General features: G+C 32.4%; 64 protein-coding genes and 2 pseudogenes (2 of these 66 cut by a window edge). 63 read left to right on the top strand and 3 right to left on the bottom strand.

Annotation, left to right across the window (positions count from 1 at the left end; all coding sequences use genetic code 11):
* Window positions 1–1,878: the 5' portion of a SusC/RagA family TonB-linked outer membrane protein gene (locus ACHRV0_RS20050; protein ID WP_395442211.1), read on the bottom strand. 1,188 nt of this gene lie to the left of the window's left edge; the window shows 1,878 of its 3,066 coding nt (coding positions 1–1,878); its start codon is at window positions 1,876–1,878; its stop codon lies beyond the left edge, outside the window.
* A gap of 440 nt (window positions 1,879–2,318) precedes the next feature.
* A complete protein-coding gene (locus tag ACHRV0_RS20045; protein WP_395442210.1) occupies window positions 2,319–4,019 on the bottom strand; it encodes a ShlB/FhaC/HecB family hemolysin secretion/activation protein in 1,701 nt (566 codons plus the stop codon).
* A gap of 182 nt (window positions 4,020–4,201) precedes the next feature.
* On the opposite strand from ACHRV0_RS20045, the gene rpsL reads away from it, so the two are divergent.
* From rpsL to ctlX, 37 genes are all read left to right on the top strand, one after another.
* Entirely contained in the window at window positions 4,202–4,585 is a 384-nt protein-coding gene (gene rpsL / locus ACHRV0_RS20040; RefSeq protein ID WP_007136570.1) for a 30S ribosomal protein S12, read from the top strand.
* 24 nt (window positions 4,586–4,609) lie between these two features.
* Entirely contained in the window at window positions 4,610–5,086 is a 477-nt protein-coding gene (gene rpsG / locus ACHRV0_RS20035; RefSeq protein ID WP_017495022.1) for a 30S ribosomal protein S7, read from the top strand.
* Between the two features lie 10 nt (window positions 5,087–5,096).
* A complete protein-coding gene (gene fusA, locus ACHRV0_RS20030) occupies window positions 5,097–7,253 on the top strand; it encodes an elongation factor G (protein WP_089055328.1) in 2,157 nt (718 codons plus the stop codon).
* Window positions 7,254–7,263: 10 nt separating this feature from the next.
* Window positions 7,264–7,569, top strand: a complete 306-nt coding sequence (rpsJ, locus tag ACHRV0_RS20025) for a 30S ribosomal protein S10 (protein WP_007803605.1) — start codon at window positions 7,264–7,266, stop codon at window positions 7,567–7,569.
* 404 nt (window positions 7,570–7,973) lie between these two features.
* On the top strand, window positions 7,974–8,591 hold the full coding sequence (rplC, locus tag ACHRV0_RS20020) for a 50S ribosomal protein L3 (RefSeq protein ID WP_057124294.1): 618 nt from the start codon (window positions 7,974–7,976) through the stop codon (window positions 8,589–8,591).
* Window positions 8,591–9,220 carry a 50S ribosomal protein L4 gene (gene rplD, locus ACHRV0_RS20015; RefSeq protein ID WP_089055327.1) on the top strand — a complete coding sequence of 210 codons (630 nt, stop codon included), beginning with the start codon at window positions 8,591–8,593 and terminating at the stop codon, window positions 9,218–9,220. Before rplC ends, rplD begins: the two co-directional genes overlap by 1 nt.
* A 7-nt stretch (window positions 9,221–9,227) precedes the next feature.
* A complete protein-coding gene (gene rplW, locus ACHRV0_RS20010; protein WP_012022489.1) occupies window positions 9,228–9,518 on the top strand; it encodes a 50S ribosomal protein L23 in 291 nt (96 codons plus the stop codon).
* A gap of 9 nt (window positions 9,519–9,527) precedes the next feature.
* Window positions 9,528–10,352: a 50S ribosomal protein L2 gene (gene rplB, locus ACHRV0_RS20005; protein ID WP_035650459.1), complete on the top strand. Its 825-nt coding sequence runs from the start codon at window positions 9,528–9,530 to the stop codon at window positions 10,350–10,352.
* Between the two features lie 6 nt (window positions 10,353–10,358).
* Entirely contained in the window at window positions 10,359–10,637 is a 279-nt protein-coding gene (rpsS, locus tag ACHRV0_RS20000; protein ID WP_008464288.1) for a 30S ribosomal protein S19, read from the top strand.
* Between the two features lie 6 nt (window positions 10,638–10,643).
* Entirely contained in the window at window positions 10,644–11,057 is a 414-nt protein-coding gene (rplV, locus tag ACHRV0_RS19995) for a 50S ribosomal protein L22 (RefSeq protein WP_007803631.1), read from the top strand.
* Between the two features lie 5 nt (window positions 11,058–11,062).
* Window positions 11,063–11,821, top strand: a complete 759-nt coding sequence (gene rpsC / locus ACHRV0_RS19990; RefSeq protein WP_012022487.1) for a 30S ribosomal protein S3 — start codon at window positions 11,063–11,065, stop codon at window positions 11,819–11,821.
* Between the two features lie 19 nt (window positions 11,822–11,840).
* Entirely contained in the window at window positions 11,841–12,266 is a 426-nt protein-coding gene (gene rplP, locus ACHRV0_RS19985; RefSeq protein ID WP_017495016.1) for a 50S ribosomal protein L16, read from the top strand.
* 12 nt (window positions 12,267–12,278) lie between these two features.
* Window positions 12,279–12,470, top strand: a complete 192-nt coding sequence (gene rpmC, locus ACHRV0_RS19980) for a 50S ribosomal protein L29 (RefSeq protein WP_008464297.1) — start codon at window positions 12,279–12,281, stop codon at window positions 12,468–12,470.
* A 17-nt stretch (window positions 12,471–12,487) separates the two neighbouring features.
* Window positions 12,488–12,748, top strand: a complete 261-nt coding sequence (gene rpsQ / locus ACHRV0_RS19975) for a 30S ribosomal protein S17 (RefSeq protein WP_007803646.1) — start codon at window positions 12,488–12,490, stop codon at window positions 12,746–12,748.
* Between the two features lie 2 nt (window positions 12,749–12,750).
* The gene (gene rplN, locus ACHRV0_RS19970; RefSeq protein ID WP_007803649.1) at window positions 12,751–13,119 is read left to right on the top strand and encodes a 50S ribosomal protein L14; all 369 of its coding nucleotides are present in this window, start codon (window positions 12,751–12,753) and stop codon (window positions 13,117–13,119) included.
* 11 nt (window positions 13,120–13,130) lie between these two features.
* Window positions 13,131–13,445 carry a 50S ribosomal protein L24 gene (gene rplX, locus ACHRV0_RS19965; RefSeq protein ID WP_007803650.1) on the top strand — a complete coding sequence of 105 codons (315 nt, stop codon included), beginning with the start codon at window positions 13,131–13,133 and terminating at the stop codon, window positions 13,443–13,445.
* A gap of 2 nt (window positions 13,446–13,447) precedes the next feature.
* Window positions 13,448–13,999: a 50S ribosomal protein L5 gene (gene rplE, locus ACHRV0_RS19960; RefSeq protein WP_017495015.1), complete on the top strand. Its 552-nt coding sequence runs from the start codon at window positions 13,448–13,450 to the stop codon at window positions 13,997–13,999.
* Window positions 14,000–14,002: 3 nt separating this feature from the next.
* A complete protein-coding gene (gene rpsN / locus ACHRV0_RS19955) occupies window positions 14,003–14,272 on the top strand; it encodes a 30S ribosomal protein S14 (protein WP_031456037.1) in 270 nt (89 codons plus the stop codon).
* A gap of 104 nt (window positions 14,273–14,376) precedes the next feature.
* On the top strand, window positions 14,377–14,775 hold the full coding sequence (rpsH, locus tag ACHRV0_RS19950) for a 30S ribosomal protein S8 (protein ID WP_029272051.1): 399 nt from the start codon (window positions 14,377–14,379) through the stop codon (window positions 14,773–14,775).
* Between the two features lie 18 nt (window positions 14,776–14,793).
* Window positions 14,794–15,336, top strand: coding sequence for a 50S ribosomal protein L6 (gene rplF, locus ACHRV0_RS19945; protein ID WP_129023596.1), 543 nt, complete (start codon window positions 14,794–14,796; stop codon window positions 15,334–15,336).
* Between the two features lie 11 nt (window positions 15,337–15,347).
* Complete coding sequence (gene rplR, locus ACHRV0_RS19940; RefSeq protein ID WP_395442209.1) at window positions 15,348–15,698, top strand: 50S ribosomal protein L18; 351 nt, start codon at window positions 15,348–15,350, stop codon at window positions 15,696–15,698.
* Window positions 15,699–15,701: 3 nt separating this feature from the next.
* A complete protein-coding gene (gene rpsE / locus ACHRV0_RS19935) occupies window positions 15,702–16,226 on the top strand; it encodes a 30S ribosomal protein S5 (protein ID WP_085950926.1) in 525 nt (174 codons plus the stop codon).
* Between the two features lie 11 nt (window positions 16,227–16,237).
* Window positions 16,238–16,420: a 50S ribosomal protein L30 gene (gene rpmD / locus ACHRV0_RS19930; RefSeq protein ID WP_056068811.1), complete on the top strand. Its 183-nt coding sequence runs from the start codon at window positions 16,238–16,240 to the stop codon at window positions 16,418–16,420.
* 11 nt (window positions 16,421–16,431) lie between these two features.
* Window positions 16,432–16,884 (top strand): 50S ribosomal protein L15, encoded by a 453-nt coding sequence (gene rplO, locus ACHRV0_RS19925; protein WP_026982954.1) that lies wholly within the window; start codon window positions 16,432–16,434, stop codon window positions 16,882–16,884.
* 13 nt (window positions 16,885–16,897) lie between these two features.
* Complete coding sequence (secY, locus tag ACHRV0_RS19920; RefSeq protein ID WP_089055323.1) at window positions 16,898–18,244, top strand: preprotein translocase subunit SecY; 1,347 nt, start codon at window positions 16,898–16,900, stop codon at window positions 18,242–18,244.
* A gap of 7 nt (window positions 18,245–18,251) precedes the next feature.
* On the top strand, window positions 18,252–18,467 hold the full coding sequence (gene infA / locus ACHRV0_RS19915; protein ID WP_007136545.1) for a translation initiation factor IF-1: 216 nt from the start codon (window positions 18,252–18,254) through the stop codon (window positions 18,465–18,467).
* Between the two features lie 12 nt (window positions 18,468–18,479).
* A complete protein-coding gene (gene ykgO, locus ACHRV0_RS19910) occupies window positions 18,480–18,596 on the top strand; it encodes a type B 50S ribosomal protein L36 (protein ID WP_002987490.1) in 117 nt (38 codons plus the stop codon).
* 2 nt (window positions 18,597–18,598) lie between these two features.
* Window positions 18,599–18,973 carry a 30S ribosomal protein S13 gene (gene rpsM / locus ACHRV0_RS19905; protein WP_089055322.1) on the top strand — a complete coding sequence of 125 codons (375 nt, stop codon included), beginning with the start codon at window positions 18,599–18,601 and terminating at the stop codon, window positions 18,971–18,973.
* Window positions 18,974–18,981: 8 nt separating this feature from the next.
* Window positions 18,982–19,365: a 30S ribosomal protein S11 gene (gene rpsK / locus ACHRV0_RS19900; protein ID WP_053470832.1), complete on the top strand. Its 384-nt coding sequence runs from the start codon at window positions 18,982–18,984 to the stop codon at window positions 19,363–19,365.
* An 89-nt stretch (window positions 19,366–19,454) separates the two neighbouring features.
* Window positions 19,455–20,060, top strand: a complete 606-nt coding sequence (rpsD, locus tag ACHRV0_RS19895) for a 30S ribosomal protein S4 (RefSeq protein WP_029272055.1) — start codon at window positions 19,455–19,457, stop codon at window positions 20,058–20,060.
* 21 nt (window positions 20,061–20,081) lie between these two features.
* Complete coding sequence (locus ACHRV0_RS19890) at window positions 20,082–21,074, top strand: DNA-directed RNA polymerase subunit alpha (RefSeq protein ID WP_008464329.1); 993 nt, start codon at window positions 20,082–20,084, stop codon at window positions 21,072–21,074.
* Between the two features lie 62 nt (window positions 21,075–21,136).
* Window positions 21,137–21,628 carry a 50S ribosomal protein L17 gene (gene rplQ / locus ACHRV0_RS19885; RefSeq protein WP_031456031.1) on the top strand — a complete coding sequence of 164 codons (492 nt, stop codon included), beginning with the start codon at window positions 21,137–21,139 and terminating at the stop codon, window positions 21,626–21,628.
* A 243-nt stretch (window positions 21,629–21,871) separates the two neighbouring features.
* Complete coding sequence (carA, locus tag ACHRV0_RS19880) at window positions 21,872–22,990, top strand: glutamine-hydrolyzing carbamoyl-phosphate synthase small subunit (RefSeq protein WP_395442208.1); 1,119 nt, start codon at window positions 21,872–21,874, stop codon at window positions 22,988–22,990.
* 102 nt (window positions 22,991–23,092) lie between these two features.
* Window positions 23,093–24,385: a phosphopyruvate hydratase gene (eno, locus tag ACHRV0_RS19875; protein WP_089055320.1), complete on the top strand. Its 1,293-nt coding sequence runs from the start codon at window positions 23,093–23,095 to the stop codon at window positions 24,383–24,385.
* Window positions 24,386–24,541: 156 nt separating this feature from the next.
* Window positions 24,542–25,819 carry a citrate synthase gene (locus ACHRV0_RS19870; RefSeq protein WP_089055319.1) on the top strand — a complete coding sequence of 426 codons (1,278 nt, stop codon included), beginning with the start codon at window positions 24,542–24,544 and terminating at the stop codon, window positions 25,817–25,819.
* 63 nt (window positions 25,820–25,882) lie between these two features.
* The gene (locus ACHRV0_RS19865; RefSeq protein ID WP_395442207.1) at window positions 25,883–26,797 is read left to right on the top strand and encodes a dimethylarginine dimethylaminohydrolase family protein; all 915 of its coding nucleotides are present in this window, start codon (window positions 25,883–25,885) and stop codon (window positions 26,795–26,797) included.
* Window positions 26,798–26,865: 68 nt separating this feature from the next.
* On the top strand, window positions 26,866–27,801 hold the full coding sequence (gene ctlX, locus ACHRV0_RS19860) for a citrulline utilization hydrolase CtlX (protein ID WP_395442206.1): 936 nt from the start codon (window positions 26,866–26,868) through the stop codon (window positions 27,799–27,801).
* Window positions 27,802–27,880: 79 nt separating this feature from the next.
* Here ctlX and ACHRV0_RS19855 read toward each other — a convergent pair whose 3' ends face one another.
* Window positions 27,881–28,510 (bottom strand): MarC family NAAT transporter, encoded by a 630-nt coding sequence (locus tag ACHRV0_RS19855; protein ID WP_129023601.1) that lies wholly within the window; start codon window positions 28,508–28,510, stop codon window positions 27,881–27,883.
* 153 nt (window positions 28,511–28,663) lie between these two features.
* Here ACHRV0_RS19855 and ACHRV0_RS19850 point away from each other — a divergent pair, with 153 nt between their 5' ends.
* The 26 genes and pseudogenes from ACHRV0_RS19850 to ACHRV0_RS19725 form a co-directional block, all read left to right on the top strand.
* Window positions 28,664–29,029: a CoA-binding protein gene (locus ACHRV0_RS19850; RefSeq protein ID WP_089055315.1), complete on the top strand. Its 366-nt coding sequence runs from the start codon at window positions 28,664–28,666 to the stop codon at window positions 29,027–29,029.
* Window positions 29,030–29,188: 159 nt separating this feature from the next.
* Window positions 29,189–29,809, top strand: a complete 621-nt coding sequence (recR, locus tag ACHRV0_RS19845) for a recombination mediator RecR (RefSeq protein WP_395442205.1) — start codon at window positions 29,189–29,191, stop codon at window positions 29,807–29,809.
* Window positions 29,810–29,874: 65 nt separating this feature from the next.
* Window positions 29,875–30,666, top strand: coding sequence for a polysaccharide biosynthesis/export family protein (locus tag ACHRV0_RS19840; RefSeq protein ID WP_395442204.1), 792 nt, complete (start codon window positions 29,875–29,877; stop codon window positions 30,664–30,666).
* Between the two features lie 15 nt (window positions 30,667–30,681).
* Window positions 30,682–33,132: a polysaccharide biosynthesis tyrosine autokinase gene (locus ACHRV0_RS19835; protein ID WP_395442203.1), complete on the top strand. Its 2,451-nt coding sequence runs from the start codon at window positions 30,682–30,684 to the stop codon at window positions 33,130–33,132.
* Window positions 33,133–33,141: 9 nt separating this feature from the next.
* Window positions 33,142–34,126: pseudogene (locus tag ACHRV0_RS19830) on the top strand (SDR family oxidoreductase).
* Between the two features lie 22 nt (window positions 34,127–34,148).
* On the top strand, window positions 34,149–35,540 hold the full coding sequence (locus tag ACHRV0_RS19825; protein WP_395442202.1) for a UDP-glucose 6-dehydrogenase: 1,392 nt from the start codon (window positions 34,149–34,151) through the stop codon (window positions 35,538–35,540).
* 85 nt (window positions 35,541–35,625) lie between these two features.
* Window positions 35,626–36,090 carry a UpxY family transcription antiterminator gene (locus tag ACHRV0_RS19820; RefSeq protein WP_395442201.1) on the top strand — a complete coding sequence of 155 codons (465 nt, stop codon included), beginning with the start codon at window positions 35,626–35,628 and terminating at the stop codon, window positions 36,088–36,090.
* A gap of 272 nt (window positions 36,091–36,362) precedes the next feature.
* Window positions 36,363–37,675, top strand: a pseudogene (locus tag ACHRV0_RS19815) (nucleotide sugar dehydrogenase).
* A 27-nt stretch (window positions 37,676–37,702) separates the two neighbouring features.
* Complete coding sequence (locus tag ACHRV0_RS19810) at window positions 37,703–38,710, top strand: mannose-1-phosphate guanylyltransferase (RefSeq protein ID WP_395442200.1); 1,008 nt, start codon at window positions 37,703–37,705, stop codon at window positions 38,708–38,710.
* Between the two features lie 5 nt (window positions 38,711–38,715).
* Window positions 38,716–39,762, top strand: a complete 1,047-nt coding sequence (gene rfbB / locus ACHRV0_RS19805; protein ID WP_395442199.1) for a dTDP-glucose 4,6-dehydratase — start codon at window positions 38,716–38,718, stop codon at window positions 39,760–39,762.
* Between the two features lie 51 nt (window positions 39,763–39,813).
* Window positions 39,814–42,252 carry an SLBB domain-containing protein gene (locus ACHRV0_RS19800; protein WP_395442198.1) on the top strand — a complete coding sequence of 813 codons (2,439 nt, stop codon included), beginning with the start codon at window positions 39,814–39,816 and terminating at the stop codon, window positions 42,250–42,252.
* Window positions 42,253–42,277: 25 nt separating this feature from the next.
* On the top strand, window positions 42,278–43,345 hold the full coding sequence (locus ACHRV0_RS19795) for a Wzz/FepE/Etk N-terminal domain-containing protein (RefSeq protein WP_395442197.1): 1,068 nt from the start codon (window positions 42,278–42,280) through the stop codon (window positions 43,343–43,345).
* A 34-nt stretch (window positions 43,346–43,379) separates the two neighbouring features.
* Window positions 43,380–44,675 carry a nucleotide sugar dehydrogenase gene (locus ACHRV0_RS19790; RefSeq protein WP_395442196.1) on the top strand — a complete coding sequence of 432 codons (1,296 nt, stop codon included), beginning with the start codon at window positions 43,380–43,382 and terminating at the stop codon, window positions 44,673–44,675.
* A gap of 15 nt (window positions 44,676–44,690) precedes the next feature.
* On the top strand, window positions 44,691–45,890 hold the full coding sequence (gene lhgO / locus ACHRV0_RS19785; protein WP_395442195.1) for an L-2-hydroxyglutarate oxidase: 1,200 nt from the start codon (window positions 44,691–44,693) through the stop codon (window positions 45,888–45,890).
* Window positions 45,891–45,893: 3 nt separating this feature from the next.
* Window positions 45,894–47,027 carry a DegT/DnrJ/EryC1/StrS family aminotransferase gene (locus ACHRV0_RS19780; protein WP_395442194.1) on the top strand — a complete coding sequence of 378 codons (1,134 nt, stop codon included), beginning with the start codon at window positions 45,894–45,896 and terminating at the stop codon, window positions 47,025–47,027.
* A gap of 3 nt (window positions 47,028–47,030) precedes the next feature.
* Window positions 47,031–47,606: an acyltransferase gene (locus ACHRV0_RS19775; protein WP_395442193.1), complete on the top strand. Its 576-nt coding sequence runs from the start codon at window positions 47,031–47,033 to the stop codon at window positions 47,604–47,606.
* 6 nt (window positions 47,607–47,612) lie between these two features.
* A complete protein-coding gene (locus ACHRV0_RS19770; protein ID WP_395442263.1) occupies window positions 47,613–48,644 on the top strand; it encodes a Gfo/Idh/MocA family protein in 1,032 nt (343 codons plus the stop codon).
* A complete protein-coding gene (wecB, locus tag ACHRV0_RS19765) occupies window positions 48,645–49,715 on the top strand; it encodes a non-hydrolyzing UDP-N-acetylglucosamine 2-epimerase (RefSeq protein WP_395442192.1) in 1,071 nt (356 codons plus the stop codon). It begins immediately after the preceding gene.
* Complete coding sequence (locus ACHRV0_RS19760) at window positions 49,699–51,006, top strand: oligosaccharide flippase family protein (protein WP_395442191.1); 1,308 nt, start codon at window positions 49,699–49,701, stop codon at window positions 51,004–51,006. The genes wecB and ACHRV0_RS19760 overlap by 17 nt, the downstream gene beginning before the upstream one ends.
* A complete protein-coding gene (locus ACHRV0_RS19755; protein WP_395442190.1) occupies window positions 50,963–51,586 on the top strand; it encodes an acyltransferase in 624 nt (207 codons plus the stop codon). Before ACHRV0_RS19760 ends, ACHRV0_RS19755 begins: the two co-directional genes overlap by 44 nt.
* A 119-nt stretch (window positions 51,587–51,705) precedes the next feature.
* Window positions 51,706–52,326, top strand: coding sequence for an imidazole glycerol phosphate synthase subunit HisH (gene hisH, locus ACHRV0_RS19750; protein ID WP_395442189.1), 621 nt, complete (start codon window positions 51,706–51,708; stop codon window positions 52,324–52,326).
* Window positions 52,326–53,084: an AglZ/HisF2 family acetamidino modification protein gene (locus tag ACHRV0_RS19745; protein WP_281922727.1), complete on the top strand. Its 759-nt coding sequence runs from the start codon at window positions 52,326–52,328 to the stop codon at window positions 53,082–53,084. The genes hisH and ACHRV0_RS19745 overlap by 1 nt, the downstream gene beginning before the upstream one ends.
* Window positions 53,085–53,089: 5 nt before the next feature.
* Window positions 53,090–54,256, top strand: a complete 1,167-nt coding sequence (locus ACHRV0_RS19740; RefSeq protein ID WP_395442188.1) for an N-acetyl sugar amidotransferase — start codon at window positions 53,090–53,092, stop codon at window positions 54,254–54,256.
* Window positions 54,237–55,442 carry a glycosyltransferase family 4 protein gene (locus ACHRV0_RS19735; RefSeq protein ID WP_395442187.1) on the top strand — a complete coding sequence of 402 codons (1,206 nt, stop codon included), beginning with the start codon at window positions 54,237–54,239 and terminating at the stop codon, window positions 55,440–55,442. Before ACHRV0_RS19740 ends, ACHRV0_RS19735 begins: the two co-directional genes overlap by 20 nt.
* Window positions 55,439–56,737 carry an O-antigen ligase family protein gene (locus tag ACHRV0_RS19730; RefSeq protein ID WP_395442185.1) on the top strand — a complete coding sequence of 433 codons (1,299 nt, stop codon included), beginning with the start codon at window positions 55,439–55,441 and terminating at the stop codon, window positions 56,735–56,737. Before ACHRV0_RS19735 ends, ACHRV0_RS19730 begins: the two co-directional genes overlap by 4 nt.
* Window positions 56,738–56,805: 68 nt before the next feature.
* Window positions 56,806–57,284, top strand: partial view of a glycosyltransferase gene (locus ACHRV0_RS19725; RefSeq protein WP_395442183.1) — the 5' portion only. It continues 685 nt past the right edge of the window; only the first 479 of its 1,164 coding nucleotides appear in the window; it begins with the start codon at window positions 56,806–56,808; the stop codon falls past the right edge of the window.

Genomic DNA, 57,284 nt, shown 5'->3' with positions numbered 1-57,284 from the left:
AAAAGAACTTGTTAGGACCCATGATGCAGATGCTGCAGGAAAAATAGCGCTGTTAGCGTTCGTTCCATAAGTAGATGACCATTCTTGTCTAATAGATCCTGTTATGAAAAGTTGGTTTTTAATATCAAATTCTAATTGTCCAAAAACGGCTCTTGACATTATATTTTCGTCAGCGTTTGAAGCATATAATTGAGTAGCGTTTGATAAGTTGTAAAGACCTCTTACAGCAAGTTCTTTACCTCTTGAGAATACATCGGTATTTTGACTTGAACGTAAGTTAAGACCTGCTGTATAGTTGATTTTTAACCATTCAGTTTGTAATGGAAGTAAACCACTCGCGATGAAGTCAGCATAGTACTGTTTGTTGTTGATATTGTTAAATGCGACTTCTCCAATTCCTGCAAGGTTATCACCATTAGAGGAGATTGCGTAAATTTGTTTACGGTAATCAGAGTAAGCGTCAATACCACCTTTTGCAGTTAAAGATAACCATTCAGCTGGGGTGTAAGTTAAAAACATGTTTCCGAAAACACGGTTAACATCACTTGTTGCTGGGTTTTCGTTTACTGTGAAATATGGGTTATCATAAGATGCGAAATAGTTTTTGTTATTTCCTTCAGCATCCATGTAGTTTCTTAAGTCATAGTTTCCTACTGAACGCAATAAACTTAACATAACTCCAGAAACGTTACTACCGTTTTGAGCTAGGGTATTTGTAGTGTGGGTGTATTGTAAACTACCTCCAGTTTTCCATTTATCGCTAAGTTTTAAATCTCCTACAACTCTTAAGGTATTTCTTTTCAATCCTGTTTCAGGAATCATACCAGTTTGTGTAGTATTCCCGTAAGAAGCTCTGTATGTAGCTTTGTTGTCACCTCCGTAAAAAGAGATGTTGTTTGTGTAAGTTAATCCTTCTTGGAAGAAGTTTCCAACATTGTCATACATTGGTACACCTAAAGTTGATGCAGCAGGTCCCCAGCTTTGAGGTGTATTAGTTGGGATTGAAGTAGCAGTAGCGCTAGTTCCTTGTACATACTTTCCTTGTCTAGCTGGTAATTGACTTACTTTGTCAATTCCTAACGAAGTAGAAAAATCAATTCCTAAACCTCTTCCTGCTCTACCTTTTTTAGTTGTATAAAGGATTACACCATTACCAGCTCTTTCTCCGTATAACGCAGCAGCAGCAGGTCCTTTAAGTACAGATACGCTTTCTACGTCGTCAGGATTAATGTCTAATGCTCTATTAGAGTTGTTGATACCAGATAAATTGGCATTAAAAGGATTGTCTCCAGCTGCTGTTTGACTTGTAGTATTGTCAATTGGCACACCATCAACAACGATTAGAGGGTCAGAACTACGATTAATAGTGTTCACACCTCTAATAATAATTTTACTTGATGCTCCAGGAGTACCTCCCGTTCCAATAACTTGAACCCCAGCTGCTTTTCCAGCTAAAGCTTGAAGAACGTTTTGTTCACCTGACTTTGAGATTTCATCTGCACTTACTTTTGATACTGCGTATCCAAGTGTTTTTTCAGATCTTTTAATCCCTAATGCAGTTACAACTACACCTTCAAGTTCTACTGAATCATCTTTTAATTTTACATTAATAGAAGTTGAGGTTGCTGCTACTTCCTGAGATTTCATCCCGATGTAGCTAAATACCAAAACTTGGCTTGATGATACTTTGATAGAGAATTTACCATCAAAGTCTGTTTGTGTTCCTGTTTTGGTTCCTTTAACTAATACACTCACACCTGGTAAAGGCATTCCTGCATTGTCAGAAACTGTTCCAGAAACAGCTCTTTCTTGCGCAAAAGAAAGTTGCGCAACTAGTACTAATAAAAGCACTAAGAATCCATTGAACTTTAGTTTCATTTTTAAATATTTTGAATTAGTTCGACAAAAATCTTAATAATTTGTTAATCTACCTAATATAAGAAGCTTTTTTTTTAGTTAAATTATAATTTTGAGTAGGTATATTGTTGTTTTATTCGTAAAAACTGGTCTAAAATTATAAATCCGTATTTTTTTGTGTTAAAATTGAGAATAATTAAAAATATTGACAATGCGCGAAATGTTAAATTTATTCAAGAGGGCTTTTTAATTGTTTTTTTTATAACTTTTGTCTTAAAAAAGAGTTTGTTAGCCGTGTTGCTTTTTGTTAAAATTGTGATAATCGCTAGAAGGTTATGTGTTAAGTTATTTGTAATGCAATAAAAAAGAAGTGGTGTTCGGTGTTTAATATTGGTTGTTTCTTTTTTTTAATGTAAAATAATGGTTAAGTTTTTTGTTGGTTTTTGATGTAGTGGTGACTCTTAAAATTTGACGTTGTAGTTTATGTTTAGGATGCTGTTGTATGGTTTGATTTCGGTTTTGTTTGTGCTTCCGTTTGCTATTGTGATTTTTAGAAGTCCGTTTTTTGTTAGAAGTCCTAGTCCGAGACCGGCAGAAAATAATGTGTTGATTTTTTTTGGACTTGCTGGGTTGGTTTGGTCTTGGTATAGGCCGTAGTCGAGTATACTGTGTATGTATAAGTTTTGGCTTGTGAGAAATCGGTATTCTGTCAGTAGTAAATTGATGTTGTTGCCTTGAAGGCTGTTTTCTGCAAATCCTCGAATTGATTTAAGTCCGCCAAATCGGAATAGCTCGTTTGTTATGTAGTTTTTGCTTTTTAGATACTGACTTTGAAGGTTAGTGAAAAAAAAGTTTTTTTTGTTAATTTCAAAGTTGTAAGATAGGTTTAAGTTAAGGAGTAGTTGTGGGGTTGTTTTTGTTGATAATGTTGAGTTGGAAGTGTTTCTTTTTCCAAAGCCAATTGTGGAGTAGATGTTTGCTTTTTTGTAAAAAAGATCGTTGCTGTCGTTGTTTTCTGTGTAGTCGAAGGTTAGTGTTGTGAAGGAATTTTTATAGTCACTAATAGTTGAGTCGTTTGTGTTTTGGATGTTACTTGATTCTGTTGCTTGATAGCCTAGATAGATTTTGGAATTGTATTTTAAATAATAACCAAGATCAATCGATGTTTTGGTGTTTTGAAAAGTGCTGTCTTGTTTAAATATGTTTAATTGTGCTTTTATTCCAAGAGGACTTTGAAAGATGTATGGAATTTCGATTTTTGTATTAAAAGATTGTTGTTGGTTGCCATCGCTTTTCCAGTACAGTGAAAATTGTTCGCCTGAGTGTAATGTGTTTAATAAGGTGATGTCAAGATATCCGTTGAGTCTTATTTTTTTGTTTTCTTCATTAGAGAAGCCTATATAGCCGTCAAAAGTGTTTGCTTTTCTTTTTTCTATGTACGAGTAGATCTTTGTAGAATCATTTGTGAAAAGAATTTCGGGATATTTGGTTTGATTAAGAAATTCGTAATTGTTAATATCTGTGTAGAGTTCTTTTAATGTTTCTTGGTTAAAGGTTTTGTGTGTGTATTTTTTGTTTAGCTGTTTTAGGTGTCCTTTCGGGAAATAATCTGTTTTAGTTGTGTTTTGATATTTTATAATGATGGAGTTTATGACGCGTTTTTTTTCTGATTCGAATTTTAAGTCAGAATATATTATTTGATTTTTTCTGCGAATATTTTCAAGTTTAAGTTTGCTTAGTGCGTAACCCTGTTTTTCTGCATCAACTGTTATTTTGCTTAAATAGTTTTCTATTTCATTATATGGAATGATTATGTTGTCATTTTTTTTTGTTTCTAAATTGAAAATGGAATTAATCGATTTTATGTTTAAGTGTATGCTGGTAATTTGTTTTTTTAAGATTATTAAAGTGTTATAAGTGCTGTCGTTTGTTTTGGTGGTAGTTGTTGCTTGGTTGTCTATGTATCCCTTTCTTGATAGCTTTTGTGATGTGATTTTTATTTCGTCAAGAAGGAATTTTGTGTTTTTATGGGTTTTTGAATAATTTGTTGAGTCTATAACTTGGGTTTCGGCAGGATTTAATCCATTAATGGTTAAGTGAAAGTTTTGTGCATAACAAGAAAAACTTAGGCTGAAGAAAAATATAAGTATAAATTGTTTCAAGTGTAGTTTTGTGTTGATTAAATGCGATGCAAATATCTATTGTTTGCTCGTAAAAACATAGTGATAAATAATGTTGTTGAAAATTAATGAATTAACGTTTGTATAGTGAAAAATATTTTATACATTTGCAACCCCGTAAAAAGCGGGAATTTAATATACATAAATAATTTTTAGTATTAATTATGCCAACAATTCAACAATTAGTAAGAACAGGAAGAACTCAGATAACTAAGAAGAGTAAATCGGTTGCTTTAGATTCTTGTCCTCAAAGAAGAGGGGTTTGTACGCGTGTTTACACTACTACACCAAAAAAACCAAACTCTGCAATGCGTAAAGTTGCGCGTGTACGTTTGACAAATGGTAATGAGGTGAATGCTTACATTCCTGGAGAAGGACACAATCTGCAAGAGCACTCGATAGTATTAGTTAGAGGCGGAAGGGTAAAAGATTTACCAGGTGTTAGATATCATATCGTTCGTGGAGCGCTTGACACGTCAGGAGTTGCAGGAAGAACGCAAAGAAGATCTAAGTACGGTGCTAAACGCCCAAAAGAAGCAAAAAAGTAATTTAAAAACTTTTAAGAAAAAGACATGAGAAAAAGAGCGGCAAAGAAAAGACCACTTTTACCAGATCCGAGGTTTAACGACCAATTAGTAACGCGTTTTGTGAACAACTTAATGTGGGATGGTAAGAAATCTACAGCTTTTAAAGTATTTTATGATGCAATTGATATCATTGAATCTAAAAAGCAAAATGATGAGAAAACTTCATTAGAGATCTGGAAAGATGCTTTAACAAATGTTATGCCTCACGTAGAAGTACGTAGTCGTAGAGTTGGTGGGGCTACATTCCAAATTCCAATGCAGATTCGTCCAGATAGAAAAATTTCTATGGCAATGAAGTGGTTAATACTTTATTCTAGAAGAAGAAATGAAAAATCTATGGCACAACGTTTAGCGTCAGAATGTTTAGCTGCTGCTAAAGAAGAAGGTGCTGCGGTTAAGAAAAGAATGGATACTCACAAAATGGCAGAGGCTAACAAAGCATTCTCTCACTTTAGATTTTAATTCGTAAGAAATGGCTAGAGATTTAAAATATACAAGAAATATTGGGATTGCTGCTCATATTGATGCTGGTAAAACAACAACAACAGAGCGTATTCTTTTTTATACTGGAAAGTCACACAAACTTGGTGAGGTGCACGATGGTGCAGCGACAATGGACTGGATGGCACAAGAGCAAGAAAGAGGTATTACAATTACTTCTGCAGCTACAACTTGTACTTGGAATTTTCCAACTGAGCAAGGTAAAGTTCTTCCAGAATCATTACCATACCACTTTAATATTATTGATACTCCTGGACACGTTGACTTTACTGTAGAAGTAAACCGTTCTTTACGTGTATTAGATGGTTTAGTTTTCTTGTTTAGTGCTGTTGATGGTGTTGAGCCTCAATCAGAAACAAACTGGAGACTTGCTGATCAATATAGAGTTCCTCGTATGGGATTCGTAAATAAAATGGACCGTCAAGGTGCTAACTTTTTGGCAGTTTGCGGACAGGTAAAAGATATGTTGAAATCGAATGCGGTTGCAATTACTTTGCCTATTGGTGATGAGGCTGATTTTAAAGGTATCGTTGACTTAGTTAAAAATCAAGCTATTGTATGGCATGATGAAACTCAAGGAGCTACTTTTGATATCGTTGACATTCCTGCAGATATGATTGATGATGTGAAGCATTATCGTTCAATTCTTATCGAAGAGATTGCTACTTATGATGAGAATCTTTTGGATAAATATATGGAAGATGAAAACTCTATTACAGAGGAAGAAATCAACAATGCATTAAGAGCTGCTACTATTGATATGGCAATTATTCCAATGCTTGCTGGTTCATCTTTCAAAAACAAAGGTGTTCAGTTTATGTTGGATGCAGTTTGTAAGTATTTACCATCTCCATTAGATAAAGAAGGTATTGAAGGGATTCACCCTGATGATGCTGATTTATTAGAAGAAGATCAGACTAAAATCTTGCGTAAGCCAGATGTTAAGGAGCCGTTCGCTGCTTTAGCATTTAAAATTGCTACTGACCCATTCGTTGGTCGTTTAGCTTTTTTCCGTGCTTACTCTGGACGTTTAGATGCTGGTTCTTACGTTTTAAATACTCGTTCTGGTAATAAAGAAAGAATTTCTCGTATTTACCAAATGCACGCTAATAAACAAAATCCAATCGAATTTATTGAGGCTGGAGATATTGGTGCTGCTGTTGGATTTAAAGATATTAAAACAGGAGATACTCTTTGTGATGAAAAGAATCCAATTATCTTGGAATCTATGAAATTCCCTGATCCTGTAATTGGTATTGCTATCGAGCCAAAAACAAAAGCTGACGTTGATAAAATGGGTATGGCTTTAGCTAAATTAGCTGAAGAAGATCCTACATTTACAGTTAGAACTGATGAGGCTTCTGGTCAAACTATTATCTCGGGTATGGGTGAGCTTCACTTAGATATCTTAGTAGATCGTATGAAACGTGAATTTAAAGTTGAAGTGAACCAAGGTGAGCCTCAAGTTGAGTATAAAGAAGCATTTACAAGATCTGCAACACATAGAGAGACTTACAAGAAACAATCTGGAGGTCGTGGTAAATTCGGTGATATCGTATTTACAATCGAGCCTGCTGATGAAGTTGATGGTAAAGTTCCAGTTGGATTACAATTTATCAATGCTGTAAAAGGTGGTAACGTTCCTAAAGAATATATCCCTGCTGTTGAAAAAGGATTTAGAGAAGCTATGAAAACTGGTCCGTTGGCAGGTTATGCTGTGGATAGTTTAAAAGTTACTTTAACTGATGGATCTTTCCACCCTGTGGATTCTGATGCATTATCTTTTGAATTAGCTGCAAGAATGGGTTATAAAGAGTCAGGACGTGCTGCTGGAGCTGTTATTCTTGAGCCAATCATGAAAATCGAGGTTATTACTCCAGAAGAAAACATGGGTGATATCGTAGGTGACTTGAACCGTCGTAGGGGTCAGGTTAATGATATGGGTGATAGAAATGGTGCTAAAACTATTAAGGCTGATGTGCCTTTGTCAGAAATGTTTGGATACGTAACTACGTTAAGAACTTTATCTTCTGGTAGAGCTACTTCAACAATGGAGTTTTCTCACTATGCAGAAACACCTTCTAATATTTCAGAAGAGGTAATCAAAAAAGCAAAAGGTAACGCTTAATTTTAAGAAAATGAGTCAAAAAATCAGAATAAAACTAAAATCTTACGATCACATGTTGGTAGATAAATCTGCTGAAAAGATCGTAAAAACAGTAAAAACTACTGGAGCAGTTGTAACAGGTCCAATTCCGTTGCCAACTCACAAAAAACTTTTCACTGTGTTGCGTTCTCCGCACGTTAACAAAAAAGCGAGAGAACAATTTGAAGTAATGTCATACAAGAGATTGATTGATATTTATTCATCTTCATCTAAAACTATTGATGCTTTAATGAAACTTGAATTGCCAAGTGGTGTTGAAGTGGAAATAAAAGTATAATTTTTATTATATTTTATATATAAAAAGCGAGACAGAAATGTCTCGCTTTTTTTGTTGTCCTTCTTTTGGTTTTGGTGTTAAATTTTTGTTGCTTTCGGTTTATGTAAATGTTGTGTTTTTTGCTGAAAGGTCTTTCGTTTAGGTACTTGCCGAAGTTTTTCTTTTAATTTTAAGCGCTGTTTTTGTTGATAACTTTATTTTGTTTTTGTGTTTTGTGATTTATTCTTTGGTGGAATTTAAGATCTATTATTTGTGAGTTAAGCTCTTGGATTTTGATAATGAGCGATTTAATTTTTCTAACTGTTTGGTATATTCAATTTTAATGTCTACTTTTGCACTCCCTGTTTGGAAATTTCTGTTATTTTCAAATTGAAGGGAATTTTAGTAATTAATAATTAATATTTATGTCTGGGTTAATTGGTAAGAAAATCGGCATGACTAGTATTTTCGACGAAAACGGGAAAAACATTCCTTGTACAGTAATCGAAGCTGGTCCATGTGTTGTTACCCAAGTCAGAACCAAAGGTGTTGACGGGTACGAAGCGTTGCAACTAGGTTTCGATGACAAAAACGAGAAACATTCTACTAAAGCTGCTTTAGGGCACTTTAAAAAAGCTGGAACTGTTGCTAAGAAAAAAGTCGTTGAATTCCAAGATTTTGCAACTGAACAAAAATTAGGAGATCTTATTGATGTTTCTATTTTTGAAGAAGGAGAATTTGTAGATGTACAAGGTGTGTCTAAAGGTAAAGGTTTCCAAGGTGTTGTTAAACGTCACGGTTTTGGTGGTGTTGGGCAAGCTACTCATGGTCAGCACAACCGTTTAAGAGCGCCAGGTTCTGTGGGAGCTTCTTCTTATCCATCTAGAGTATTCAAAGGAATGCGTATGGCTGGAAGAATGGGAGGAGATAATGTAAAAGTTCAAAACCTTAGAGTTTTAAAAGTAGTTGCTGAAAAGAATCTACTTGTTGTTAAAGGGTGTATTCCTGGTCACAAAAACTCTTATGTAATCATTCAGAAGTAATGGAAGTAAAAGTATTAGATTTCAACGGAAAAGATACTGGTAGAAAAGTTCAACTTTCTGATTCAGTATTCGCAATTGAACCAAACAATCACGCTGTATATCTTGATGTTAAGCAATATCTTGCTAATCAAAGACAAGGTACTCACAAGGCTAAAGAAAGAGCTGAAGTAACTGGTAGTACACGTAAGATTAAAAAACAAAAAGGAACTGGTACTGCTCGTGCAGGAAGTATCAAAAATCCATTGTTTAAAGGTGGTGGAACAATTTTCGGACCAAGACCAAGAAGTTATTCATTTAAATTGAATAAAGGCTTAAAAAGATTGGCAAGAAAATCGGCTTTCTCAATCAAAGCAAAAGAGTCGAATATTATCGTTCTTGAAGACTTTAATTTTGAAGCGCCAAACACTAAAAATTTCATTAACGTTTTGAAAGCTTTAGGGTTAGAAAATAAAAAATCTCTATTTGTGTTGGGAGAGTCAAATAAAAATGTATATTTGTCGTCACGCAATTTAAAGGCTTCTAATGTCGTAACTAGCTCAGAATTAAGCACTTACGCAATATTAAACACTAATAATTTGGTGCTTTTAGAAGGTTCTTTGGAGTTAATTGAAGAAAATTTAAGTAAATAATAGGAGTATGAGTATCATAATTAGACCTATAGTAACTGAAAAAGTAACCAAAGAAAGTGAAGTTCTAAACCGCTTCGGATTCGTTGTTGACAAAAAAGCAAACAAAGTTCAGATTAAGAAAGCTGTTGAAGCTGCTTATGGAGTAACTATCGTTTCTGTTAACACAATGAATGTGAGGCCAGATAGATCTACTAAATACACTAAAAGTGGTTTAATCAGTGGAAAGACAAATGCAATTAAAAAAGCAATTGTTCAAGTACAAGAAGGAGAAACAATTGATTTTTACAACAATATCTAAGATAGAAAAATGTCAGTAAGAAAATTAAAACCTATTACCCCAGGTCAGCGATTTAGAGTTGTGAATGGTTATGACGCCATTACAACTGATAAGCCGGAACGCTCTTTGATAGCGCCGATAAAAAACTCTGGAGGTAGAAATAGTCAAGGAAAGATGACCATGCGTTATACGGGTGGTGGTCACAAGCAGAGATATCGTATTATTGATTTCAAAAGAACTAAAGACGGAATTCCGGCTACAGTGAAATCAATTGAATACGATCCAAATCGTACTGCATTTATCGCTTTATTAGCTTATGCTGATGGTGAGAAAACTTATGTTATTGCTCAAAACGGATTGAAAGTTGGTCAGAAATTAGTTTCTGGTCCAGAATCTCAACCTGAAATTGGTAATACATTACCTTTAAGCAGAATTCCTCTTGGAACTGTTATATCTTGTATTGAGTTACGTCCAGGACAAGGAGCGGTTATTGCTCGTTCAGCTGGAACTTTTGCTCAGTTAATGGCAAGAGACGGGAAATACGCGACAATTAAAATGCCATCTGGTGAGACAAGATTGATCTTGTTAACTTGTTCGGCTACAATTGGAGCTGTTTCTAATTCTGATCACCAATTAGTTGTGTCTGGAAAAGCAGGTAGAACAAGATGGTTAGGAAGAAGACCTAGAACTAGACCAGTAGCGATGAACCCAGTTGATCACCCTATGGGAGGTGGTGAAGGACGTTCTTCTGGAGGGCACCCACGTTCAAGAAACGGATTGCCAGCTAAAGGTTACAGAACTCGTTCTAAGAAAAACCCGAGTAACAAGTATATCGTAGAACGTAGAAAGAAATAATAAGATATGGCACGTTCATTAAAAAAAGGACCTTTCGTTCATTATAAATTAGACAAGAAAGTTCAAGAAAACGTAGAAAGTGGTAAAAATGCAGTTGTTAAGACTTGGTCTAGAGCTTCAATGATTACTCCAGATTTCGTTGGACAAACTATCGCAGTTCATAACGGTCGTCAATTTGTACCAGTTTACGTAACAGAAAACATGGTAGGTCACAAATTAGGAGAGTTTTCACCAACTAGATCTTTTAGAGGTCATGCTGGAGCAAAAAATAAAGGTAAAAAATAAGAAGCAATGGGAGTTCGTAAAAGAGAAACAGCAGATGCGAGAAAAGAGGCTAATAAGTCTATTGCTTTCGCAAAATTGAATAACTGCCCTACTTCACCTAGAAAAATGCGCTTAGTAGCGGACTTGGTAAGAGGTCAGAAGGTAGAAAGAGCACTTAACATTTTAAGATTCAGTTCTAAAGAAGCTTCAAGAAAATTAGAAAAACTATTATTATCTGCAATCAACAACTGGGAGCAAAAAAATAGTGAAGGTAATTTAGAAGAAGCTGGTTTATTTGTTAAAGAGATCAGAGTAGATGGTGGAATGATGTTAAAAAGACTTCGTCCAGCTCCACAAGGTCGTGCACACAGAATCAGAAAACGTTCTAATCACGTAACAATCGTGCTTGGAGCTATCAATAACACACAAAGCAATTCTTAAGCAGCATGGGACAAAAGACAAATCCAATTGGAAATAGACTTGGTATCATCAGAGGGTGGGACTCAAACTGGTATGGTGGAAATGATTACGGTGATAAATTAGCCGAAGATCACAAAATCAGAAAGTATATCCACGCTCGTTTATCAAAAGCTAGTGTATCAAAAGTAATCATCGAGAGAACTTTGAAACTTGTAACCGTTACTATCACTACTGCTAGACCTGGTATCATTATCGGAAAAGGTGGACAAGAGGTAGACAAGTTAAAAGAAGAACTTAAGAAAGTTACTGACAAAGAGGTTCAAATCAACATCTTTGAAATTAAAAGACCTGAGTTAGATGCTTATCTTGTGGCGACTAGCATCGCTCGTCAAATCGAAAGCCGTATCTCTTACAGACGTGCAATTAAGATGGCTATTGCAGCTTCTATGCGTATGAATGCTGAGGGTATCAAAGTTTTGATTTCTGGTCGTTTGAATGGAGCTGAAATGGCGCGTTCAGAAGGTTTCAAAGAAGGTAGAATTCCTCTATCAACTTTCAGAGCTGATATTGATTATGCTTTGGCTGAAGCTCACACTACTTATGGTAGAATGGGTATCAAAGTATGGATCATGAAAGGTGAAGTTTATGGAAAGAGAGATCTTTCTCCACTTGCTGGAATGGATAAAAAACAATCTGGTACTGGCGGTGGTAAAGGTGGAGATGCCCCTAGAGGTAAATCTAACTTTAATAAAGGTGGAAAACCAGACGCTCGTAAAAGAAAGTAAATTTTTAAACTAAAGAAAAATGTTACAGCCTAAAAGAACAAAATACCGTAAGGTACAAAAAGGTAAAATGAAAGGTAACTCTCAAAGAGGGCATGAACTTTCTAATGGAATGTTTGGTATTAAATCTGTACATGAAGATGGAATGTTCTTAACTTCTCGTCAAATCGAAGCTGCGCGTATTGCCGCAACTCGTTACATGAAGAGAGAAGGACAATTATGGATTAAAATATTTCCAGACAAACCTATCACTAAGAAACCTCTTGAAGTACGTATGGGTAAAGGTAAAGGAGCAGTTGAGTATTGGGCTGCTGTTGTTAAACCAGGAAGAATTATGTTTGAAGTTGGAGGAGTTCCATTGTCAGTTGCAAAAGAGGCTTTACGTCTTGCAGCTCAAAAACTTCCAGTAAAAACTAAGTTCGTCGTTGCTAGAGATTTCGAAGCATAATTAATATTTATTATGAAACAATCAGAAATAAAAGATCTTTCTGCAGCGGAGTTGCAAGAAAAACTTAGTCAAACTAAGAAAGTATATGCTGACCTAAAAATGGCTCACGCTATTTCTCCAATTGCTAACCCACTTCAAATTAGAAGCGTTAGAAGAACAGTTGCAAGATTGGCTACAGAGTTAACTAAAAGAGAGTTACAATAATTGTATTCTGCTGAAAGATGGAAGAAAAAAGAAATTTAAGAAAAGAAAGAATAGGTGTTGTTACTTCAAATAAAATGGATAAATCTATTGTTATTGCTGAAGTAAGAAAAGTAAAACACCCATTATACGGTAAGTTCGTGTTGAAAACTAAGAAATATGTTGCACACGACGAAACAAACGACTGTAACATTGGAGATACTGTAAGAATTAGCGAAACGCGTCCTTTAAGTAAAACAAAATGTTGGAGATTAGTTGAAATCTTAGAAAGAGCTAAATAATTATGGTACAACAGGAATCAAGACTAAAAGTAGCAGATAACACGGGAGCAAAAGAAGTTTTAACTATCCGTGTTTTAGGAGGTACCAAAAGAAGGTATGCCTCTGTTGGTGACAAGATTGTAGTATCTATTAAAGATGCAACTCCAAACGGTAACGTGAAAAAAGGAGCTGTTTCAACTGCAGTTGTTGTGCGTACCAAAAAAGAAGTGAGAAGAGCTGATGGTTCTTATATCCGTTTCGATGACAATGCATGTGTTCTTTTGAACGCTGCAGGGGAAATGAGAGGAACTCGTGTTTTTGGTCCGGTAGCAAGAGAACTTCGTGAAAAACAATTCATGAAAATTGTATCATTAGCACCAGAAGTGCTTTAATTCGTTTTAAGATGATAAAGCTAAAAATAAAATCAGGAGATATCGTAAGAGTTATTGCTGGAGACCATAAAGGTGCTGAAGGTAAAGTTTTACGTGTTTACCGTGAGAAAAATAAAGCGATAGTTGAAGGTGTAAACATGGTTTCGAAACATACAAAACCAAGTGCTAAAAACCCTCAAGGTGGTATCGTTAAGAAAGAAGCTTCTATTCAAATTTCTAACATTTCTCTAATTGATCCTAAAACTAAGGAAACAACTAGAGTAGGTATTAGAGTAGAAGGAGATAAGAAAGTAAGATTTTCAAAAAAATCTAATCAAGTACTATAGTAATGGCATATACACCTAGACTAAAAGAAGAATATAAGAGTAGAGTAATCTCTGCTCTTAAAGAAGAGTTCGGATATACAAACGTAATGCAAGTTCCTAAACTTGAAAAAATCGTTTTGAGCCGTGGAGTTGGTGCAGCTGTATCTGATAAAAAACTTATTGACTATGCGGTTGATGAGTTAACAAAGATCACTGGACAAAAAGCAGTATCTACAATTTCAAAGAAAGACGTTGCGTCATTCAAATTGAGAAAAGGGATGCCTATTGGAGCAAAAGTTACTTTGCGTGGTGAAAGAATGTATGAGTTTTTAGATAGACTTATTACTTCTGCTTTACCGCGTGTTAGAGATTTTAGTGGTATCAAAGCTACAGGTTTCGACGGAAGAGGTAACTACAATCTTGGAGTTTTAGAGCAAATCATTTTTCCAGAAATTGATATTGACAAAGTAAACAAAATTTCAGGAATGGATATTACATTTGTTACTACTGCAAAAACAGACAAGGAAGCAAAGTCATTATTGGCTGAATTAGGATTACCTTTTAAAAAGAATTAAGACATGGCTAAAGAATCAATGAAAGCCCGTGAGGTTAAAAGAGAGAAAACGGTAGCTAAGTACGCTGAAAAAAGAAAAGCTTTATTAGAAGCTGGAGATTATGAAGGCTTACAAAAATTACCTAAAAATGCTTCACCAGTTCGTTTGCACAATCGTTGTAAATTAACAGGTAGACCAAGAGGTTATATCCGTCAATTTGGTATTTCACGTGTAACTTTCCGTGAGATGGCTAATAATGGGTTGATTCCTGGAGTAAAAAAAGCATCTTGGTAATCTCGCAATAAGTTATTACTTTTGCAAACCAAAAAATAATTTTAATTGATTAAAGGTTCGGGAGACGGGTGTCTCCCGAAAACCATAATCGCAATCAAATACATATGTATACAGATCCTATTGCAGATTATTTGACTAGAGTTCGTAACGCTGTGGCTGCAAACCACAAAGTTGTTGAAATTCCAGCTTCTAATCTTAAAAAAGAAATAACTAAGATCTTATTTGATCAAGGTTATATCTTGAGTTACAAATTTGAAACGAACACTGTTCAAGGTTCTATCAAAATTGCTTTAAAGTACGATAAAGATACTAAAGAGCCTGTGATTAAAGATATCCAAAGAATTAGTAAACCAGGTTTACGTAAGTATGCTGGTGCTGCCAAATTACCTAGAATCCTTAACGGATTAGGAATTGCTATTGTTTCTACATCAAAAGGTTTAATGACTGGAAAACAAGCTAAGCAGTTAAATGTAGGTGGTGAAGTAATTTGTTACGTATACTAATTTTAAACACTAGATAAGATGTCAAGAATAGGTAAAAGCCCAATTGTAATCCCTGCTGGTGTAACTGTTGAAGTTAAAGACGGTATTATTACAGTAAAAGGAAAAAAAGGTCAACTGACTCAGGAGTTTTCGGACGTAACTGTTAAAGTTGAAGGTGATCAAGTTTCAGTTGAAAGATCATCTGATCATAAAGACCAAAGAGCAAAACACGGATTATACAGATCATTGATCAATAATATGATTGTTGGTGTATCTGAAGGTTTTACTAAAGAACTAGAATTAGTTGGAGTTGGTTATAGAGCTTCAAACCAAGGTCAAAAATTAGATTTAGCTCTTGGATATTCTCACAATATTGTTTTAGAAATTGCTCCAGAAGTAGCTTTAGAGACAATATCTGAAAAAGGTAAGAACCCAATCGTAAAATTAACATCATTTGACAAACAACTTTTAGGTCAAGTAGCTGCGAAAATTAGAGGTTTCCGTAAGCCAGAGCCATACAAAGGAAAAGGTGTTAAATTTGTGGGTGAAGTATTAAGAAGAAAAGCAGGTAAATCAGCTTAAAAAATAAGATTATGTCATTAACAAAATCTGATAGAAGACAGAGAATTAGATTCAGAATTAGAAAATCGATTAGTGGTACTGCTGCTAACCCAAGACTATCTGTGTTTAGAAGTAATAAAGAAATTTACGTTCAACTTATTGATGATGTAAATGGAGTTACTATATTAGCTGCATCTTCAAGAGAAAAAGAAATAGGAAAAGGTACTAACGTTGAAATCGCTGCTGCTGTTGGAAAATTAGTTGCAGAGAAAGCGTTAAAAGCTGGGATTGAAACCATCACTTTTGATAGAGGTGGATATTTATATCACGGTCGTATTAAATCATTAGCAGAAGGCGCAAGAGCGGCTGGACTTAAATTCTAATATATTATGTCTAAATACAAAAATGTAGAATTGGTAAAACCAAGTGGTCTTGAACTTAAAGATCGTCTGGTAAGTGTTAATCGTGTTACTAAGGTTACAAAAGGGGGTAGAGCTTTCGGTTTTTCTGCTATTGTAGTTGTAGGTGATGAAAATGGAGTAGTTGGTCATGGATTAGGAAAATCTAAAGACGTTTCTGAAGCAATTGCGAAAGCAGTAGAAGATGCTAAGAAAAATTTAGTGAAAATTCCTTTGAATGGACAATCTGTTCCTCACGAACAAAAAGGAAAATTTGGTGGTGCACGTGTATTCTTAATTCCTGCTTCTCATGGTACAGGAGTTATTGCTGGTGGAGCTGTTCGTTCAGTTCTTGAATCAGTAGGTATTCACGACGTATTATCAAAATCTCAAGGATCATCAAATCCACATAACGTAGTTAAAGCAACTTTTGATGCTTTATTACAAATGAGAAGCGCTCACACTGTTGCAAAACAAAGAGGAGTTTCTTTAGAAAAAGTTTTTAAAGGTTAATCAAGGAAATTATGGCTAAATTATTAGTAAAACAAGTAAGAAGCAAGATCAACTGTCCTCTTTCTCAAAAGAGAGGTTTAGAAGCTTTAGGTCTACGTAAAATGGGACAAGTTGTGGAGCATGAGTCAAATCCTGCTATCCTTGGGATGATAAACAAAGTTAAACACTTAGTTTCTGTAGAAGAAGCTAAATAACAAATACTGTTATGAATTTAAGTAACTTACAACCTGCTGAAGGATCTACACACAATCAAAATAAAAGATTAGGTAGAGGAGAAGGTTCTGGAAAAGGTGGCACTGCTGCAAGAGGTCACAAAGGAGCAAAATCTCGTTCTGGTTATTCTAAAAAGATTGGTTTTGAAGGAGGGCAAATGCCACTTCAAAGACGTGTGCCTAAGTTTGGTTTCACAAACATCAATCGTAAAGAATACGAAGGTGTTAATTTAGATACGCTTCAATTGTTAGTAGACAATGGTGTGATTACTGATTCTGTTTCTATGACAGATTTCGTAGCAAATCGTCTAGCTACCAAAAATGAAATCGTTAAGATTTTAGGTAGAGGAGAATTGAAAGCAAAATTAAAAGTAACTGCCCACAAATTTACTGCTACTGCAAAAGCTGCTATTGAAGCTGCTGGTGGAGAAGCTGTAACTATATAACTTATCTATTAAGATGAAGAAATTTATTGAATCAATAAGTAATGTTTGGAAAATCGAAGAACTGAAAAACAGAATCTTAATTACATTAGGGTTGCTTTTAGTATATCGTTTTGGTGCACACGTTACGCTTCCTGGAATTGACGCAACTCAATTAACAGGTTTAGCGGGACAAACTAAAAATGGTTTAGGATCTATCCTAGACATGTTTACAGGAGGTGCTTTCTCTAAAGCTTCAGTTTTTGCTTTAGGTATTATGCCTTATATTTCTGCATCTATTGTTGTTCAGTTAATGGGAATTGCGATTCCATATTTGCAAAAACTTCAGAACGATGGAGAAAGTGGTAGAAAAAAGATTAATCAAATCACTCGTTGGTTGACTATAGCTATTACACTGGTTCAAGGTCCAACTTATATCTATAATTTATACAGAACATTGCCTAGTAGTGCATTTCTACTAGGCTTTAATTCTCCTGAATTTTTGTTCTCGTCTGTTATCATCTTAGTAACTGGTACTATTTTTGCTATGTGGCTTGGTGAGAAAATTACAGATAAAGGTATTGGAAATGGAATTTCATTATTAATTATGGTTGGTATTCTAGCTCGTTTACCACAAGCTTTTATACAAGAGTTTACAACGAGAGTTACCAATAACAATGGAGGTCCAATGTTGTTAGTTATTGAAATTATTGTGTGGTTATTGGTAATCATTTCTTGTGTATTGCTTACAATGGCAGTACGTAGAATCCCGGTTCAATACGCTCGTCGTACTACAACTGGAGATTATGAGCAAGATTTGGCAGGCGGTAATAGACAATGGATTCCTCTAAAGCTTAATGCTTCTGGAGTTATGCCAATCATTTTTGCTCAGGCAATTATGTTTATCCCTGCAGCTGTAGCTGGATTGTCTAAATCAGATACATCACAATCAATTGTTGGTGCATTTAGTAATATGTTTGGTTTTTGGTATAATTTTGTTTTTGCAACTTTAATTATTGTATTTACATTCTTTTATACTGCGATTACCGTACCTACTAACAAGATGGCTGATGATTTAAAGAGAAGCGGTGGTTTTATTCCGGGCGTTCGTCCAGGAGCTGAAACTTCTGAGTTTCTTGATAAAGTGATGTCTTTAATAACTTTCCCAGGATCTTTATTCCTTGCTTTGATTGCTGTGTTCCCAGCTATTGTTGTAAGTATTATGGATGTACAACAATCTTGGGCAATGTTTTTTGGAGGTACCTCATTAATAATTATGGTTGGAGTTGCAATAGATACTATTCAACAAATCAATTCATACTTGTTAAACAAGCATTATGATGGTTTAATGAAGACTGGTAAAAATAGAAAAGCAGTAGCTTAATATATTTATGGCAAAACAATCAGCAATAGAACAAGACGGATCAATTATTGAAGCATTATCAAATGCGATGTTCCGTGTGGAGTTAGAAAATGGACATATTGTAATTGCTCATATTTCTGGAAAGATGCGTATGCATTATATCAAGTTATTACCTGGTGATAAAGTGAAACTAGAAATGAGTCCTTATGATTTGTCAAAAGCAAGAATTACTTATCGATATTAAAGGATATTCACTATGAAAGTTAGAGCATCAGTAAAAAAGAGAAGTGCCGAGTGCATTATCGTGCGTAGAAAAGGGAGATTGTACGTAATAAACAAAAAGAATCCTAGATTTAAACAAAGACAAGGATAATTATGGCAAGAATAGCAGGGGTAGATATCCCAAAAAACAAAAGAGGTGTTATTGCACTTACCTATATTTTCGGATTAGGAAAAAGTAGAGCTATTGAGATTTTAGAAAAAGCTCAAGTTAGCCAAGATAAAAAAGTTCAAGATTGGAATGATGACGAGATCGGAGCAATTCGTGAAGCTGTTGGAGCATTCAAAATTGAAGGAGAATTACGTTCTGAAGTTTCTTTGAACATCAAACGTTTAATGGATATTGGTTGTTATAGAGGAATTCGTCATAGATCTGGTCTTCCATTAAGAGGTCAAAGAACTAAAAACAACTCTAGAACTAGAAAAGGAAAAAGAAAAACTGTTGCTAACAAGAAAAAAGCAACTAAATAATAAGTAATATGGCTAAAGCAACTGCAAAAAAACGTAAAGTTATCGTTGAATCAACGGGTGAAGCTCATGTTTCTTCTACTTTTAACAATATTATTATTTCTTTGACAAATAAGAAAGGTGAAGTTATTGCTTGGTCTTCAGCTGGAAAAATGGGTTTCAGAGGTTCTAAAAAGAATACTCCGTACGCAGCTCAAATGGCAGCAGAAGATTGTAGTAAAGTAGCTCTTGAAGCTGGACTTAAAAAAGTAAAAGTTTATGTAAAAGGACCAGGAAACGGACGTGAGTCTGCTATCCGTTCTATTCATAACGGTGGAATTGAAGTTACTGAGATTATCGATGTTACTCCAATGCCTCACAACGGATGTCGTCCTCCTAAAAGACGTAGAGTTTAATACTCAAAAATTATAGTATAACCTAGATTGAATATAGATTATCGAAGGATAAGACCTGAATTCATAATCTCAATCTTAAACAATTTAAAATGGCAAGATATACTGGTCCTAGTACAAGAATCGCTCGTAAGTTTGGCGAAGCAATCTTCGGAGATGATAAATCTTTCGAAAAAAGAAATTACCCACCTGGACAACACGGGATGGCTAAAAAAAGAGGAAAAAAATCTGAGTACGCTGTTCAGTTAATGGAAAAGCAAAAAGCTAAATATTCTTACGGAATTTTAGAAAAACAATTCAGAAATTTATTCGAAAAAGCATCAGCAACTAAAGGAGTAACTGGTGAGGTTTTATTACAATTATGTGAAGCAAGATTAGATAATGTTGTTTTTAGAATGGGAATTGCTCCATCTAGAAGAGGTGCTCGTCAAATAGTATCTCACAGACACATTACTGTTAATGGTGAGGTTGTAAATATTCCTTCTTACCACCTTAAGCCTGGTGATAAAGTTGCAGTTCGTGAAAAATCTAAATCTTTAGAAGCTATCGAACGTTCTTTATCAAATTCAAGTCATGTTTATGAATGGATTACTTGGAACAATGATCTTAAAGAAGGAACTTTTGTTTCTGTACCTGCAAGACTTCAAATTCCAGAAAACATTAAAGAACAATTAATCGTAGAGTTGTACAACAAATAATAATTGACTTAGTCGAAATTTATGGCAATATTTAATTTTCAAAAGCCCGATAAAGTTATCATGATCGATTCAACCGATTTTGAAGGTAAATTCGAATTTAGACCTTTAGAACCTGGTTATGGATTGACAGTTGGTAATGCACTTAGAAGAGTTTTGCTTTCAGCATTAGAAGGTTATGCAATTACATCTGTTCGTATCGAAGGTGTAGATCATGAGTTTTCTACTATTTCAGGTGTTGTTGAAGATGTTACCGAAATTATCCTTAATCTAAAACAAGTACGTTTCAAACGTCAGATCGAAGATATCGATAATGAATCAGTTACTATTTCTGTTTCTGGTAAAGATCAATTGACAGCAGGTGATTTTCAAAAATTTATTTCAGGTTTCCAAGTTTTGAATCCAGACCTTGTTATCTGTAATTTAGATTCTAAAATCAAATTGAACTTCGATTTAACAATCGAAAAAGGTAGAGGATACGTTCCTGCTGAGGAGAACAAAAAACAGAATGCTGCAATTGGAACAATTTTTACTGACTCTATTTTTACTCCGGTAAAAAATGTAAAGTATGCAATTGAAAACTTCCGTGTAGAGCAAAAAACAGATTACGAAAAATTGGTTTTTGAAATTAAAACTGATGGATCTATTAATCCAAAAGATGCTCTTACTGAAGCTGCAAAAGTTTTAATTCACCATTTCATGTTGTTTTCTGACGAAAGAATTACACTTGAGGCTGACGAAATTGCACAAACAGAATCGTATGATGAAGAGTCATTGCATATGAGACAATTGCTTAAAACTAAGCTTGTTGATATGGATTTATCTGTGAGAGCATTAAATTGCTTGAAAGCGGCTGAAGTTGATACACTTGGTGATTTAGTATCGTTCAATAAAAATGACCTAATGAAATTCCGTAATTTTGGTAAAAAATCTTTAACTGAACTTGACGAACTTGTTGCAGTTAAAAATTTAACTTTCGGAATGGATTTAGCTAAATACAAATTAGATAAAGAATAATTTACTTCATATTTTGCTCTCCATAGCGGATTGTAGCAAGATGAAGATAAAAAAAACACGTCATGAGACACGGAAAAAAATTCAACCACTTAAGCAGGCAGACTGGACATAGAAAAGCTATGTTAGCTAATATGGCTTGTTCTCTTATTGAGCACAAACGTATTAACACTACTGTTGCTAAGGCTAAAGCGCTTAAACAATTTGTTGAGCCTTTAATCACAAAATCAAAAGAAGATACGACTCACAATCGTCGTATTGTTTTTGCTTACTTACGTAGCAAATATGCTGTAACTGATTTGTTCAGAGACGTAGCTGCTAAAGTTGGAGACCGTCCAGGTGGATACACTCGTATCATTAAAGTTGGAAATCGTTTGGGAGATAATGCTGATATGGCAATGATCGAACTTGTAGATTTCAATGAACTTTACAATGGTGGTAAAAAAGAAGTTAAAAAAGCAAAAAGCCGTCGTGGTGGTAAAGCTAAAAAAGCTGAGGAGACTACTCCAGAAGCTCCTGCTGCTGAATCAGAAACGACTACTGAAGCTTCTGAATAATTATGAAAGTAATGATTCTATAGAAATCAAGGATAAACTAATTTTTAGTTTATCCTTTTTTTTTGAATTTTTTAGAGGAAATTAAAATTTAACTTTTTTAAATGTCTTGGTTTTATTTTTATTAATGAAATTTTTAAAAAATCTTGGCAGCACTCTTTTAAAGAAGTAAATTTGCAAAATATCTAATTACAAGTGAAACTTTAAAGGTTTCATAATACGATTAAAAACAATACAAATTAAAGAATGAAATACACAACACGACAAAGCGCCATTTTATTACTTAGTGACGGAACTATTTTTCATGGAAAATCTATCGGTATAAGCGGTAAAACTTTCGGTGAAGTATGTTTTAATACTGGAATGACTGGGTATCAAGAGATTTTTACAGATCCTTCTTATTTTGGTCAAATAATGGTGGCTACTAATGCACATATTGGTAATTATGGTGTAAATGATTTAGAGATAGAGTCTGAAAGCATTAAAATAGCTGGTTTAGTTTGTAAAAACTTTAGCTTTAACTTTTCAAGAGAAAGAGCTTCTGAGAGCTTAGAAGATTATTTTGCGAAACAAAATCTAATATGTATTTCTGATGTAGATACTAGAGCCCTTGTTAGTTATATTCGTGATAATGGTGCTATGAATGCTGTTATTTGTACTGATGGAACTTCTATAGAAGACTTGAAGAAAGAATTAGCTGATGTTCCAAATATGGAAGGATTAGAGTTGGCTTCTAAAGTGTCAACAACTGAGCCGTATTATTTTGGAGAAGAGAATGCTAAGTATAAAGTTTCGGCTTTAGATCTTGGAATTAAAAAGAATATTTTGAGAAATCTTGCTAAGAGAGACTGTTACATAAAAGTTTTTCCATACAATTCTACTTATGAGGATTTAGCATCATTTAATCCAGATGGATATTTCTTGTCAAACGGACCTGGTGATCCAGATCCACTTTTTGGAGCAATTGAAGTTGCAAAACAAATTCTTGCAAACGATAAACCTTTATTTGGAATTTGTTTAGGGCATCAAGTAATTGGTCTTGCTAATGGCATTGAAACTTATAAGATGTTTAACGGACATCGAGGAATTAATCACCCTGTTAAAAATATTTTAACTGGTAAAGGAGAGGTTACTTCTCAGAATCATGGATTTGCAGTTAAGAAAGAGCAATTAGAAAATCATCCAGAATTGGAGATTACACATGTACATTTAAATGACGGAACTGTTGCGGGTATGAGAATGAAAACTAAAAATTGTTTTTCAGTACAATATCATCCAGAAGCTAGTCCTGGACCACATGATTCTTCTTATTTGTTCGATCAGTTTGTTGAGAATATAGAATCAGCTTCGTCTAAAACGATGTAGTTAATAAATAAAGGTGTTTATTATTTTAAATACGTTTTAAGTATTAAATATTTTTATAATTTCGAAAAAAAAATATAATTTATTAATAAAAAAATAAAAATAATGAGTATTATAATTAAAGTTCACGCAAGACAAATTCTTGATTCTAGAGGAAATCCTACTATTGAAGTTGATGTAGTAACTGAAAACGGAGTTTTAGGTAGAGCTGCTGTTCCATCTGGAGCATCAACTGGAGAGCACGAAGCTGTTGAATTACGTGATGGAGGTAAAGCTTATCTTGGAAAAGGAGTTTTGAATGCAGTGAATAATGTAAATACTGTTATTGCTGAAGAATTAGTTGGAACTTCTGTTTTTGAACAAAACACAATTGACCAATTGATGATTGATTTAGATGGAACTCCAAATAAATCAAAATTAGGAGCTAATGCAATTTTAGGAGTTTCTCTTGCTGCTGCAAAAGCTGCTGCTAATGAACTTGGGTTGCCATTATACAGATATGTAGGTGGAGTTTCTGCTAATACATTACCTGTTCCGATGATGAATATCATCAACGGCGGTTCTCACTCTGATGCACCTATCGCATTCCAAGAATTCATGATTTTCCCTGTAAAAGCAACTTCTTTTACGCATTCTATGCAAATGGGAACTGAAATTTTCCATAGCTTGAAAAAAGTATTGCACGACAGAGGTTTAAGTACAGCTGTTGGTGATGAAGGAGGTTTTGCTCCAAACTTAGCTGGTGGTACTGAAGATGCTTTAGATACTATTAAATTGGCAGTTGAAAAAGCGGGTTATACTTTTGGAGACGAAATTATGATCGCTCTTGATTGTGCGGCTTCTGAATTTTATGTAAACGGAAAATACGATTATACTAAATTTGAAGGTGAAACTGGAAAAATCAGAACTTCTGAAGAGCAAGCTGATTATTTAGCTGAACTTGCTGCTAAATATCCAATTATCTCTATCGAAGATGGTATGTATGAAGATGATTGGAATGGATGGAAATACTTAACTGAAAAAATTGGAGACAAAGTACAATTAGTTGGTGATGATTTATTTGTTACAAACGTTGCTCGTTTGTCTACAGGTATTGAAAAAGGAATTGCAAATTCAATTTTAGTTAAAGTAAACCAAATTGGTACTTTGACAGAAACTATTGCTGCTGTAAATATGGCTAAAAATGCTGGATATACTTCAGTAATGTCTCATCGTTCTGGAGAAACAGAAGATAATACAATTGCTGATTTAGCTGTTGCATTAAACTGTGGTCAAATTAAGACTGGTTCAGCTTCGCGTTCAGATCGTATGGCAAAATACAACCAATTATTAAGAATTGAGGAGGAATTAGGAAGTACTGCTTATTTCCCTGGCTTAAACGCTTTCAAGATAAAATAATTGTAAGAGTTATATGTTAAGATTAAACCATTCGTTTGTTCGAATGGTTTTTTTTTGGAGTTTTAACAAATTCATAGCAGGATTCTTTTTTTAATTAGTCTTAAATTCCTTAGATTTGATAAATTATTATTTTAAAGAATTATTTCCGATTATATTATGTCAAAAATAGCTACATTAGAAGTAGATGGTAAGAAAATTGAACTTCCTGTAATTACTGGAAGCGAAAATGAATCTGCTATCGATATTAACAAATTACGTGATTTAACTGGTGTTATTACAATTGACCCAGGTTATAAAAACTCTGGATCTTGTACAAGTGAAATCACTTTCTTGGATGGAGAATTAGGGATTTTGCGTTACAGAGGATATTCAATCGAAGACTTAGCTGAAAAAGCTAATTTTTTAGAGGTTTCTTATCTTTTGATTTTTGGCGAATTACCAACTGCTCAACAATTGGAGCAGTTTGAAAATGGTATCAAAAAACATACTTTGGTAAACGAAGAAATGAAAAATATCATTGATGGTTTTCCAAAAACAGCTCATCCAATGGGAGTTTTATCTGCTTTGACAAGTGCTTTAACAGCATTTAATCCAAAAGCAGTAAACGTTGAGAATGAGAAAGAAATGTACGAGGCGATTTGCAAAACAATGGGTAAATTCCTTGTAATTGCTACTTGGACTTATAGAAAATCGATGGGTTACCCATTGAATTATTATGATAATACACAGGGTTATGTAGAAAACTTTATGCAATTAATGTTTAAATTGCCTACAGGACCTTATTCAGCAAATCCTGTTGTAGTTGATGCATTAGATAAGTTGTTTATTCTTCACGCAGATCACGAGCAAAACTGTTCTACTTCAACTGTAAGAATGGTAGGTTCGTCTCATGCTGGATTATTTGCTTCTATATCTGCAGGTGTTTCAGCATTATGGGGGCCGCTTCATGGTGGCGCAAACCAGGCAGTGCTTGAAATGTTAGAAGAAATTAATAAAGATGGTGGTGACACAGATAAATTCTTAGCTAAAGCAAAAGACAAAAATGATCCTTTCCGTTTAATGGGATTTGGTCATAGAGTTTATAAAAACTTTGATCCAAGAGCAAGAATCATTAAAAAAGCAGCTAAAGAAGTTTTAGAAACTTTAGGTGTTGAAGATCCAATTCTTGAAATTGCTAAAAAATTAGAGGCAGCTGCTCTTGAAGATGAATACTTCAAATCAAGAAACTTATATCCAAACGTAGATTTCTATTCTGGAATTATTTACAGAGCATTAGGAATTCCTACAGATATGTTTACAGTAATGTTTGCAATTGGAAGATTACCAGGATGGATCGCACAATGGAAAGAAATGCGTGAAAACAAAGAACCAATTGGAAGGCCTAGACAAATTTATACTGGACACCCTTTAAGAGACTTCAAGTCTAATAAATAAAAAAACTAAAGCTTTACTTAACTGTAAAGCTTTTTTTATCTTTGTTTAAAATATAATAGAATTATGTTGCAATTAAATATAAAGAACGAAACTTCAAGACTGCGGGCCGTAGTTTTGGGTTCTGCGGTTCATAATGGGCCAACTCCAACTTTAGATGAAGCCTATGATCCTAAATCATTGGAACATATTAAAGCAGGGACATATCCGGTTGAAAAAGATATGGTTGCTGAAATGGAAGCTTTTAATGCTGTTTTTCAAAAGTATGATGTAAAAGTTTATCGCCCAGAAATGATTGAAAATTACAATCAGATCTTTGCGAGAGATATTGGTTTTGTAATTGATGATACTTTTGTTAAATCAAATATTTTACCTGATAGAGAGCGTGAATTAGATGCGATTCAATACATAATTGATCAAATAGATCCTCTAAAAGTGGTTCGTCCGCCTGAAGAAGTACATATTGAAGGAGGGGATGTTATGCTTTGGAATGATCATATTTTTATAGGGACTTATAAAGGAAGTGATTACAAAGATTACATTACTGCAAGAACCAATATGCAAGGTGTAAATTTTATTAAAGAGTTGTTTCCTAATAAAATTGTCAAGGAATTTGATTTAGTTAAATCAAAACTTGAGGCTCGTGATAACGCCTTACATTTAGATTGCTGTTTTCAGCCTGTAGGGAAAGATAAAGGAATTATCTACAAAAGAGGTTTCCGCGAGGAAGCGGATTACACTTATCTAGTCAATCTTTTTGGAAAAGAAAATTTATTTCATATCGAAAGAAATGAAATGTATAATATGTTTTCTAATGTGTTTTCAATTGATGAAAATGTTGTGGTTTCCGAGAAAAACTTCACACGACTAAACAATTGGCTTCGGGCAAACGGATTTATTGTTGAAGAAATACCTTATGCTGAAATTGCAAAACAAGAAGGATTGTTAAGATGTTCAACTTTGCCATTAATTAGAGATTAAATATCGTTTTAAATTTCAGGTTTCAAGTTTTTCTTAACCTGACATAAAACCTGAAACAAAATATAAAAATGAAACAAACAACAAATGCAATTGTGATGATTCGGCCGGTTGCGTTCAGAATGAATGAGCAAACTGCTGTAAATAATTATTATCAAAAAGTGTTAGATGGACTTTTACCAAGTACAGTAAACGCAAAAGCACAACAAGAGTTTGATGCTTTTGTAGAAAAACTTAGAGCAGTAGGAGTCGATGTTACAGTTATAGAGGATACTTTAGAAACTGATACTCCAGATAGTATTTTTCCAAACAACTGGGTTTCGTTTCATGAAAATGGCGATGTCGCACTTTATCCTATGTTTGCTGAAAATCGCCGTCAGGAACGTCGCGAAGATATTTTAGATATCCTTGAAGAAAAGGGATTTGAAATTTCTAATATAATGGATTACACTTCTGCAGAAGATGATGGTTATTTTTTAGAGGGAACTGGAAGTCTACTTTTAGATCGTGCCAATGCAAAAGCATATTGTGCTTTATCTCCTCGCGCTGATGAAGAATTGTTTATAGAATTCTGTGAAGATTTTGATTATGCTCCCGTAATTTTTGAAGCATTCCAAACTGTTGACGGTGAACGCAAGTTAATTTATCATACTAATGTTATGATGTGTTTGGGAGAAACCTTTGCTGTAATTTGCGCGGATTCTATAGATGATAAAAAAGAGCGTAAAATGGTTCTTGAGAATTTGAAAGCTGATAAAAAAGAAATCATTTTAATTACAGAAGCTCAAGTGAATAATTTTGCAGGCAATATGTTAGAAGTTAGAGGAACAAACGATAAGAAATATATCGTAATGAGTGCTTCGGCACATCAGAGTTTAACTCCTAAGCAAATTGAGCAATTAGAGAAGCATGCAGAGATTTTAAGTTCTAGTTTAGATACCATTGAAGCTTGCGGTGGTGGAAGTGCACGATGTATGATGGCTGAAGTGTTTTTGCCAAGAGAATAAAAATTACCTTAAAGTTAAAAAAAAGGGATAAAAACAGTTTTTGTTTTTATCCCTTTTTTGATGTATTTCAAGCCGAAAGTTACATTAGATTTCCTTTTACAATGTTTATTATTGAGCTTACAATATATTGAATTCCGATCGAGATAACTATAAAACCTACAATTCTTGAGATTGCTACAATTCCTGATGCGCCAAGTATTCGTGCTAGATAATGTGCGCTTTTTAAAATTAAAAAAATGGCAACGGCAATTGCTAGAATAGCTAGACATGAAATGATAATTTCTGTCATTTCCTGATGTTCTTGATAAAATGCAATTAATAATGAAATGGAACCTGGGCCAGCAAGCATCGGAATTGCTAATGGAGTAAGTGCAACATCGTTTCTTTGTTGGGCATCGGTTTCAACTTTTTTGTTGATTCCTCGTTTTTTATTAATTTTTCCAGAAAGTAATGAAAATCCCGAGTTTACAATCACAATACCTCCAGCAATCCGAAGCGCATCAATGCTGATTCCAAAAAAGCTTAAGACATATTGACCAATAAAAAAGGAAACGATTAAAATGATAAAAACATTTATTGCAGTCCATAGCGAAATCCGAGAACGCTCCTCTTGAGTATCATGCTGCGTTAAGCCAACAAAAATTGGAACAGTACCAATTGGGTTTAATACAGAAAAAAGAGCGGCAAATAAATAAATGAATAAATCCATATAGTGTGGGTTAGTGGAGTAAAAATAATCAAAATTTGGTATTCTGAAACATAATAACATTATGATATTGTTTTTAATAGTAGTAATTCTAAATCAATATCATAAAGCTAAGCTCATTCTTTTTAATTACTTTTGTGTCCTATTTTAAATTCAATGAAAAACAAAAAAACATTAGTTCTGGGAGCAACTACAAAACCAGAACGTTACGCTTTTAAAGCGATAAATATGCTCGTTCAAAAAGGACATACCGTTTTAGCAATTGGTCAAAATACTGGTGAAGTTGCGGGTGTGAAAATTTATACTAAAGCTATACCTGTTAAGAATATAGATACAGTTACACTTTATTTAAATCCTGCTCGTCAGCGCGATTATTATAATTATATTATCGAAGCGCAGCCGAAAAGAGTAGTTTTTAATCCTGGAACCGAAAATCCTGAATTGTATCAATTGTTAGAATTAAATAATATAAAAGCAGAAGTTGCTTGTACATTAGTTTTATTGGCTACAAATCAATACTAGTTTTTTTTAGTGCTTAATAGAGTTGTTTAACGTTTTAACTCTGACCATCTTTGGTATGTTGTTTATCTGAGACGTAAAGAATATTAGAAAAGTTAATAGATATTCATAAATATCGGATTTAGTTTTTCCAAAAATTACTAAACCATTACTTTTGTTATCATGGAATTTTCATCAAAATTAATAGAAAAAGCAGTCAATGAAATGTCGCAATTGCCGGGAATAGGTAAGCGCACGGCATTGCGATTGGTACTTCATTTATTAAAGCAGCCTAAAGAGCAGACAGGCTTTTTGTCTCAAGCTTTGATAAATATGCGTGAGGATATTAAATTTTGTGAAAGTTGTCATAATATTTCTGATACAAAGGTTTGTGAAATTTGTGCAAATCAGCTGAGAAACCATCAGACAATTTGTGTAGTCGAAGATATTCGCGACGTTATGGCAATTGAAAATACGGGACAATATAAAGGGATCTATCATGTATTAGGCGGTAAAATTTCTCCAATCGAAGGAGTTGGACCTAGTCAGTTGAATATTTCTAGTTTAGTTGAAAAAGTAAAAGCAGGAAAAGTAGCTGAAATTATTTTTGCCTTGAGTTCTACGATGGAAGGAGACACAACGAATTTTTATATTTATAAACAAATTGCCGATTCAGAAATCGTTTTGTCAACAATTGCAAGAGGAATATCTGTTGGAGATGAATTGGAATACGCCGATGAGATTACACTAGGCAGAAGTATTTTGCATCGAGTTCCGTTCGAAAAAACATTTAAAAATAATTAAGTTAATTCTTGTTAATTTTATTGATAAAATTGTAGGAAGAGCTATATTTGTTGATAAAAAAAATAATGACAAGAAAGTTCTTTTATATATTGTTAATGTTGAATGTGTTATTTACGTCTTGTATTCCTGTAAAAGACCTTACTTATCTGCAAGATAAAAACACATCTATTGAACAAAGTAAAGTTGCAGTTGTAGAATCAAAACCTTATAGGTTGCAAGTAAATGATATTTTAAAAATTAACATAAAAGCAATTGATCCTAAACTGGTGTCGATTTTTAATACAACCGAAAATAATGTGGATGCTGTAAAATCTGAGTCATCGTTGTATTTTGATGGTTTTACTGTTGATGATCATGGGAATATCCGAATGCCTATATTGGGAGAAATTAATGTAATAGGTTATACTCTGGAAGAAGTTCGAATTAAAATCGAAAAACAACTGCTTGAAGAGTATTTTAAAATTGCTGCCAATATTTTTGTAACCGTAAAATTAGCAGGTTTTAGATACACTATAAATGGTGAAGTGGGAAGTACAGGAACAAAGACATTATTTCAAGATCATGTAAATATCATGGAGGCTATTGCTAATTCAGGAGATATTACAACTGTTGGAAACAGAAAATCAGTAACCGTTATTCGTCAGACTCCAACAGGTGTTCAGATGAATGATATTGATTTGACGGATAAAAACGTAATGAAGTCGCCTTATTATTATTTACAGCCTAATGATTACATATATGTCAAGCCGTTAAAACAAAAAACTTGGGGAACTGGTCAAACAGGAATACAATCTATTGGAACAATTATTACCTTATTGTCATTGGCAACTACGGTTTATTTAATTATAAAAAATTAAAACTTAATTCAGTAGATGCTAGATGTAAAAGATTTTTCCATTTTTGAGAATCATACAAGTTTTGATTTTAAAGATTTTTTGTTAAAAATTGCAAGTTATTGGAAGTGGTTTTTGGCTAGTTTAATAATTGCTTTCACAATTGCATATCAGGTTAATATTCGAAAAGAAAAAATATACGAATTAGAGACAATGATCTCTATTAAGGAAGAAAGAAATCCCTTTTTTACTTCAAATACAAGTTTGGTATTTAATTGGGGAGGTATTTCGGATCAGGTCAATGGAGTTTCCACAGTCCTGCTGTCAAGATCGCATAATGAGCTGGTTGTTGATAAACTGCAGTTTTATATTGACTATTTAGAACAAGGAAAATACAATTTAATAGATTCTTATGGTACTGTTTCTTTTTATGTAAGTATTGATAAAACGAAAGGACAGCTTGCTAATACTTTAATAGGAATTAAATTTTTAAGCGAGACGGAATATCAAATTGAAATTCCTTTTGAAAATAATTCAGTTTCATTAATTACATACTCTAATAATTCTTACGGAACTACCTCTGTGGAGCCAGTTACATTTGTAAAAAAATATAAAGTTGGAGAACAGGTAGCTTTGCCTTTTTTAAATTGGAAATTACAAATTAATGACAACCCAGGTTTTTATAAAGAAAAAAAATATTTTGTAAAGTTTAGTGACTTTGACGGTACGGTATCAAATTATAAAAGAATAAGCATTGATAGTGATAAAGGCGGCGGTTCTATATTGACCTTAGGGATGCAGGGTACAAATAAAGCAAGAATGGTTGAATATTTAAATTCGACAGTGAAAATGTTGATTAAAATGCAGCTCGATGCTAAAAATCAATTTGCTAACAATACAATAGCTTTTATTGATAGTACGCTTGTTGCAATGGAACTTCAATTGAAAGAAACGGGTAATGAATTAAAATCTTTTAGAAAAGATAAAAATATATATAATATTGAAGACGGCGGGGTAAAAGTCTCAAATAAAATAATGGATTTTGATGTTGAAAAAGATCAAGTCACCAGAAAAATCTCTTATTATAATTCTTTAAAAACGTATTTGAACAATAGTACTGATTATTCAAAGCTTCCAGCTCCTTCAGTTGCTGGAATCGAAGACCCGAATATTGTTGCTAATATTTCAAAGCTTATTATGCTCTCGACACAGCGTTCAGAAATGGCGTATGCAGTAAAAAGTGATAAGATTTTTAAAGATTTTGATAATCAAATGCAGGCCGTAAAAAGTGTTTTGCTTGAAAATGTATCATCTGCAAAAGCTTTATTGTTAAATGATTTGGCGTTAGTAAATACTAAAATAAGTCAAGCTGAAAGTGCTGTAAAAAGACTTCCTGAAGAGCAACAGGAATTGTTGAAAATTAAAAGGAAATACGATTTAAATGATAATATTTATACTGAATTTCTGCAAAAAAGAAATGAAGCAGAAATTGTAAAAGCATCAAATTTATCAGATATTCATTTTATTGACCCGGCAAAAGATATTGGCGAAGGATTAATTGGTCCAAAAACTTCAGCAAATTATATATTAGCATTGTTTTTAGGTATATTGATTCCTTTATTATTTTTGTTGGGGATTTTTTTTGTGAACAATTCTATTCAAAACATTGAGGATATTAGTAAATTGACAATTATTCCGATAATTGGGATTATAGGAGTTAATAAAGACGCTGTAAATCTAGCGGTTTTTGATAAACCAAAATCTGCTCTATCAGAAGCTTTCAGAGGAATTCGCTCTTCATTACAGTTTTTGTATAAAAAGCAACAAGTAAGTGGTTCGAAAACACTGATGGTTACTTCGTCTATAAGTGGTGAAGGAAAAACATTTTGCTCGATAAATATTGCGACAGTATTTGCATTAAGCGAAAAGAAAACAGTTATTGTTGGTTTGGATTTAAGAAAACCGAAATTGGCTGATGAGTTTAATTTAGAGAATATTCAGTTGGGTGTAGTAAGTTATTTAATAAAACAAAATACACTTGATGAAATTGTAAATAAAACGCAAATCGCAAATTTAGATGTAATTCTTTCAGGGCCTATTCCGCCAAATCCTTCTGAGTTGATTTTAAGTGATTCAATGAAGGAATTGATTGAGGAGTTAAAGAAAAAGTACGATTACATTATTCTAGACACGCCTCCTGTTGGTTTGGTATCAGATGCTCTAGAATTAGTTCAATATGCTGATGTTACTTTGTATATTGTCAGACAAAACTATACTAAAAAAGATATGATTACGTTGCTGAATAATAGAATCGAAAGAGGTGAGATAAGTAACGCTAGTATTATTTTAAACAGCTACGAAAATAAGGCTAAATATGGTTCAACATATGGATATGGTTACGGCTATGGTGCTTATGCCAATGGATATCATGATGAAGATAAGAAGAATGGAATTTGGAGTGCAATTTCTAATAAATTTAAGAAAAAATAATTATAGCATATGAAAACTACAGGTCAAAATACAATTTTAATAACAGGTGGAGCGGGTTTTATTGGCTCAAATTTGTCTGAGTATTTCTTAGGGCTGGGACATAAGGTAGTTTGTTTAGATAATTTTTCGACAGGCCACCGAAATAATCTTAAAGATTTTTTAGAGAACCCAAACTTCAGATTAATCGAAGGAGATATTAGGAATATTGCAGATTGTAATTTGGCAGTTGCGGGAGTTGATTATGTTTTGCATCAAGCAGCACTAGGTTCTGTTCCAAGGTCAATAAACGATCCAAGTTGCCATAAATGATGTAAATGTTTTTGGTTTTTTAAATATGTTAGTTGCTTCTCGAGATGCAAAAGTAAAACGTTTTATTTATGTGGCAAGCTCTTCTACATATGGAGACTCTGAAGGTCTTCCAAAAGTTGAAGATGTCATTGGGAAGCCATTATCTCCGTATGCAATCACTAAATATGTAAACGAGTTATATGCAGAAATTTTTAGTAAAACATATGGTTTAGAAACTATCGGATTGCGTTATTTTAATGTTTTTGGAAGAAAACAAGATCTAGATGGTGCTTATGCGGCTGTTATACCTAAATTTGTGACCCAGTTAATGAATTATGATAGCCCAGTAATTAATGGTGATGGTAATTATTCACGAGATTTTACCTATATTGATAATGTAATTCAGATGAATGAATTGGCCATGACGACGCAGGATGAAAAGGCTTTAAATACAGTTTATAATACAGCTTTTGGAGATCGCAATACATTGAATGATTTGGTTAAGTATTTAAAAGAATATTTGTCTGAGTTTGATGCCAAGATTGCTGATGTTGAAATTGTATATGGAGTAAATAGAGCGGGTGATATACCTCATTTATTAGCCAGTATAGAAAAAGCAAAGAACATATTAGGATATAATCCAAAATTCTCTTTGCAACAAGGATTAAAAGAAGCAGTAAGCTGGTATTGGAATAATTTAAAATAAAATATAGAAAATAGAATAGTAAATGGAAGTTACGAAAATTTGCTGCATTGGCGCTGGATATGTAGGAGGGCCTACAATGGCTGTAATTGCACAAAAATGTCCACATATTCAAGTTACAGTTGTTGATTTGAACGAACAAAGAATTAAAGATTGGAATGATCCAAATACAGATAATATTCCAATTTATGAACCAGGGCTTTCGGCAATTGTTGCTGAAGCCAGAGGAAGAAATCTTTTCTTTTCCACAGAAGTTGAAAGAGCAATTGATGAAGCTCAGGTTATTTTTATCTCTGTAAATACACCTACAAAAACCTATGGTAAGGGTAAAGGAATGGCGGCCGATTTAAAGTATATTGAATTATGCGCCAGACAAATTGCAAAGGTGGCTAAGCAAAATAAAATAGTGGTAGAAAAGTCTACTTTGCCAGTTCGAACAGCCGAAGCAATAAAAAGTATTTTAGATAATACAGGAAATGGAGTTCAGTTTCAAATATTGTCAAATCCTGAGTTTTTAGCTGAGGGAACAGCTGTTACAGATTTATTAAATCCAGATCGAATTTTAATTGGAGGAGATACGACTGCAGAAGGTCAAGCTGCAATTAATGCTCTTGTAGATGTTTATGCAAATTGGGTAAGTAAAGACAAGATTTTAACGACAAATGTTTGGTCGTCAGAATTGTCTAAGTTAACAGCAAATGCATTTTTAGCACAACGTATTTCGTCAATAAATGCAATGTCAGAGCTATGTGAAAAAACAGGTGCGGATGTTAATGAAGTTGCAAGAGCAATTGGTAAGGACAGCCGAATTGGATCAAAATTTCTTAAAGCATCAGTTGGTTTTGGAGGTTCTTGTTTTCAAAAAGATATTTTGAACTTGGTTTATATCGCAAAGTCGTACGGCTTAAATGAAGTAGCAGATTATTGGGAGCAGGTTATTATTATGAATGATCATCAAAAAAGAAGATTTTCAAATAAAATTGTTCAAACACTATACAATACAGTTGCAGACAAGAAAATTGCATTTTTAGGCTGGGCATTCAAGAAAGATACCAATGATACTCGAGAATCTGCGGCTATTTATGTGGCAGATGACTTAATTAATGAACAAGCCAAAATTTCAGTTTTTGATCCTAAAGTTTCAGAAAGCAAAATGTTGAGCGATTTAAATTATCTAGAAACAAGAACTGAAGAAGAAAACAAAAGTGCTTTAACTGTTTTTGGTGATGCTTACGAAGCTTGCAAAGGAGCGCATGCTATTGCGGTTTTAACTGAATGGGATGAATTTACAGCTTACAATTGGCAGAGAATTTATGATTCTATGCATAAGCCTGCTTTTGTTTTTGATGGTAGGAATATATTAAATGCAAAAGAATTAGAAGCAATCGGATTTATTTATAAAGGAATTGGTTCTTAATTGAATATTGAAATTAAAGTAAGAATAAAAGAAAATGAATATAAATGTTGGTTTTGAATATTTTGTTTCAGTTTAAAGAAAAAATATGAATTGGTACGTAGTATATACAAAACCTAAATGGGAAAAAAAGGTAGCAGAAAAGCTCACTCAAATTGGAATTGAGTGTTATTGTCCTATAATTACTCAAGTAAAACAATGGTCAGATAGAAAGAAGAAAGTTGAAGTGCCACTTTTTAATTCGTATGTTTTTGTACAATTAAAAGAAGGTGATCGCAATTCTGTTTTTCAAATTGCAGGAGTAGTCAGGTATTTGTTTTGGCTGGGTAAACCGGCTATTGTTAGGGATGAGGAAATTAAAAGTATTAAGGATAGTCTTAAGGCTACTAATATTGCTGAAGTTTCTGTGAGTTCAATTCAAGTTGGAGACCGTATAAAGTTGGAATCTGGGGCTTTTAGCAATCAAAGTGCTATAGTTCAAGAAGTATCTAATACCCATTATATTTTGGTTCTTGAAGCTTTAGGTTGTGTATTGAAGATTAAGTACAAATAGAACAGGTTATAAATTAAGCAATCAAATACTGAAAAGCGGGAGTTGAAACTTCAAAAATGAAGTTTTATCTTCTGCTTTTTTTGAAATAGAATTTCTTACAGGTTGATTTGTAGGTATTTGAAAAGTGGTGTGGTTTTTTATTTGTCAGATTTATTAGTATTACGGGAAACCGTATTGAATAAATTGACTTATTATCTTATATTTGCCGAAAATGAAATTAGAATATCTGTGCCAAAACTATGTGGTTCAGAGTGGCGAAGCCGTGATTTGTGATGAATGAAACTTATAAAAAAGGAGTAGAATTGGAAGAAAACATAAAAATAGCTGTTATCGGTTTAGGTTATGTTGGCTTGCCACTGGCTAGACTATTTGCTACAAAATACTCAGTTGTTGGGTTTGATATAAACAAATCAAGGGTTGAAAGTTTAAACTCAGGAATTGATTCAACTTTGGAAGTCGATGTTGATGCTTTAAAAAAAGTACTGTTAGATAAACCTTCTAATGAAATTGGTCTATTCTGCACAGACTCACTCGAGGATATTTCAAATTGTAATTATTTCATTGTAACTGTTCCTACTCCAGTCGATAAAAATAATCGTCCAGATTTAACACCATTATATAAGTCAAGCGAGTCGGTTGGTAAAGTGTTAAAAAAAGGAGATGTTGTAATCTACGAATCGACAGTTTATCCGGGTGTTACCGAAGAACAATGTGTTCCGGTTTTAGAAAAAATCTCTGGATTAAAATTTAATAAAGATTTCTTCGCAGGATATTCACCAGAAAGAATTAATCCTGGAGACAAAGAGCATACTGTTGAAAAAATTTTAAAAGTAACTTCAGGTTCAACACCTGAAATTGGCTTGAAAGTTGATGCCCTTTACAAATCTGTAATTACGGCAGGTACACACTTAGCTCCATCTATTAAAGTTGCAGAATCAGCTAAGGTTATCGAAAATTCCCCAAGAGATGTAAATATTGCATTTGTTAATGAATCAGCCAAAATATTCAATTTAATGAATATTGATGCACAAGAAGTATTGGTCGCAGCAGTAACAAAATAGAATTTTTGCAATTTAAACTAGGACTTGTAGGTGGTCACTATATTGGTGTAGATTCTTACTATTTAGCGCAAAGAGCGCAAGAATTTGGATGTCATGCTGAAATAATTTTGGCATGACGACGTTTAAATAGCAGTATTGAAGAATATATTGCTTCACAAATTGTGAAGTTAATGATAAAAAAAGGTATTTCTGTTAACGGAGCAAGCCTTTTAATGCTTGGAATTACGTTTAAAGAAAATTGTCCTGATGTTCGGAACACAAAGATTGTTGATGTTGTAAAGGCATTAAAAGAATACGGAATAGTAATTACAATTTTCGACCCTTTAGCTAATATTGAAGAGGTCGAGAAAGAATATAAATTAGAAACTATAGATTCTTTGCCGACAGAGAAATTTGATGCTATTATTTTAGGTGTCGCACATGCTGCATTTTTAGAATTAAATTTCTCAGAATTGCAAAAGGATAATAGTTTAATATATGATGTAAAAGGAATCTTAGGTACTTTAGCTGACAATAGGTTATAGTTAAGATTCTTTTTTATTAAGAGAAAAATGGAAGCAAGTAATTCGATTATACATGTGATTTTGACTGGCGGAGTGGGAAGTAGATTATGGCCTCTTTCTCGTAAAAGCCAGCCAAAACAATATTTGGAAATATTTGAAGGGAAATCTTTATTCGAAATGACAGTAGAAAGAAATAGTCATTTAGCAGATAAAGTAATGGTAGTAGGAAATGTTGATAATCATCATTTGAGTGGTAAGGTTATGGATAAAACTAAAACATCTTACTTGAATATTGTGGAAGCGACTCCAAGAAATACTGGCGCAGCTATTGCTTTTGCTGCATTCGCATCAAAACCAGAAGATGTATTAATTGTAACTCCTTCGGATCATATTATCGATCAGAATGATAGTTATAATAAAGCGATTAATGAAGCAATTTTAAAAGCCCAAGAAGGTTTTATTGTTACGTTTGGGATTATTCCAACTAAACCAGAAACAGGATACGGTTATATAGAATCAAAAGGAGACGAAGTAATTTCTTTTCGTGAAAAACCAAATGAAAGAACTGCGAAAGAATTTATTGCACGAGGTAATTTCTTATGGAATAGTGGTATGTTCTGTTTTAAAGCAGGAGTTCTTTTGGAAGAACTGGAGCAATTTCAACCTGAGGTGTATGAAAAATCTAAAGTTGCTTGGGATTCTAACAAAGACGGTTTTTTAGATTTAGATCTATCAATGCAAATTCCATCGATAAGTATTGATTATGCAGTAATGGAACGAAGTAAAAAAATTAAAGTAGTTCCAGCTTCTTTTTCATGGTCAGATTTGGGGTCATTTGAATCTGTTTATGAATATCTCGTGTTAAAAGGACATCCAATCGATGCTAATGGAAATATGACTATTGGATGTAATACTTATACAACTTTTTTGGGATTGAGGAATACCATATTTGTACACACTGATACAGCGAATCTAATTTTGCAGAAGGAAAATTCGCAAGATGTTAAAGATGTCTATAATGAATTAGAAAGACAAAATTCAGATTTATTAAATTAAATAAAATGAAAAAAATTCTTATAACTGGCGGTGCTGGTTTTATAGGCTCTCATGTAGTAAGGCGTTTTGTAACTAAATATCCAGAATATCAAGTTTATAATTTGGATGCTTTGACTTATGCTGGGAATCTTGAGAATGTAAAAGATATTGAGGATAAATCTAATTATACTTTTGTAAAAGGTGATATTGTGGATGAAAGTTTCATTAGCGAACTTTTTAGACTTCATAATTTTGATGGAGTTCTACATCTAGCTGCAGAATCACACGTTGATCGCTCAATTGAAGATCCTTTAGCATTTGTAAAAACAAATGTTATTGGTACAATGAATTTGTTAAACGCGGCAAAAAAACAATGGAAAGGAAGTTTTGAAGGAAAAAGATTTTATCATATTAGTACAGATGAGGTCTATGGTTCATTAGGATTGGAGGGACTTTTTACTGAAAAGACTTCTTATGATCCAAATTCTCCTTATTCTGCTTCAAAGGCAAGTTCTGATCATTTTGTTAGAGCGTACGGTGAAACATATGACCTACCTTATGTTCTAACAAACTGTTCGAATAACTATGGTTCTTATCAATTTCCTGAAAAATTGATTCCACTTTTTATTAATAATATCATAAATAATCAGCCACTTCCAGTTTATGGTGACGGTAATTATACTCGTGATTGGCTATTCGTAGAAGATCATGCTATTGCAATAGATCTTGTTTTTCATGAAGGAAAAAATCATGAAACTTATAATATTGGGGGATTTAATGAATGGAAAAATATTGACTTAGTTAGACTGTTATGTGAAATAATGGATCAAAAATTAGGAAGAGAAAAAGGAACTTCCCAAAATTTAATTACGTATGTAAAAGATAGACCAGGCCATGATCTACGTTACGCAATTGATGCTTCAAAAATTAATAAGGAATTAGGATGGGAACCTTCTGTAACTTTTGAGGAGGGACTAGAGAAAACAATTAACTGGTATTTAGCTAATGAAGAGTGGCTTCAAAATGTCACTTCAGGTACTTACAAAGATTACTACAAAAAGCAATATTCATAATAAAGGCAATTTATTTAGACCAAATTTTTTAAGGTTAAATTATAATTAAAAATGAAAAAAATTACACACGTTCTTATTCTATTCTTTGTCCTATTAGTATCATTTAATGTTAAGGCACAAGATATACTTAAGTCAAAGGATTTAAGTACTATTAAAGTTGATTATTTGTCGGATGATGATTTAGCTAAAATTAGTGCTCAGCTAAAGAGCAATAATGCAAGTATTGATCAAGTAGAACCCATGGCATTATCAAAAGGTATGAGCCAAATTGAATTTAATAAGCTTAAAGTTAAACTTACTGAATTTGAGAAGAAAAACTCTAAAGGGGAAGCAAAGGATAAAGAGAATAAATCAAAAAGTGGGAGCAAAGATATTGAGTTTGGAAGAAAACAGGAAAAAATTAAAAATGAAAAAGTAAAAGATTCTGTAAATGCATTAATTTTTGGTTCCGAACTATTTGATAATCCAACTTTAAATTTTGAACCAGATTTAAAATTAGCAACTCCCATGAATTATATTCTAGGGCCTGGAGATGAATTACAAGTTAGTGTATATGGAGTTCAAGAATATAACGCTAGTATACCAGTAAGTGTAGAAGGGAAAGTAACTATTGATTATGTTGGGCAAATTGCAGTTTCAGGAATGTCAATAGAAGCAGCCACTCAAAAAATAAAGACGGCTATAGCAAAAGTTTATAGTACGGTTCGATCTGGGCAATCACAAGTTAGCATTAGTCTGAGCCAAATTAGAACAATAAAAGTAACTATTGTTGGAGGCAAGCAGCCAGGTAATTATTCTATTTCTTCTTTAGCAACAGTTTATAATGCTCTACATTTAGCAGGAGGTCCAGGAAAAAATGGAAGCTATAGAAATATTGAATTAATACGAAATAATAAGGTTTATAAAAATATTGACATCTATAAATTTCTAGTCAAAGGAGATCAATCAGATAACGTTAGCTTAAAAGAGAATGATGTAATTAGAATTCCAGCTTATAGTCAAAGAGTAACGGTTGAGGGTGAAGTAAAACGTCCAGGGGTTTTTGAAATGAAAAAAGGAGAAAAATTTTCTGATTTATTGAATTTTGCTTCTGGATTTAATGAATTTGCTTATACTGCATCGGTCAATGTCTTACAAAAGACAGGAAAGGAATTTAAAGTGCACGATATAAACGAAAGTGAATATAATACTTATCAACCACAATCTGGTGACGTTTTTAGAATTACTAAAATCTTAAATCGATTTGAAAATCGTATTAAAATTGAAGGAGCAGTTTTTAGGCCTGATTATTATTCTTATAGTGAAGGAATGCGAATTTCGGATCTTATTACAAGGGCAGAAGGTTTAAAAGAAGATGCATATACAAAAAGAGCTAGAATTATTCGTCTAAAAACAGATTTAACAACAGAGATTGTCAATGTAAATTTAAGCGCGGCTCTATCTGGTGATTTGAATGCGGATATTGAATTAAAGCGAGAAGACATTGTAACCGTTTATTCTATTCTAGATTTTAGGGAAGAATATAAAGTTACTATTGATGGGGAAGTTAAAAACCCTGGTGAATATGAATATTTCGAAAATTTAACTTTAAATGATTTAGTAGTTCAAGTAGGTGGTTTAACAGGTTCTGCATCTAAAAGGGTTGAGATTGCAAGGATGGTAAAATCAGATGAAATTGATGATGCTAATCCAAAACGAATTGAACTAGTTGAGCTTGAAATTACAGCTGACAATAATGAACAAGTTAAAAACTTTGTATTAAAACCTTTTGATGTCATAAATATTCGTAAAATGGCGGTATATGAAAAACCAGAAATGGTTACGGTAAGGGGGGCAGTAGGATATCCAGGAAAGTATGTTCTCGCAAATAAAAAAGAAAGCGTTTATAATATCGTTATGAGAGCTGGAGGTTTGACTTCTATCGCTAATTTAGATGGAATGAAAATTAAAAGACCAATTAAACAAGATCAGATTGATAAAATTGAAAGCATTGATCTTAATTTGTCTAAAAATGATACTCTAAAAGAAAAATTAACGAAAAAACTGAAAGAAGATTTAAAATTTGCAACTATACCTGTTGATTGGGAAAAAATTGTAAAGGATAAAAATCATTATTCAAACGTAACATTATTTCCTGGTGATGAAATTGAAGTTGCTGTCTACAATGAAGGAGTCAAGGTTACTGGAAATGTTTTGTTGACATCTGAAATTCCATACAGAGATGGAAAGGGATTCAAGTATTATTTGAATTCAGTTGGAGGTGTTGATAATAAAGGATGGAAGAAAAAAGCATATATAATTTACCCCAATGGTAAAGCAGCAGTTACAACTTCATTTTTGTTTTTTAGATCATATCCAACTGTTGCGCCTGACTCTCAAATTGTAGTTCCAGAAAAACCAGATACAAAGAAGATGTCTGCAGGAGAATGGGTTGGAATTGGTAGTGTAATTTCTAGTTTAGCATTATTAATTGTTACTGCTTTTAAATAATTTAGTTTTTAATATGGATAACAGAATGCAAATTGATAAGGAGGAAGTTTCTTTGAAAGAACTATTTTTAAAAGTAAAAGAATGGAGAGATTATTTACTCTCTAAATGGAAAATAATTATCGTTGCAAGTTTTTTTGGGGGAATTTTAGGGCTTTCTTATTCGTTTATTAAAAAACCTATTTACACGGCAACTTTGTCATTTGCATTAGAAGATGAGAAGGGAGGAGGTTCAGGTTTAGGTGGAGCTTTGGGAATAGCTAGTTCTTTAGGTTTAGATTTAGGCTCTGGTGGTGGTAGTATTTTTGCAGGATCTAATTTGACAGAATTATTCAAATCTAGATCTATGGTTGAAAAAACATTATTAAGACCTGTTTTGATTAATAATAAAAGAATTTCGCTAGCAGAAATGTATATAAGAGACAATGGATGGCGAGAAGAATGGATTAGTAATCCAAAATTAGCTTCAATTCAATTTTTGCCTAATGTTGGGCGTAAAGGATTTACAAGGGTCCATGATAGTGTATTAGGAGTAATTTATGAGAAAATTGCTAAAAACTCATTATCGGTTGCCCAAAGAGATAAAAAAATTGCCATTATAAACATGGATGTGTATTCGACAAATGAAATGTTTGCTTATTATTTTTGTGATGCTTTAGCAAAGGAAGTTGGAAGCTTCTATGTTGATACAAAAAGTAAAAAAGCACGTATGAATATGGAGATTCTACAAAGACAAACAGACTCTATTCGTGGAGAACTTAATGGTGCAATCAAGGGAGTAGCCGTCGCAAATGATAATACTTTCAATTTAAATCCAGCTTTAAATATACGTCGAACTCCATCTGTTCGAAGACAAGTTGATGTGCAAGCGAATACTGCAATATTAACGGAATTAGTTAAACAATCAGAATTAGCAAAAGTCACTTTACGCAGGGAGACACCATTGATTCAAGTTATTGATAGCCCTATTTTACCATTGAAAAAAGAAAAGTTTGGAAAAATAAGAGGATTGGTAACGGGGGGAGGGCTGGCTGGTTTTCTTGTTATTTTATACCTTACATTTGTAAGATTATTCAAGAATATTCAATTAGATTAAACTTTTAAATTTATAAGAAAAATATAAAAATATTATGTCAAAATTGTTAGAATCATTTATAGAAAAGAAAAAAATTATATCAGTTACTGGGCTAGGCTATGTTGGTTTGCCTCTTGCACTAGAATTTGCAAAACATTTTAAAGTTATAGGATTTGATATTAATGTTGCCAGAGTTGATCTGATGAAAAAAGGAATTGATCCATCAAAAGAGTTAAGTAAAAATGCTTTTGACGGATGTGATATTACATTTACTTCAGATGTTAATGATTTGAAAAAAGCTCACTTTCATATAGTTGGTGTGCCTACAGATATTGACGAAAATAAAGTTCCTAATTTAAACCCATTGTTAGGTGCTACTAAAAGCGTAGCTTCTGCTCTTAAAAAAGGAGATTATGTTGTTTATGAATCTACTGTTTATCCAGGTTGTACAGAAGAAGATTGTGTACCTATACTGGAATCTATTTCTGGACTTAAAGCAGGGGAAGATTTTAAATTTGGGTATAGTCCAGAAAGAATTGTTCCTGGTGACAAAGTAAAAACTTTGACTAATATTTTAAAGATAGTTTCTGGTAATGATGAAGAAGCTTTAGCTCTTATTTCAGAAATATATGGTTCTATTATAAAAGCAGGGTTGCATAAGGCAGAATCTATAAAAGTAGCAGAGGCAGCTAAAGTTATTGAGAATACTCAGCGTGATATTAATATTTCATTGATGAACGAGCTTGCAATAATTTTTGATAAAATGGGTATTGATACAAAATCCGTAATTGAAGCAGCTGGAACTAAATGGAATTTTCATAAATATCAGCCAGGATTAGTGGGGGGGCATTGTATTAGTGTGGATCCTTTTTATCTAATGCATAAAGCAAAACAAATAGGGATTGACCCTCAAGTGATTGCAGCAGGAAGAAGAGTCAACGATTTTATACCAAGCTTTATAGCTAAAAGAATTGTACAAGCTTTAATTGAGCAGGATAAAAATCCTGGAAAATCTAAAGCTTTAGTTATGGGGATAACTTTTAAAGAGGATGTTGCTGATATTAGAAATTCTAAAGTAGTTGATTTAGTTAAGGAATTAATGGATTACTCGATTCATGTACATGTTGTAGATCCTCATGGTTGTCCAAATGAATTATCTCATGAGTATGGTATTACATTGATTGAAGAGCCAGTTGGATTGTATGACATTATAGTCTTAGCAGTTGGACATAATGAATATATTCAAATGACTACTGAAGATTTTCAAAAACTTTCTAAGGATGAAATTTATATGTTCGATATAAAAGGTATGAAAGATCCAAAAGAATTTAAAAACTATTGGAGATTATAACTAAAAGATACTGATTTGAAAACAGATTTTATCATTATTGGTGGAGGGATCGTAGGACTTTCGACTGCATATAATCTAAAGAAGCAAAATAACAAGTTAAAAGTTATTGTTTTAGAGAAAGAATCTAAAATTGCTTTACACCAGACTGGCCACAATAGTGGAGTAATCCATTCTGGAATCTATTATAAACCGGGAAGTTTAAAAGCAATAAATTGTAAAAGAGGTTATGAGCAATTAATTCAATTTTGTAACGAAAATGGAATTAAGTATGATCTTTGTGGTAAAATAATTGTAGCTACTGAGAAAGAAGAAGTACCTATAATGGCAGGGATTTATGATCGAGGTGTAGCAAACGGACTTTTAGGAATTAAGAAAATTAATGCACAAGAGATTAGAGAAATAGAACCTCACTGTACAGGGATAGAAGGGATTTGGGTTCCTCAAACAGGTATTATTGATTATACAGATGTATCTCAAAAATATGCTGAATTATTTGTTGAACTTGGTGGTGAAATTTTATTTGATCAAAAAGTAGTAGATATCAAATCTATATTGAATAGTTCTGAAGTACAGACTCAAAACAATTGCTTTGAAACGAAATGGATAATTAACTGTGGTGGACTATACTCAGATAAAATAGCAAAAATGACTAATTCAGAACTCGATGTTCAAATTTTGCCATTTAGAGGAGAATATTTTAATATTAAGAGTGAAAAAGAATATTTAGTTAAAAATTTAATTTATCCAGTACCAAATCCTAATTTTCCTTTTTTAGGTGTTCATTTTACACGGATGATTCATGGAGGCGTGGAGGCGGGACCCAACGCGGTTCTAGCATTTGCTCGTGAAGGATATGATAATAAAACAATAAACTGGAAAGAACTTTTTGAAACATTAGGTCATTCTGGTTTTCAAAAAGTAGCTCTAAAATATTGGAAAGATGGCTTGTATGAAATGTACCGTTCGTATTCTAAGACGGCCTTTACAAAAGCTTTACAAAGATTGATTCCAGAAATTCAAAAAGAAGATTTAGAAATTGGCAGTGCAGGTGTTCGAGCTCAAGCATGTGATAGCAAAGGAAATCTTTCAGATGATTTTTTAATTTTTGAAGATAACAATATAATTAATGTATGTAATGCTCCTTCACCAGCGGCAACATCATCATTAGCAATAGGAGAAAGTATAGTTTCTCTGGCATTAAAAAAATATAATTAAATTATGAAAGAACCTATTCAAATGGTGGATTTAAAAAGCCAATACTATCATATAAAACAAGAAATTGATAAAGCTGTAATAGATTGTATAGCTAGTGGCGCTTTTATTAACGGACCAGCAGTTAAAGAGTTTCAGGAAGGCCTAGAAAAATACTTAAATGTTAAACATGTGATACCTTGTGCTAATGGAACTGATTCTTTGCAAATTGCGATGATGGCTTTAGGACTTGAAAGAGGAGATGAAGTAATTTGTCCTTCTTTCACTTACGTAGCGACGGCAGAAGTTATAGGGTTATTGGGATTAATTCCTGTAATGGTTGAAGTTGATCCAAGTACTTTTAATATTACGGCAGAAATTATAGAAAAAGCAATTACCGCTAAGACAAAAGCGATTGTACCAGTGCATTTATATGGGCAATCTTGTGACATGGAACCAATTATTAAGTTAGCAGAAAAGCATAATTTGTTTGTTATTGAAGACAATGCCCAAGCGATTGGAGCTACTTATACTTTTTCAGATGGACGTACTGCTAAAACAGGAACGATAGGACATATTGGAAGTACCTCTTTTTTTCCTTCTAAAAACTTGGGTTGCTACGGAGATGGAGGAGCATTGATGACCAATGATGATGATTTAGCTCAAAAAATGAGAATGATAGCTAACCATGGGCAGGAAAAAAAATATTATCACAAATTATTAGGATGTAACTCTAGATTAGATACACTGCAGGCTACTATTTTAAACATCAAATTAAAACATCTGGATGCTTATAGTCAGGCAAGAAATAAGATGGCATCTTATTACGATGATGCTTTTGCAAATATTGAAGAGTTAGATGTACCCGTTCGACAATTAAATAGTACTCATGTTTTTCATCAATATACCTTGAAAGTTAAAAATGGTAAACGAAATGAATTACAAAAGTTTCTTTCTGGAAAAGGAGTTCCTAGTATGATATATTACCCACTGCCTTTATATAAACAAGAAGCATTTAAACAATTTGTAAATCCTGATTTTATATTGCCTATTACCGAATCTTTATGTAATGATGTTATATCATTACCAATTCATACTGAAATGGAATTGGACTCAATGGCGTATGTATGTAGTCAGGTCCAATTATTTTTTAATAGCTAAAATATGGAAAATTATTTTGTGCATGAAAGTGCAATCGTCGATGAAAATTGTTTGATAGGTACAGGTACCAAAGTATGGCATTTTTCACACATAATGTCTAACTGTAAAATAGGACAAAGATGTAATATTGGCCAAAATGTTGTTGTTTCACCAGATGTAATATTGGGAAACAACGTAAAAGTCCAAAATAATGTTTCCATTTACACTGGAGTTACTTGTGACGATGATGTTTTCTTGGGACCATCTATGGTTTTTACTAATGTAATTAATCCTAGAAGTGCGATTATTAGAAAGGAGCAATATGCCAAAACTCACGTGGGAAAGGGAGCAAGTATTGGTGCTAATGCAACAATAGTATGTGGACATGACATTGGTGAATATGCTTTCATAGGAGCTGGAGCTGTTGTGACAAAAAATGTACCTCCTTTTGCACTTGTAGTAGGGAATCCTGCTAAACAAATTGGTTGGGTTGGAGAATACGGACATCGTTTGAATTTTAATAATGAAGGTATTGCCGTATGTGATGAAAGTAAACAAGAATATAAAATAGAAAATAATTCAGTAATCAAAATAAGTTAATTGAAGATGAGTAAAATTAAATTTGCTGTAATTGGCTGTGGTCATATTGGTAAAAGACACGCTAGTATGATTCAGGGTAATTCGGATTTTGAATTGGTAGCATTATGCGATATTAAAGATAAAGAAGAGTTAGGGTTAGAAAATTATCCAGAAGCAAAGTTTTTCAATTCTTTAGAATCTTTAATTCAATCAGGAATTGATATAGATGCAGTAGCTATTGCGAGTCCTAATGGACATCATGAAAAGCAGGCTTTGTTAGTTTTAGAAAATAATTGGCATGTGGTTGTTGAAAAGCCTATGGCATTGACTAAAGCGGGTTGTGAGCAAATTATTTTTAAAGCACTTCAAAAACACAAACAAGTATTTTGTGTAATGCAAAATCGTTATTCACCACCTTCAGTTTGGTTGAAAGAGGTATTAGAAGCAGGTATTTTAGGTGAAATTTTTATGGTTCAAATTAATTGTTATTGGAATCGTGATGATCGTTATTATAAACCAGATAATAAAACAGGAAAGCCTACAAGTTGGCACGGAACAAAAGAATTAGATGGAGGTACTTTGTTTACTCAATTTTCACATTTCATAGATTTAATGTATTGGTATTTTGGTGATGTAATAAATATTAATGCAAGATTAAATGACTTCATACATGAAAATAGTACAGATTTTGAAGATTCTGGATTTGTAACTTTTGATTTTGTTGAAGGAGGAATGGGGAGTTTGAATTATTCGACTGCTGTTTGGGATAAAAATCTAGAAAGCTCTATAACAATAGTTGCCGAAAACGGTTCTGTAAAAGTAGGAGGACAATATATGAATGAAGTAGAATACTGCCATATAAAAGATTATGTAATGCCGGTTCTTGCTGAAAGTAATCCTCCTAATGACTATGGTCAATATAAAGGATCAGCCGCTAATCATCATTATGTATATGAGAATATTTCAAATGTTATAGCAGGTACTGATAGTATTTCTACTAATGCTTTGGAAGGAATGAAAGTGGTAGATATTATTGAGAGAATTTATAATTTGAAATAAATGATTCAGCCTAAAATAATTGCCATTATTGGCGCACGCCCTCAATTTATAAAACATTTTCCACTCGAGAAAGCAACTAAGGACAAGATTAATCTTATCACTATTCATACAGGTCAACACTATGATTCTAATATGAGTGATGTTTTTTTTAATCAGTTAGGAATGAATCAGCCTGATTATATGTTACAATTAGGAGGCGGAAATCATGGAGAGCAAACGGGTAAGATGATGATTGAAATTGAAAAAATTATTGTCAATGAAATGCCGCAAGCTATTGTAGTTTATGGAGACACAAATTCTACTATCGCTGGAGCATTAGTGGCTTCAAAATTGCATATTCCGCTTTTTCATATTGAAGCTGGTTTAAGAAGCTACAATAAAAAAATGCCTGAAGAGGTTAATAGAATTTTGACAGATCATATTTCTGATTTACTTTTTGTTACTTCTGATATAGCTATCGAAAATTTAAAAAAAGAAGGAATTGAAGAAGGAATTTTTTTAGTTGGAGATTTAATGAAAGATTTAGTATTATCTGTAAAAAAAGATAATTTGATAGGCGAAAAAAAGATAATTGATGCTTATTATTACGCTACGATACATCGTCCATATAATACTGATTTCCCTGAGAGATTGCTGAAAATTTTAAATCAGTTTAATATTTTAGATAAAAAAGTATTATTAGCGTTGCATCCTAGAACCAATAAATTATTGGTAGATTATAATATAAAAAAGACTGATTACAGTAATATAATTTTTATCGACCCACAAAGTTATCTCAGTAACCTAAATTATATGATTCATTCTGAAGGTATTATTACAGATAGCGGTGGTATTCAGAAGGAGGCGTATTGGATACAAAAAAAATGCGTGACGTTACGAAGCGAAACCGAGTGGGTAGAAACAGTTGCCTTAGGAGGAAATTCGCTACTTTTTGATGATATTTCAAGTTTAGAAGCCGAAATGAATTCGAAACCTAGTAATTGGGACGATAGTTTATATGGAAATGGAAATTGTGCAGAACAAATAGTTGAAACTATTTTGAAATTAAATACTTTTGAAAAAACTAATTAGTAAAATTACAAACCGTTCTGACTTTTTTAATAGTGTATTAGTCGTGATGTCGGGTACGGCGATTTCACAATTAATTGCAATGGCAGCAATGCCTTTCCTTTCAAGAAATTATACTCCCTCTGACTTTGGATTGTTAACTACTTTTATTAGTGTCTTTACTATTATTGGTACTTTTATAAATGGAAAGTATGAAAGAGTAATTCTTCTAGCAAGGAACAATCAGGAGTTAAATAATTCTTCAATACTCTGTTTTTTAATAAGTATTTTGGTTTCTTTTTTGACATTTATCGTTGTTTTATTAGGGCAAAATATTTTTCTAGATTATTATTCTATAAGCCAAGAATTTTATAATTGGTTTTATTTGCTACCAGTTGTTTTATTAGTTTACGGCTTTAATGTCACTATTCTTAGTTATCTAAATTATAAAGAGGATTATAAAACAATATCAACTTCAAGAGTTGTTAAAACACTTACAAGCACAATTTTTAGTGTTTTAGGAATTTACTTTATGAAAAATTTTGGGGGACTAATTCTAGGGGAGTTAATAGGATATTTTATTTCAACATTAATAATTGGAAACAAAATAAAGGGGATATATAACTTTAACTTGTATTCATTTTCAGAAGTTAAAAAGCTTGCTATAAAATACAAGACTTTTCCGGTGTATAATATTCCTTCGGATTTGTTTAATGCAATATCTAGCCAAATGCCATCATTTTTTCTAATTGCTTTTTTTGGAGCTAATGTTACTGGGCAGTATGCATTAATGAAGAAAATTATTGATGCACCAATTTCTTTATTTTCCTCATCTATTCTAGAAGTGTTTAGACAGAAAGCTGCAGAACAGTATATTAAGTTTGGTACTTGCAAAGAGTTATTCATTAAGACTGCAAAAAATTTGACAATTATATCTGGACCGCCTTTTTTAGTACTATTTATCTTTGGGCCACAACTATTTGTATTCTTTTTTGGTGAAGAATGGTTTATGGCTGGTGTATATGCCAGAATATTTTCAATTTTTTATTTTTTTAAATTTATATCAAGTCCATTAAGTTACATGTTTTATATTGCAGGCAAATCTAAACTCGATTTTGTTTTGCATTTATATATATTTATTTCATCACTATTTATTTTTTATATACCTAAATGGATTTCAGTTTCCGTTGATACAGTTTTATGGATTTACAGCCTTAACTTTATAGTGATATATTTATTTTACTTTGTTTATTCTTACAAATTCACTATCAATGATAATTTCGATTACGAAAAAATGCATTTGGAAAATAATTAATATTTTACCATTTACAAGATTTTTCTTTGAAACAAGAGAAGCACAAACTCCAATAACTTTTAGTATATGGTTTTTTCAGAAAGTATTAGGTTTTAATAAAACCGCATATTGGCCTGTACATTTTACAAGTATTGTTGGTAATCCTAAAAATATTTATGCAGGAATCGACACATCTCCAGGATATTCACCAGGTTGTTATATACAAGGAGGAGGTAAAGTATATATTGGTGACTATACACAAATAGCACCAAATGTTGGAATTATAAGCTCAAATCATGATCTTCACGATTCTAGAAAAAAAGTAGTTTCGGAAGTAAGAATAGGAAAATACTGTTGGATTGGAATGAATAGTGTTATTCTACCAGGAGTAGTACTAGGCGATTTTACTATTGTAGCAGCTGGATCAATTGTCACAAAATCATTTCCAGAAGGGTTTTGTGTAATTGGTGGCAATACCGCCAAAATCATTAAATTATTAGAAAAAGATAAATGTAAGCCGTTTATTAATACCTATGAATATAATGGCTACATTAAAGCAGAAAAGTTTGAAGATTTTAGAAAGAAAAATCTTAAATTATAATTCGTTCACTATGATTTACTTATTAACATTCTTAAAGAGTATTTTATTCTTTTTTATCTGTTAATATTTTTTGATCACATTTATTTTTAAGTGTTTAATAATATTTATTTTTTTTTTTAATGGTTACAATAATAGATTATGGTATTGGAAATCTTACTTCAATAAAAAACATGCTTAAGAAGGTTGGTTCTAATTCGATTATATCATCAGATATCGATGAGATATCGAAGGCAGATAAATTAATACTGCCAGGAGTTGGATCATTTGAATATAGTATTAAAAAGCTTAGAAGTATGGATTATTTTTCTGTACTTGAAGAAAAAGTATTAATAGACCATACACCAGTTTTAGGAGTATGTCTTGGAGCTCAGTTATTAATGGATGTAAGTGAAGAAGGTGCAGAAACTCCTGGTTTAGGTTGGATTAAGGGTAAAGTTCTTAAATTTGATAAATCAAAATTAGGGGCTATAGATAAAATTCCACATATGGGTTGGAATGAAGTTACCTCTGTAAAGGATAGTAAGCTTACTTTAGGATTTGATGTGGATCCAAGATTCTATTTTGTACACAGTTATCATATGGTTTGTGATAATGCCAATGATGCCCTTTTTCAAACAACTTATGGATATCCTTTTGTTTCGGGGGTAGAAAGAGATAACATATTAGGAGTCCAGTTTCACCCTGAAAAAAGCCATAAATTTGGCATGAAATTATATAGTAATTTTGTAAATAATTATTAATGAAGCGTGTAATTCCTGTATTACTGATTAAAGATGGCGGATTAGTTAAATCCATTAAATTTAAAAATCATAAGTATGTTGGTGACCCAATTAATGCAGTTAAGATTTTTAATGAAAAAGAAGTTGATGAAATTGTAATTTTAGATATTTCTGCTTCAAAAGAAAAGAAAGCACCAAATATTAAAATGATTACCGAAATTGCTGGAGAAGCTTTTATGCCTCTTTCATATGGTGGAGGTATTAGCTCAATCGAAGAAGTTAAAAACATACTATATCAAGGAGTAGAAAAAGTAATTTTTAATAGTAGTGCGATTAATAAACCAAATTTAATTACAGAGACTGCGACTCGTTTTGGAAGTTCAAGTACGGTCGTTTCTATAGATGTAAAGAAGAATATTTGGGGACAATACAAAGTCTTTGGATTGAATGGGCAAAAAAATACTGGGATAGATGTTGTTGAATTTGCAAAAAATATGGAAAATATGGGAGCGGGTGAGATTTTTTTAAATTCAATAGATAGAGATGGTACTTTTTCAGGTTATGATATACCACTAATTAAGACAATTTCGGATAAAGTTACGATTCCTGTTATAGCATGTGGAGGAGCGAAAAGTGAAGTTGATTTGGCTCAAGCTATTAACGAGGGAAATGCTTCTGGAGTCGCTGCCGGTAGTATGTTTGTTTTTCAAGGAATACATAGAGCAGTTTTGATAAGTTATCCAAATTGGAAAGAAATACAAAGTCAGTTTAATAAATAATTTATATGAATATTAATAAAATAGATAATATTGTGGTTTGTAATCGTTGTGTAATGGATTCTACAGATCCAAATATAGTATTCGATGAAAGTGGAAATTGTAATTATTGTAATGATTATTTAGAAAAAGATTTTAAATATACTGAAGATAAGGAATTGCAGTTAAAAAAAGTAATAGATGAGATTAAAGCTGCTGGTGCTAATAAAAAGTATGATTGCATAATAGGTGTAAGTGGTGGAGTAGACAGTACTTACGTGGCTTATGAAGTGAAAAAAAGAGGTCTAAGACCATTGGCAGTTCATTTAGACAATGGATGGAATTCAGAGCTTGCAGTTTCAAATATTCAAAAAACTTTACAAAAATTAGATATAGATTTATTTACTTACGTAATAGATTGGCAAGAGTTTAAAGATTTACAATTTTCATTTTTAAAAGCATCTATTCCTGGTATGGAAGTGCCAACCGATCATGGTATAATTTCTATATTAAATAAAATTGCTGCAAAGAATAATGTGAAATATATTATTAATGGCTCAAACAGTTCTTCGGAACATATCATGTCTCCTAGATGGTCTGAAGGAGTTGCTCAAAGAGATTGGCTATTGATTAAAAATGTTCATAGACAATTTGGAAAAGCAAAACTAAAATCATTTCCCCATACGTCTATATATGATTTTTTTTATTATAAATTAATAAAAAAAATATCAGTAATTAATATTCTTAATTATGTAGATTTTTCAAAAGAAAAAGGAATGAAGTTAATTCAAGATGATTTAGGATGGATTTATTATGGTGGAAAACATTATGAATCAATCTATACTAGATTTACTCAAGCATATATTCAACCTAAAAAGTTTAATATTGATAAAAGAAAGGCACATCATTCTAATTTGATTTGCGCTGGCGAAATGTCTAGAGAAGAAGCTATTGAAGATTTGCGAAAAGATGCATATAAGGATTTGCAAATGAGAGATGATGACAAGGAATATTTTATGAAAAAAATCGGAATGACTGAGGATGAGTTTGATAATATGATGAATGCACCTCTTAAGAGTTATCTAGACTACAAAGGATATTTTAATAATAAATTTTATATTTGGCTAAATGATTTCGCTTTTAATGTACATAATAAACTAAAAAATTTAAATTATTATGGAACAAGAGCCGATTAAAAAACAAAATATTTTAGGAATTACTGGAGTATGGACAGGAGCATATGCTTTTTTTTATGAAGGCGTTGAAATTTCTAAAGGGATGCCTGCCTTTAATAATGTATTCTTAAGACTTCTTAATGATAAAAGAGTAGATAAACTGCATTTAATTTTATTTGTAGATAAGAGTGATGTATCTCTTAATATACCAGAAAAATATACTGATAAAATAGTAATATATCCTTTTAACTTTAATTCAAGAAAAAAAATATTTTCTTTATTCTTATTTTTAAAAGTTATTATAAAAGGAATTTCAATAGTAAATAAGGAAAAAATAAATCAAATTGTCGGATTTGGATCTCTCGCTGGTCTTACTGCAATTATTGGTAAATTAACCTCAATTCCTGATTATCGAAGATTGTATGGTAGTTTTTTAATTAACGAAATCAAAAGCTCTAAATTAAAATTGTTTTTGAAACATCCATTAGAATATATTTGTTTTGCTTTTGCTGGCAAAGGTTTGTTGATTACAAATGATGGAACAAAAGGGAATGTTGTTTTTGATAAGTTAGGAAGTAAAAAGTTGCCATTTTTTTTTCCTCTGAATGGAGTTGATCAAAACATTAAAAAAAACGCAACAAAGCCAAAAATTGAATTACCTAATTCTTTTCTGTCTTATGTTGCTCGAATTAATGATTGGAAAAGACAACATTTATTAGTTCAAGCTTTGGCAATTTTAAAAAAACAAGATTTAATATTACCAAAAACATTTATAATAGGATCATTCCATGATCAGAATTATATTAAATATCTAAAAAACTTAATAAAAGAATCAGATTTATTAGAAGATGTTTTCTTGATAGATGGTCTGCCAATTTCAGAAGTGCATTATGTTTTAGAAAGATCATTAATTACTTACTCACTTTATCATACTTCAAATCTAGGGAATGTGTTTTTAGAATCAATGAAACTAGGGACACCTGTAATTGCTTTAAATGACACAGATTCTTTATCTTTAATTGATAAAAATGCTTTTTTTGAGTTGAAAGATGATGACCCTTCAGTTATTGCTGATGCAACACTAAAGTTATTGAAAAATGATTACTTAAGAGAGGAGCTTTCTAAAAATGCAGAAATATATGCTGAGAAGAATTTACTTTCATGGGATGAAAGAGCTTTGTATGAAATTAACATAATTTTAGATTGATTTCCGTAAAAAAAATAACATCTAAAAATTTTTTAGGTACTATAACTGCGTTAATGTTTGTGCTTTTATGTTTTGCCTATCCAATATCTGCTATTACTTCCAATGTTTTAGGACTACCTTCAACTTTGGTTAATGTGACATACAGAGCATTTAATTTATTGATAGCCCTGTATGTTATATTAGTATTATGTCTTACAAATTTTGATAAAATTACAATAAATAGATTTTCTATTCCTCTATTGTGTTTTTTTGGATTTTATTTTTTAAGGATTTTTTGGGACACAATAATTGTTTCTGTAAGTACAGAGCAAAGCTTAATTGAAATTTATTCCTTTTATATAGGCAGTATTATTTTTCCAGTAATAGCAATTCTATTAGCTTTTAAATTTGCTGATTTAAAAAAAACTTTTATGTTAATGTTTTATGTTCTTGCATTAACAAATATTTTAATGATGTTTTTTTATTTCTCTCAAAGTGGATGGGTAATTAGCCCTGAAATGTTAATGAATCGTGCTGAGATTAAAGGAGAAAATGAAGAATTATTAATTATCAATCCAATTTCGTTTGGATTATATGGCGGATACTTAGTATTGTTGTGCCTCTCATTTTTAATGATTTTAAAGGATTCTATTTCTAAAAAATTTGTTTTTCTAATTTGCTTATTTGTGTTTATTGGTTTTGCAAATCTTATACTCGGTACATCAAGAGGGCCCTTTTTGTTTACCTTTTTAGGAATTGTTTTAATTTCTTTTTTTCATTTTTCATATGCAAAATTTTCACTTAAGTATTCTTTAAATTTTTTGATGACATCTATTTTTATTACTCTAGCTTGTATATTGCTTTATATTAAGGTTTCAAGTGAAGGAATAGAAATAGGGATAATTGAAAGAATGATTAATACTAAAGAAAATATACAATCAGGTGATAAAGAATCTAGAAATGAATTATTTATGGAAGCAATTTCTATGTTTGAAAAATCTCCAATATGGGGAGAAAAAATTGTTCTAGATTCAACTTCTTCTTATCCTCATAATGCAATAGTAGAAGTTTTAATGGCTACAGGATTGATTGGATTTATACTATACTTGTTTATAATCTTTAATTTGTTTGTAAAATTTATAATTTTTAAAAGATATACTAAGTATTTTGTTGTGATTTTTAGTTTATTTGTTTTGTCGTATGGGATTTCTTTAACGACAGGTAATTTATATCAAAGTGTAGATAACTGGAATTTAATAGCCGTCTTACTTTGTTTTTCAAATAAGCTAACGACCGAATCATTCAAAAAAATGTAATTGTTAAATTTAAGTTTTTGAAAAGTTTATTGTAAAATCCGAATATAGACATTATAAAAATTAATTAAATGAAAATTGTACATCTTTGTCTTTCAAGCTTTTATATTGATAATTATTCTTATCAAGAAAATATGTTGCCAAAGTATCATGTTTTGCAAGGTCATGAAGTAACGGTTATTGCTTCTTTAGTATCTTTCAACTCGAGTGGGGAACCATGCTTATTAGAAAAAGAATCGACTAAAATAACTGAAGATGGTTACAAAGTAATAAGAGTAGATTACAAAAAAGCATTTTATAAATTTAATAAATTTGTTAGAATTTATAATGGAATTTCAGAATTGTTAGAATTAGAAAAACCTGATCTAATTTTTATGCATGATTTTTCTTTTTTAGATGTAAGAAAGGTAATCAGTTATGTTAAAAAAAACAGAAATGTTATAATGTTTGTAGATTGTCATACAGATTATATTAACAGTGCTCAAACTTGGATTTCATTGAATATATTTCACAAATTGATTTGGAGATATTATGCAAAAAAAATCAGTCC

The sequence above is a fragment of the Flavobacterium sp. FlaQc-30 genome (assembly GCF_044005885.1).
In the GTDB taxonomy this organism is placed as follows: Bacteria; Bacteroidota; Bacteroidia; order Flavobacteriales; family Flavobacteriaceae; genus Flavobacterium.
Note: the sequence above shows the minus strand (reverse complement) of the source record. Positions and strands in the feature narration are given on the sequence as shown.

What these genes read in the sequence shown, in the direction of transcription:
- rpsL (WP_007136570.1), top strand. Translation starts at nt 4,202, where the DNA reads ATGCCAACAATTCAACAATTAGTAAGAACAGGAAGAACTCAGATAACT.
- rpsG (WP_017495022.1), top strand. Translation starts at nt 4,610, where the DNA reads ATGAGAAAAAGAGCGGCAAAGAAAAGACCACTTTTACCAGATCCGAGG.
- fusA (WP_089055328.1), top strand. Translation starts at nt 5,097, where the DNA reads ATGGCTAGAGATTTAAAATATACAAGAAATATTGGGATTGCTGCTCAT.
- rpsJ (WP_007803605.1), top strand. Translation starts at nt 7,264, where the DNA reads ATGAGTCAAAAAATCAGAATAAAACTAAAATCTTACGATCACATGTTG.
- rplC (WP_057124294.1), top strand. Translation starts at nt 7,974, where the DNA reads ATGTCTGGGTTAATTGGTAAGAAAATCGGCATGACTAGTATTTTCGAC.
- rplD (WP_089055327.1), top strand. Translation starts at nt 8,591, where the DNA reads ATGGAAGTAAAAGTATTAGATTTCAACGGAAAAGATACTGGTAGAAAA.
- rplW (WP_012022489.1), top strand. Translation starts at nt 9,228, where the DNA reads ATGAGTATCATAATTAGACCTATAGTAACTGAAAAAGTAACCAAAGAA.
- rplB (WP_035650459.1), top strand. Translation starts at nt 9,528, where the DNA reads ATGTCAGTAAGAAAATTAAAACCTATTACCCCAGGTCAGCGATTTAGA.
- rpsS (WP_008464288.1), top strand. Translation starts at nt 10,359, where the DNA reads ATGGCACGTTCATTAAAAAAAGGACCTTTCGTTCATTATAAATTAGAC.
- rplV (WP_007803631.1), top strand. Translation starts at nt 10,644, where the DNA reads ATGGGAGTTCGTAAAAGAGAAACAGCAGATGCGAGAAAAGAGGCTAAT.
- rpsC (WP_012022487.1), top strand. Translation starts at nt 11,063, where the DNA reads ATGGGACAAAAGACAAATCCAATTGGAAATAGACTTGGTATCATCAGA.
- rplP (WP_017495016.1), top strand. Translation starts at nt 11,841, where the DNA reads ATGTTACAGCCTAAAAGAACAAAATACCGTAAGGTACAAAAAGGTAAA.
- rpmC (WP_008464297.1), top strand. Translation starts at nt 12,279, where the DNA reads ATGAAACAATCAGAAATAAAAGATCTTTCTGCAGCGGAGTTGCAAGAA.
- rpsQ (WP_007803646.1), top strand. Translation starts at nt 12,488, where the DNA reads ATGGAAGAAAAAAGAAATTTAAGAAAAGAAAGAATAGGTGTTGTTACT.
- rplN (WP_007803649.1), top strand. Translation starts at nt 12,751, where the DNA reads ATGGTACAACAGGAATCAAGACTAAAAGTAGCAGATAACACGGGAGCA.
- rplX (WP_007803650.1), top strand. Translation starts at nt 13,131, where the DNA reads ATGATAAAGCTAAAAATAAAATCAGGAGATATCGTAAGAGTTATTGCT.
- rplE (WP_017495015.1), top strand. Translation starts at nt 13,448, where the DNA reads ATGGCATATACACCTAGACTAAAAGAAGAATATAAGAGTAGAGTAATC.
- rpsN (WP_031456037.1), top strand. Translation starts at nt 14,003, where the DNA reads ATGGCTAAAGAATCAATGAAAGCCCGTGAGGTTAAAAGAGAGAAAACG.
- rpsH (WP_029272051.1), top strand. Translation starts at nt 14,377, where the DNA reads ATGTATACAGATCCTATTGCAGATTATTTGACTAGAGTTCGTAACGCT.
- rplF (WP_129023596.1), top strand. Translation starts at nt 14,794, where the DNA reads ATGTCAAGAATAGGTAAAAGCCCAATTGTAATCCCTGCTGGTGTAACT.
- rplR (WP_395442209.1), top strand. Translation starts at nt 15,348, where the DNA reads ATGTCATTAACAAAATCTGATAGAAGACAGAGAATTAGATTCAGAATT.
- rpmD (WP_056068811.1), top strand. Translation starts at nt 16,238, where the DNA reads ATGGCTAAATTATTAGTAAAACAAGTAAGAAGCAAGATCAACTGTCCT.
- rplO (WP_026982954.1), top strand. Translation starts at nt 16,432, where the DNA reads ATGAATTTAAGTAACTTACAACCTGCTGAAGGATCTACACACAATCAA.
- secY (WP_089055323.1), top strand. Translation starts at nt 16,898, where the DNA reads ATGAAGAAATTTATTGAATCAATAAGTAATGTTTGGAAAATCGAAGAA.
- infA (WP_007136545.1), top strand. Translation starts at nt 18,252, where the DNA reads ATGGCAAAACAATCAGCAATAGAACAAGACGGATCAATTATTGAAGCA.
- ykgO (WP_002987490.1), top strand. Translation starts at nt 18,480, where the DNA reads ATGAAAGTTAGAGCATCAGTAAAAAAGAGAAGTGCCGAGTGCATTATC.
- rpsM (WP_089055322.1), top strand. Translation starts at nt 18,599, where the DNA reads ATGGCAAGAATAGCAGGGGTAGATATCCCAAAAAACAAAAGAGGTGTT.
- rpsK (WP_053470832.1), top strand. Translation starts at nt 18,982, where the DNA reads ATGGCTAAAGCAACTGCAAAAAAACGTAAAGTTATCGTTGAATCAACG.
- rpsD (WP_029272055.1), top strand. Translation starts at nt 19,455, where the DNA reads ATGGCAAGATATACTGGTCCTAGTACAAGAATCGCTCGTAAGTTTGGC.
- ACHRV0_RS19890 (WP_008464329.1), top strand. Translation starts at nt 20,082, where the DNA reads ATGGCAATATTTAATTTTCAAAAGCCCGATAAAGTTATCATGATCGAT.
- rplQ (WP_031456031.1), top strand. Translation starts at nt 21,137, where the DNA reads ATGAGACACGGAAAAAAATTCAACCACTTAAGCAGGCAGACTGGACAT.
- carA (WP_395442208.1), top strand. Translation starts at nt 21,872, where the DNA reads ATGAAATACACAACACGACAAAGCGCCATTTTATTACTTAGTGACGGA.
- eno (WP_089055320.1), top strand. Translation starts at nt 23,093, where the DNA reads ATGAGTATTATAATTAAAGTTCACGCAAGACAAATTCTTGATTCTAGA.
- ACHRV0_RS19870 (WP_089055319.1), top strand. Translation starts at nt 24,542, where the DNA reads ATGTCAAAAATAGCTACATTAGAAGTAGATGGTAAGAAAATTGAACTT.
- ACHRV0_RS19865 (WP_395442207.1), top strand. Translation starts at nt 25,883, where the DNA reads ATGTTGCAATTAAATATAAAGAACGAAACTTCAAGACTGCGGGCCGTA.
- ctlX (WP_395442206.1), top strand. Translation starts at nt 26,866, where the DNA reads ATGAAACAAACAACAAATGCAATTGTGATGATTCGGCCGGTTGCGTTC.
- ACHRV0_RS19855 (WP_129023601.1), bottom strand. Translation starts at nt 28,510, where the DNA reads ATGGATTTATTCATTTATTTATTTGCCGCTCTTTTTTCTGTATTAAAC.
- ACHRV0_RS19850 (WP_089055315.1), top strand. Translation starts at nt 28,664, where the DNA reads ATGAAAAACAAAAAAACATTAGTTCTGGGAGCAACTACAAAACCAGAA.
- recR (WP_395442205.1), top strand. Translation starts at nt 29,189, where the DNA reads ATGGAATTTTCATCAAAATTAATAGAAAAAGCAGTCAATGAAATGTCG.
- ACHRV0_RS19840 (WP_395442204.1), top strand. Translation starts at nt 29,875, where the DNA reads ATGACAAGAAAGTTCTTTTATATATTGTTAATGTTGAATGTGTTATTT.
- ACHRV0_RS19835 (WP_395442203.1), top strand. Translation starts at nt 30,682, where the DNA reads ATGCTAGATGTAAAAGATTTTTCCATTTTTGAGAATCATACAAGTTTT.
- ACHRV0_RS19825 (WP_395442202.1), top strand. Translation starts at nt 34,149, where the DNA reads ATGGAAGTTACGAAAATTTGCTGCATTGGCGCTGGATATGTAGGAGGG.
- ACHRV0_RS19820 (WP_395442201.1), top strand. Translation starts at nt 35,626, where the DNA reads ATGAATTGGTACGTAGTATATACAAAACCTAAATGGGAAAAAAAGGTA.
- ACHRV0_RS19810 (WP_395442200.1), top strand. Translation starts at nt 37,703, where the DNA reads ATGGAAGCAAGTAATTCGATTATACATGTGATTTTGACTGGCGGAGTG.
- rfbB (WP_395442199.1), top strand. Translation starts at nt 38,716, where the DNA reads ATGAAAAAAATTCTTATAACTGGCGGTGCTGGTTTTATAGGCTCTCAT.
- ACHRV0_RS19800 (WP_395442198.1), top strand. Translation starts at nt 39,814, where the DNA reads ATGAAAAAAATTACACACGTTCTTATTCTATTCTTTGTCCTATTAGTA.
- ACHRV0_RS19795 (WP_395442197.1), top strand. Translation starts at nt 42,278, where the DNA reads ATGCAAATTGATAAGGAGGAAGTTTCTTTGAAAGAACTATTTTTAAAA.
- ACHRV0_RS19790 (WP_395442196.1), top strand. Translation starts at nt 43,380, where the DNA reads ATGTCAAAATTGTTAGAATCATTTATAGAAAAGAAAAAAATTATATCA.
- ACHRV0_RS19780 (WP_395442194.1), top strand. Translation starts at nt 45,894, where the DNA reads ATGAAAGAACCTATTCAAATGGTGGATTTAAAAAGCCAATACTATCAT.
- ACHRV0_RS19775 (WP_395442193.1), top strand. Translation starts at nt 47,031, where the DNA reads ATGGAAAATTATTTTGTGCATGAAAGTGCAATCGTCGATGAAAATTGT.
- ACHRV0_RS19770 (WP_395442263.1), top strand. Translation starts at nt 47,613, where the DNA reads ATGAGTAAAATTAAATTTGCTGTAATTGGCTGTGGTCATATTGGTAAA.
- wecB (WP_395442192.1), top strand. Translation starts at nt 48,645, where the DNA reads ATGATTCAGCCTAAAATAATTGCCATTATTGGCGCACGCCCTCAATTT.
- ACHRV0_RS19755 (WP_395442190.1), top strand. Translation starts at nt 50,963, where the DNA reads ATGATAATTTCGATTACGAAAAAATGCATTTGGAAAATAATTAATATT.
- hisH (WP_395442189.1), top strand. Translation starts at nt 51,706, where the DNA reads ATGGTTACAATAATAGATTATGGTATTGGAAATCTTACTTCAATAAAA.
- ACHRV0_RS19745 (WP_281922727.1), top strand. Translation starts at nt 52,326, where the DNA reads ATGAAGCGTGTAATTCCTGTATTACTGATTAAAGATGGCGGATTAGTT.
- ACHRV0_RS19740 (WP_395442188.1), top strand. Translation starts at nt 53,090, where the DNA reads ATGAATATTAATAAAATAGATAATATTGTGGTTTGTAATCGTTGTGTA.
- ACHRV0_RS19735 (WP_395442187.1), top strand. Translation starts at nt 54,237, where the DNA reads ATGGAACAAGAGCCGATTAAAAAACAAAATATTTTAGGAATTACTGGA.